The sequence below is a fragment of the Pararhodobacter sp. CCB-MM2 genome, assembly GCF_001691415.1.
GTDB lineage: Bacteria > Pseudomonadota > Alphaproteobacteria > Rhodobacterales > Rhodobacteraceae > Pararhodobacter.
In genome coordinates, this window is sequence record NZ_LRRR01000006.1 from 112,820 (window position 1) to 165,562 (window position 52,743).

The window sequence follows — 52,743 nt, forward strand, 5'->3', positions numbered from 1 at the left end:
GGGGGCGCTCCATCCGCGCCCCCTCCTCACCGGCCCCGAAATGGCGCCGCGCCCCCCTCATCTTTACTCTCTAAATATCCCGGGGGTTCGGGGGCTGGCCCCCGTCCGCCGCTGAACACCCTTGAACCCACGCCTCGAAGCAGGGACCCCCAAATGCCGCAACCCTCCCTCGTGACCCGCGACCTGACGGTCCGCTTCGGCGGCCATGTCGCCGTGGACCGCGTGAGCTGCGCCTTCACCCCCGGCGAGCTGACGGCCATCGTCGGCCCCAATGGCGCGGGCAAGACCACCTATTTCAACCTGATCTCCGGCCAGATCCGCGCCACCTCGGGCCGCGTCGAGCTAATGGGCCGCGACATCACCGGCCTCGCGCCCTCGGCCCGCACAGAGGCCGGGCTGGGCCGGGCGTTCCAGCTGACGAACCTCTTCCCCCGCCTGACGGTCTTGGAGAATGTCCGCCTCGTCGTGCAAGCGCGCGAGCGGCGGGGGTTCAACCTGTGGTCCATGGCGATGGGTCACCGCGACCTCATTGCCGAGGCCGAGGCCGTGCTCGAACGGGTCCGCCTCACCCATCTCGCCGACCAGACTGTCTCGGCGCTCAGCCATGGCGACCAGCGCAAGCTGGAGGTCGCGGCGATGATCGCACTGAAACCCAAGGTCTTCATGTTCGACGAACCCACCGCCGGCATGTCCGTGGAGGAAGCGCCGGTGATCCTCGACCTCATCGCGATGATCAAGGCCGACCCTGAGGCCACCGTGTTGCTTGTCGAGCACAAGATGGACGTGATCCGCTCGCTCGCCGACCGGATCATCGTTTTGCACAACGGCGCGCTGGTGGCGGATGGCAAACCGGCCGAGGTCATGGCCTCCGAGGTCGTGCAAGAGGCCTATCTGGGCAAGGAACTCACCGATGTCTGACCCGATCCTCCAACTCAAAGGCGTCAAGACCGACATTGCCCAGTACCACATCCTGCACGGCGTCGACCTCGATGTGCCGCGCGGGGCGGTGACGATGCTTCTCGGGCGCAACGGCGCGGGCAAGACCACGACCCTGCGCACGATCATGGGCCTGTGGAAACCGCATCAAGGCGAGATTCTGCTCGACGGCGCCCATATCAACGGCCTCAACCCCGCGCAGATCGCCCGGCGCGGCATTGGCTTCGTCCCTGAGGACATGGGCATCTTCTCGGACCTCACGGTCGAGGAGAATCTCCGCCTCGCCGCGCTCTCGGGTCAGCCGATCCCGGAACGGATGGACTGGATCTTCGCCGCCTTCCCGGCGCTGAAGACCTTCTGGAAATCTGCTGCCGGCACGCTGTCGGGCGGGCAGAAGCAGATGCTCTCTGTCGCCCGCGCGGTGGTCGAGGATCGTGAACTGTATCTGATCGACGAGCCCTCCAAAGGCCTCGCCCCGGCGATCGTGGCCACCTTGGCCCGCGCGCTGAAGGACCTGAAGAATCGCGGCGCGACAATCCTGATGGTCGAGCAGAATTTCTCGCTGGCCAAGGCGCTTGGCGACCATGTCGCGGTGATGGATGACGGCCGCATCATCTGGAGCGGCGCGATGGCCGAACTGGCCAGCGACACCAACCTGCAAGAACGCCTGATGGGCCTGAAGATGGAGAGCGCCGGATGACCCACGCCCCCACCCACGCGCCGACGATGGCGAAACTGACGCTGGCCGAGCGCCTGCGCCCCTGGATGCCGGTGCTGCTGGTCCCGGCGCTGATGGTCTTTGGCTTTCTCACCATCGACAGCAGCTCAAGCTGGCTGACGCTGACCGTCTCGGGCCTCGCCATGGGGATGATGATCTTCGTCATCGCCTCGGGCATGACCTTGGTCTTCGGCCTGATGGACGTGATCAACTTCGGCCACGGCGCCTTCATTTCCTTCGGCGCCTTCGTCGGCACCTCGGTCCTGCTGGCCTTGGGCGCGATGACCGGCGTGCCGTCCCTGATGCTGAACCTCCTCGCCATCGCCGGCGCCGTCTTGGCCGCGATGGTCGTGACCGGCGGCATGGGCTGGGCCTTCGAGCGCGTCATCGTCCGCCCGGTCTATGGCAGCCATCTGAAGCAGATCCTCGTCACCATGGGCGGGCTGATCGTCGCCGAGCAGCTGATCTATGTGATCTGGGGCGGGCATGAGATCGTCATCACCCGGCCCGAGACGCTGAAAGGCGCCATCACCTTCGCCGGTGCCGCGCTGGAGAAATACCGCCTGCTCGCCGTGGTCGTCGGCCTCGCCGTCTTCCTCGCCCTGCGCACCGTGATGCGCCGTACGAAAGTGGGCCTCATCGTCCGCGCGGGGGTCGAGAATCCCGAGATGGTGCAGGCTTTGGGCTACAACATCACCCGCGTCTTCGTCGGCGTCTTCATCGCCGGTTCCGCGCTGGCGGGCCTCGGCGGCGTGATGTGGGCGCTCTACCAAGAGATCATCACCGCCCATATGGGCAACGAGATCATGATCCTCGTCTTCATCGTGGTGATCATCGGTGGCCTCGGTTCGGTCGAAGGCTGCTTCATCGGCGCGCTGACCGTCGGGCTGGTGCAGAACTACGCCGCCTTCCTTGAGCCGAAACTGGCGCTGATCTCGAACATCGCGCTGATGGTGGCGATCCTGATGTGGCGGCCGATGGGCATGGTCCCGGTCGTGAAGGCGAAGTGACATGATGAACATCCTCTCCGGCGACCGCCCGAAAAGCGTGATCCTCTCGGTGCTGCTGGCCGTGATCCTGCTGGCCCTGGCCTTCGCCCCCTTCCTCTTCCCCGGCTCACGGTCCCTCGAGACCGCCGCGCGGATCTGCATCTTCATCGTGCTGGTCGCCTCCTATGACCTGCTTCTGGGCTATGGCGGGATCGTCAGCTTCGCCCATACGATGTTCTTCGGCATGGGCGCCTACGGCGTTGCCATCGCCATCGATCGGCTGGGCACGGGCTATGGCGCGATGGGCCTCGGCGCGCTGGTCGGCATGGTGGTCGCGGGGATCGTCGCGCTCTTGATCGCGCTTTTGTCCCTGCGCGTGCGGGCGATCTTCTTTGCCATGATCACGCTGGCCATCGCCTCGGCCGTCGCGGTGCTGGTCAGCCAGCTGTCGCAATTCACCGGCGGCGAGGACGGCATGAACATCCGCATCCCGCGCGAGCTGACCCCGGCCTTCCGTCTGGGCGAGGTCTTCGGCACCCGCGTCAACGGCAAGGTGCTGAACTACTACCTCGTCTTCACTGGCTGCCTCGTGCTGTTCCTCGTTATGCTGCGGCTGGTGAACTCGCCCTTCGGCCGCGTGCTGCAGGCGATCCGCGAGAACGCCTTCCGGGCCGAGGCCATCGGTTACCGCGTCGTCTTCTACCGCGCGATGGCCACCTGCCTCTCGGCGATGATCGCGGCGCTGGCGGGCTCGCTCTTCGCCATCTGGCTGCGCTATGTCGGCCCGTCGACGACGCTGGGGATGGAGATCATGCTCGACATCCTGCTGATGGTCGTGATCGGCGGCATGGGCACGATGTATGGCGCAGTCGTCGGCACGGCGATCTTCGTGCTGGCACAGAACTATTTGAAAGAGTTGATGGGCGGGCTGTCCGAGGCGACCTCGGCCCTGCCGGTGATCCCCGACCTCCTCAGCCCCGACCGCTGGCTTCTCTGGCTGGGCGTGCTGTTCATCCTCTCGGTCTATTTCTTCCCCACCGGCATCGTCGGAAGATTGCGGGGCACCCGGTGACGGAGACGAAACTGCACGACTGGGGCGCCAAGCATCCCGGCGCCCCGGTGATCCTGCTGCATGGCTGGACGATGACCGGCGCGATCTGGGATCCGGTGGCACGGCTGCTGAACGCCCCCTGCCTCGCCCCCGACTTGCCCGGCCATGGCGAGACCGAGGGCTACGCGCCCACGGTCGCCGGCGGCGTTGCGCAGCTGTCGGACTTGATCTCGGATCGCGGGATCGAGGGCGCGACGCTGGTCGGCTGGTCCCTCGGCGCGCTGATCGGCTGGTCGTACTTGGCCCAAGGCGGCACGGGCGTCGCGCGGATGGTGTCCTTGGACATGTCCCCCTGCCCCCTGCCCGCCCCCGGCTGGCACTTCCCGATGCGCGGCCAAAGCTCGGGCAAGGCCCTGCGCGGCGGGCAGCGCTTCCGGCAGGACTGGCCCTCGGCCGCCCGCGCCATCTCGCAGCAGATGTTCGCGCGCCCCGAGGGTGGCAGCGCATTGTCCAGCCTCGCGGCGGAAAAGATCATCCGCGCGCAGGACCCGGACGCCATGGCCAGCTTCTGGGAATCGCTCGTCGCCGTCGATCTGCGAGCGGCGCTGGGCAGAATCGAGACCCCGCTCCTCGCCCTGCATGGTGCCGAGAGCCGGGTCTATCGCCCCGCCACCGGGGACTGGATCGCCCACCATGCGCGCCATGCCGAGGCACGGGTGCTGGAGGGCTGCGGCCATGCGCCGAACCTCGAGGACCCGGACAGCACCGCCGCCGCCATCGCCAATTTCGCCCGGCTTCCGTGAGGGGGCAGGAAGTGAGTATTTCCGGCAGAGTGAAGCCCGAAGGGCGTTACGGGGCTGCCAGCGTCATTTGAGTATTTGAGACAAGGTGAAAGGGCAGCGCCGCGCACATTGAATAACTTGAATCAAATTGTGCGCATCTTTGCTCCCCAAATATCCTCGGGGGGTGAGCCGAAGGCGAGGGGGGGCAGACAGCCCCCCTTTCTGCTGTCAGGCCCCGACGTCCCGCGCCAGAACGAGGGCGCGACCGTCGCAGACCAAGGTGCCATCCGCCGTGCGGCACGTCGTGGCGAGATCGACGAGATGCTTTTCTGGCCGCAGCCGCGTGATCTCGACCCGCGCCGTCAGGGGCTGGTCCAGCGGCGCCGCGGCGTGGAAGGTCAGGCTCTGCTTGAGGTAGTTCGTCCCGAAACCCGGCAGATCGACTCCCAGAAGGTAGGAGAACAGCGCGGCGATCAGGGGTTCGGGCACATGATCCGGCAAAGCGCCACCGGAGAGGGCCGCGAAGGCCTCCATGTCGGCGACGGAATAGCTGCGGGTCGTCTCGGCGAAATCTCCCAGCGTCATGCCAGCACCGCCTTGCCCTGCAGGCAGACCGCGCCATCGGCCACGCGGGTCGCGGTGACCTCCAGCGCCTCGGGCGCGCCGGAAATGCGCAGCCGCAGCGCCTCGCCAGCATAGGCGGGGTTGGGGAACATCATCTCCTGCGCTTGGTGACTGGCGCCGGGATGGGCCTCGCGCAGCATCGCCCAGAGCTTGGTGTAGATCAGCATCCCGTGGCTCACCGTGCGGCCAAAGCGCGTGCGGGCGCTGAAAGCGGGATCCACATGGATCGGATTGTCATCACCCGAGACGCGCGCGAAGGCGTCGAATTCGGCCTGGGTCGGGGTCCAGTCCCGCTCGATCATGGCAGCAGCTTCCTGAGTTCGGGTTTGCGCACCTTGCCGGCGGCGGTGCGGGGGAAATCGTCGACGACATGGAAGGCGCGGGGTAACTTGTAGCCCGCGAGACGCTCGCGCAGCCACGGCAGCAGGGTCTCGGCCTTAGGCATCTGTCCGTTGCGCGCCATGAGGAAGGCGACACCTGTCTCGCCCCATTTCGCGTCCGGCACGCCGATCACCGCGGCCTCCAGCACGGCGGGATGGGTGATCAGCACCTTCTCGACCTCGGCCGGGTACACGTTCTCGCCGCCCGAGATGTACATGTCCTTGATGCGGTCGATGATGCGGTAATAGCCGTCCGCGTCCCGCGCCGCGACATCGCCGGATTTGAGCCAGCCGTCCGGGGTGAAAGCCGCCTCGGTGGCCGTGGGGTTGTCGAGGTATCCGGGCGTCACCGTGGGGCCGCGCAGCAGCAACTCGCCCGCACCGGCCTCGCCATCGGGCACGCCATCGAGCCGCGCTTCGGTCATCATCTGCGGCTTGCCGACTGAGCCGATCTTGGCGATCGCCGCCGCGCGGTCGATGAGGAAGCCAGTGGGCCCCGTCTCGGTCATGCCGAAGCCGTTGCAGATCACCGCGCCACGCTCGGCGAAGAAGCGGATCGTCGCTTCGGGAAGGGCGGCGCCGCCGCAGGCCCAGCCCCTGAGCTGGGACAGGTCCGCGCCCGACAGGTCCATCGCCATCAGCGCCTGATAGATCGCCGGGACGCCGAAGAACTGGGTGACGCGGCCCTGCGCGATCAGGTCCAGAAGGGCGGGCGCGTCAAACTTGCGCAGCACCAAGGAAACGCCGCCCCAAAGGAACAGCGGCATCGTGAAGAGGTTGATGCCGCCGGTGTGGAACAGGGGCAGGAAGTTGACCGTCTGGTCCTCGGACGTCAGCCCCATCGCCTGCGCGATGTTGACCGCGTTGGCGACCACCATGCGCGGGGTCTGGATCACCGCCTTGGGCGTGCCCGTCGTGCCCGAGGTGAAGAGGACGTACCACGGCGCATCTTCGTCAATCTGCACGGGGGGCAGAGGGGCCACGTCGGGGATGTCCAGCGGCATGACCGGCAGGCCCAGCTGGGCGGCGGGCTCGGCGAAGGTCTCGTCATGCAGGACCAGCGCGCAGTTGACGCTGCGCAGGACCGGCAGCAGCTCGGCCACCGGCTGGCGCCAGTTCAGCGGCGCGAGGATCAGGCCGGCCTTCTGGCACGCAAAGAGGGCGACGAAGAATTCGGGCCGGTTGTGGCACAGGATCGCCACGCGGCTCCCCCTCGGGACGCGCGCCAGCAACGCCGCACCCAGCCGGGCGGCGGCGGCATCGACGCGGGCGAAGGACCATTCCGCGCCGGTCTCATGGTCGATGAAAGCTGGCGCTTCGGGCGAAAGCTGCGCGCGGCGGGCGGCGAGGTCAGGGATCAGGCCCATGTCACACGCCCTCCAATTGACGCAGGAAGCGCGCCATGCCGTCCCGCACCTCGGGCAGGTCGATGCGGGTGACAAAAGCCGCGCGCTCGGCTTCAAGGCTGTCGGCCAGATCTTCGGCCAGCAAGGATTTCGTCGCGCCAAGGCTGCCCGCATCATGGCGTGCGAGGGTCTGCAGCCAATCCGCGATCTCGGCATCCGGGCTATCGCTCACCGCTTGGATCAGCCCCAGCCGGAAGGCCTCGTCCGCGCCCAGCCGGCCATTCAGCAGATGGAGCGCCCGGACCCGCGACGTACCGATCCGGTCGGCCAGCATCCGCGTCCAGCCACCATCGGGCGCGAAACCGACGACCGCATACCACGGCTGGATGAAGGCCTCGGGCGTCATCACCACCAGATCGGCGGCCAGAACCAAGCCCAACGCGCCGCCCGTCACCGCCCCCTGCACCCGCGCGATGACCGGGCAGGGCAAGGCCGACAGGGCGAGGATCGCCTCGTTCAGCAGGCCGAGGGTCTGGGTCGCATAACGCGCGCCATTGCCGGCATCGACCTCGCGCGCGAACCGCCCGACATCGCCCCCTGTGGAGAAATTGCGCCCGGCGGCCTTCAGGATCACTGCCTTCGGCGCCTCCAGCGCCTTGAGGGCGACGTTCAGATCCTCCAGCACCTCCAGCGTCAGGGCATTGGCGCGGGCCTCGCGGCGCAGGGTCAGGGTGACGACGCCGGCATCCCGATCGGTGGTGACGAGGCTCATTGCCGCAACCCGCGTTCGAGCATGTCGAAGACCTCGGCCACCACGGCGTCGAGATCGGCCTCGCCCTCCCAGATCGCGAACCGCTCGCCCAGAGTGATCGCCATGCCCATCAGCGCCCAGGCACGGGTCTCGGCATCGCCCTCGCGGATCTCGCCCTCTTTCACTGCGGCGGCGAGGTTCTGCGCATAGCCGCGCGCGAAGGTGGTGTAATAGGTCCGGTAGGCATCGGGCGCGACGAAGCGCGCCTCCATGACGATGTTATAGAGCGTCGGACGCTCGGACACGAAGCCGAGGAAGGCTCGCAGGCCACGCCGTTCGGCGGTCAGGCGGTCCGGCGCATCGGCCACGGCATCGGCGAGGAAGGCGCGGGTCAGCTTGCCCATCTCCAGCACCAGCTCGCGGAAAACCTCGTCCTTGGACTGGAAGTAGATATAGAATGTGCCCTGCGCGATGCCGGCCTTGCGGGTGATATCGGCAATCGAGGCGGCGGCGAAACCGCTGTCGCCGATCACGGCCTCGGCGGCGCGCAGGATCGCATTGCGCGTGTCCTGACCGCGACGGGTGCGCGGACGGCTCGCCGGTTGGCGGTTCTGGGGGGCCTCGGGCATGTCTCCTCCTGACACCTGAGTCAGTCGTCATATTGAGGGTTGCGTGATTCCTGTCAACACGAATCGGCTGTGGGGCTGCTTCGTCGTCCGGGCCCTGCGGGCAGCGCGGGGCCGAGTGGACAGGACAACGATATCAGGATCTTGCCGATGCCGGGGCCGGTTCCCGCTGTCCGGAAAAGAAACCGACCAATTGGTATGGAAGCCGTGCTATGCTGCGTACAGCAACGGGAGGCACGGATGACGGAGAGCATCACGGTACTGGTGGGAACGACCAAGGGCCTGTTCCTGGTCGACAGCGACGGCGCGCGCGAAGACTGGAAACTGAGCGGCCCCTTCTGCGACGGCTGGCCGGTGAACCATGCCTATGGCGACGCGGCGACCGGTCAGATCTGGGCCGCTGCCGGGGGCGAATGGCAAGGCGTGGGCGTCTTCCGCTCGCAGGACCATGGGGCGAGCTGGACGAACTCGGTCCTCGCCAATGGCAAGATGGATGAATACCTCGCCGCCGACGAGAACTTCCGCAAGATGCTCGGCCGCGGCCCCGGTCCCGATGCGCCGTTCAAGGGCCAGCTCAACGCGCTGTGGGTCATCACCAAGATCGGCGACACGCTCTATGCCGGTGCCCGCCCCGCCGCGCTGTTCCGCAGCCATGACGAGGGCGCGACATGGGAGCTGGTCGAGGGGCTGTCCAACCATCCCTCGCGTCCGGAATGGGAAGCGGGCGGCGCCGGGCTGGTGCTGCACACCATTCTGGGCGAGTGCGACAAGTTGATGGTGGCGGTCTCTGCCGCCGGGGTCTTCGCCTCCGAGGACGGCGGCGAGACATGGGAGCGGCGCAACCGGCGCACCAATCAGGCGACGACGCCCAATCCGGTGACCGGCGAATGCGGCAAGGAGATCGGCTTCTGCGTCCATAACATCAGCCGCTCGGCCGACGGGCGGACCTTCTACATGCAGAACCACCAAGGCGTGTTCCGCTCGCGCGATGAGGGCCGGTCGTGGGACGAGATTTCCGAGGGCCTGCCCGCCACCTTCGGCTTCCCCGTCGCCGCGCATCCGGTGGACAGCGACACGCTCTATGTCCTGCCGCTGGATGAATGGAACGGACGGATGCCTCTGGGCGGCAAGGCGACGGTCTGGCGTTCGACCAGCGCGGGCGAGGGTTGGGAGCCGATGCGCTCGGGCCTGCCGGACGACGCCTATTTCACCGTGCTGCGGCAGGCGATGGCGACCGACAAGGCGGCGAAGGCAGGGATCTATTTCGGCACCAACTCGGGCAGCGTCTTCGCTTCGACCGACGATGGCGAAAGCTGGCGCGAGATCGCCCGGCACCTGCCGACGGTGCTGGGCGTCGAGGTCATGCACCGGCGGTGATCAGCCCTCGCGCTCGGCCGCAACCGAGCGTGGCTGTTTCGCCGGCGTCAGCAGGATCGCCCCCAGCACCATCGCGCAGGCGACCGCTTGCGCCGGGTGCAGCGCCTCGCCGAAGGCCAGAAAACCCACCGCGAACATCACCGGCAGCTCGATGCTGCCGGCGACGGCCGTGCGCGCGGTGCCGACCATCGGCGAGCAGATCGTGTAGATCAGCTGCGGGATCAGCGCCGTGCCCAGCCCGATGCCGGCGACCATCAGCCAGCCCCGCCCGCCCTGCGGCACAAGGGCCTCGACGGGTGTGGCCAGCGCCAAGGGGAGGAGCCCGACGATTGCCCCCAGCGAGGTCACGCCGACCCGAACCGTCGCCGGCACCGCCGTCAAGCGATGGACCAGCACCGAGAACCCCAAGCCGAAGCCCGCCGGCGCGCCCAGTGACAGGATAAGGGCCGGCAAATGCTCGGGCGCGACCGATCCGGGCGTGGTCACCAGCGCCGCCGCGCCGACGATAACACCCGCCGCCAGCATCGCCCGCCCTGAAGGGCGTTCGCCGAACAGCAGCCACGCGAAGAACAGCGTGAAGGCGGGATAGGTCATGTAGAGCACCCCGGCGGTCGAGACCGGCACAACCTCGACCGCGCGGACATAGCCGACCCAGCCGAGGCCCATCACCACGCCCATGCCCAACCCCCAGGCCAACACCCGCGCCTGATGCCGCCAGCGCCAGACCAGCGGCAGCATCAGCACGCTGGCCAGCGTGTAGCGGTAGAGGGCGACGGCATGCGGGGCCATCCCGGCCTCGGTCAGCGGGCGCGCGAACAGGGGCACGAGGCCGAACCCGATGGACGCCAGAATGACGCCGAATGTGGCCAGCCCTCTCACGGGATCGGGCTTGGCGGGGGCGAGGGAATCAAGGGACATGCAACTCCGTTATCATGAAAAATGCCTTCTGGACAGCATTGTCCAATATCGAGGGTTTGCCCGCCCCGGGTGAACCGCTACCCTTCCCCGATGAGCAGTGAGTTTCTGACCCCCGACCGTCTGCGCGCCTTCTACCGCGGCTATATCGACTGCCTGAACCACCGGGATTGGGACGCCTTGGGCGATTTCGTCCATGCCGAGGTGCGCTATGGCGACACGCGGATCGGCCTGTCCGGCTACCGCGCGATGCTGGAGCGCGACGTGGCCGCGATCCCGGACCTGCAGTTCCGCATCGAGCGGCTGGTGGCCGAGCCCCCGACCGTCGCCGCGCGGTTGCTGTTCGACTGCACGCCGAAGGGTGAACTGTTCGGCCTGCCGGTAAACGGCCGCCGCGTGCAGTTTTCCGAGAATGTCTTCTACACCCTGCGCGAAGGACGCTTCGCGCAGGTCTGGTCGGTCATCGACAAGGCCGCGATTGCGGCGGCGATCTCAGCCGAGCTGTGAGGCGTTCTCCAGCCGGATCGGCTGGCCATGCGGCGTGGCATGGGCGGCGTCTTCCCAGCGATGGGCCAAGGCGGTGACCTCATCCGGCAGAGCCAGCCCGCGCTCGGCCAGCATCGCTTCCAACGCCATCAGCCAAGCGTCCCAATAGTCGAAGCCTTCGGCGATCTTCGCGCCCAAGGCCTCGGTCCAGAGGGGCCAGCTGAAGACGCCCGCATCGGACAGCGCCACGGTCAAACCGAACAGCTGCGCCTGCCATGGGGCCTGAAAGGCGCCGCCGAAAGGGGTGTCAGGCGTGCTCAAGATAGCTCTCCCACAGATCAGCGCTGACCGTCAGACCGGCCTCGCCGCCCTCGCCCCAGACCTCGGTCCCGTCGAACACCACGGTATAGAGGCGCTGCGGCTGCTCACCCTCGCCCTTGGCATTGCTGTCGGGAAAGACGTAGCCGCCATGTTCCGATTCCACCACGCCGGTATGGCCCATCAGATAGGTCGGCAGCCGGGTATGACCGCGCGGATGGGTCACACGGGTGCGCACGCGGTCGCCGGGACGGAAGCGCGCCTCGGCGGTGACGGCGCGGTCGCAGGGGCCGCCCTTGGCGAGGACGGCGGGCACACGCTCGGGCGGCAGGCGCTTGGGATGCGCGGGGAGGTCCATCGCCTGACCCTCGGCCAGTTCGGTCTCCGTCAGCAGGCCGTGACGGGTCAGCAGGATTTCCAGCGCGCGGGTCCAGATTTCGTAATACGAGGCCGAGAGGTAGATCGACGGCGGCAGGCTTTCGCGCGTGTGGCGCGATTCGTCGATGTTCCACGCCCCCAAAGCGCCACAGGCCAACACCACGCCCATGGCACGGGCCTCCCAATCGCCGTGGAACAAAGGCTCGTCCTGTTCAGGCGCGACGGGGCCGAAACCCATCTTGCCGCCCAGATCATGCGGGCCGTTCATGCCACGCCCTCCGGCGCGCGGGCGATGCCGGTGCCGATCATGCTCTCGCGCGTGACCAGTTCGGCCAGCGCCTCGGCCGACCAGCCCTCCGTCCCCTCAGGCCGCATCGGCACCACGAGGTAACGCAGCTCGGCGGTCGAATCCCAGACGCGGATCTGCGTCTCCTCCGGCAGGACCAGCCCGAATTCCGCCAGAACCGCGCGCGGCTCGATCACCACGCGGGAGCGATAGGGTGGCGATTTGTACCAGACGGGCGGCAGACCCAGCAGGCTCCACGGATAGCACGAGCACAGGGTGCAGACGATCACATGATGCAGCCCCGGCGTGTTGAACACCGCGCGCATATGCTCGCCCTGACGGCCCGTGAACCCCATCGAGGCCACAGCGGCGGTCGCATCGCGCGTCAGCCAGTCGGCGAACTCCGGATCCGTCCAGGCGCGGGCGACCACAGCGGCACCGTTCTGCGGGCCGACGCGTTCGGCATAGGTCTCGACGATGGCATCCACCGCCGCCGGGTCGATCAACCCCTTGGTGGTCAGGATCGTCTCCAGCGCACGGACGCGGGCGTCCATCGGATCGAGATGGTTGTCGTGGTGATCATGCGGCATGGGAAGCTCCGTCTTGCGCCGCCATGCTAGTGCAAAAGTCGGGGGGCGCAAGCCGCGCAGCCGCTAGGCGCTACCGGGGTTTCATGCCATCGTGGCGCGGGGGAAGGCGTTGACGAGGCGGGAGGAAAGGCAAACGTGGGCGATATCTTCGACTACCCGGAGCGGCTGGCCCGGGCCGCCAATGCCGCACAGGCCTGCGCCGAGCTGGTTGCCACGATGGAACCTCTGGGCTTCACCACCTATGCCATCGGCGCCCTGCCCCATCCCGACGCGCTGTTCCCGACCGAGTTCTTCCACCAGAACTGGCCCGAGAGCTGGCAGCGCGCCTATTTCGAGCGGAATTTCGGCGAGCGTGACCCGACGATGCGCGCCATCGCCTGCACCGGCCGTCCCTTCACCATTCAGGACATCCGCCAAGCCAAGGCCGGTTTCCATCCGACGCCCGAGGAGCTGGAGGTGATGGATTTCGCCGCCGGCCTCGGCCTGCCCCATGGCTACATCACGCCGATCTACCGCGCGCAGGGCTATTCGGGCATCGCCTGCCTGATCGGCACCGGCCCCGACCCCGACACCAACACCCGCGCCAAGCTGCAATTCATCGCCGAGCAGACCCACGATCGCCTGCGCTATCTCAGCGCCGTCGCCGCGGCGGGCGGCTCCACCGTCACCCTCAGCCCGCGCGAAATCGAGGTGCTGAACCTCGCCCAGCATGGCCTTGGCGACGCCGCCATCGCCGAGGCCGCCGGGATCAGCATCCGCACAGTGCGCTTCCACTTCGAGAACGCCCGTCGGAAACTCTCGGCCCGGTCGCGCACCGAGGCCATCGCCGTCGCCGTCGCGCGCCATCTGCTGCCGGGCTGACAATCTGGCCGAAACTGGCGCGAACCTGTCACAAGTGACAGTTGCGCAATTTTGACCAAACGTTAGCCTGAGGGTGTTCAGGGAGTTATTTCAAGAGTTTCCGAGGCGGCGCCCCTGGCGCTGCCTCGCATTTTGTCCGGTCCCTCCCCTGCGGTCAGGCGGCGGCCAAGCCGCTCGCCGGCCGCGACGGAGCCCCCGGACGGGTCCGCAGCAGGATCACCACCATCACCGCGATGTTCAGCAGGTTGAAGGCAATGCCGTTCACGAAGGCCAGCGTGTAGCTGCCGCTGACGTCATAGATCCAGCCCGACATCCAGCCGCCCAGCGCCATACCAACAATGGTCGCCATGATGACGAATCCCACCCGCGCGCCGGCTTCCCGCGCCGGCATCGTCTCGCGCACGATGATCGCATAGGCGGGGACGATTCCCCCTTGGCTGAGCCCAAAGATCAGGCTGACGATATAGAGCGAGACCATGCCGTCGAAGGGCAGATACAGGATCAGGCCGATCATCTGCCCGATGGAGCCAATCAGCAGCGTCGGAATGCCGCCCAGCTTGTCGGTGACAAAGCCCGAGATCAACCGCGATGCCACCCCGCCCATCAGCATCACGCTGAGCATGCTCGCACCCACCGCCGGCCCGTAACCGAGGTCCACACAGAAGGCGACCAGATGCACCTGCGGCATCGACATCGCCACGCAGCAGCCGATCCCCGCAAGTCCCAACAACCACATCATCGCGCGCGGCGACCACGGCACCCGGCGCGGCGTCAGACCGGTCGCCTGCGCCTCGGCCGTCAGGCTCTCGGCCGGGACCCGGCGACGCAGAACCTGCGCGCCCGGAACCACCACCACCGGCACCAGAACCGCCAGAACCCAGCAGACCGCCCGCCAGCCCTGCTCGTCCAGCACGCCCGACAGCGCCACCGGCCAGATCGCCCCCGCCAGGTAATTGCCGCTGGCCGCGATGGCCACGGCGATGCCCCGACGCCGCCGGAACCAGAGCGAGACATCGGCCAGAAGCGGCCCGAAGAACACCGCCGTCCCCAACCCGATCACGAATTGCGCGCCCGAGAGCGTCAGGATCGACGGGCTCACCGCCGCCAGCGCGAAGCCGATCCCCGACATCACCGCCGCCCCGGCCAAGGCCCGCGCCACACCGAAACGGTCCAACGCCCCGCCCCAGACCAGATTGCCCAAAGCAAAGCCCGCCATGGTCAGGGTGTAGGGCAGCGAAGCCTCCCCGCGCCCGCCGCCGAATTCGGCCTGAACGGCGGGCAGAAGGGCGATGATCGACCACATGCCGACATTGCCCACGGTGGCGATGGCCAGTGTGAGCAAGAGGCGGGTCCAGGAATAACGACTGTCGAGAATGTCTTGCATCGGCGCATCCTAGACGGGCCGCGACGGGCCCGCCAGAACCATTTCACGGGTTAAGAGATGCCACCAACCCCGGCAGTGCCGACAGGTCGGGGAGCACATGATCGGGCTTGCCGAACAGCCGATCCATCGGCGCGCCGTCGCGGTTCACCCAAGCGGTGCGGAAGCCATAGGCCGCCCCGGCGCAGGCATCCCAACTGTTGGACGAGACGAACATCACCTCGCGTGCCTCCAGCCCCAGACCGGCCCCCACCAGATCATAGACCCGGCCATGCGGCTTGAAGATACCGACGCTTTCCACGGAATAGAGCCCCTCGAACACGCCTTTCAGCCCGGCCGAATTGACCGCGCCCTCCAGCATCCCCGGCGCACCGTTGGACAAGATCGCCAACCGCTGGCTCTGCGCCGCCAAGGCGCCCAACATCTCGGGCACCTCGGGAAAGGCCGCCAGTTCCCAGTACAGACCCAACAGCCGCTCGCGCAGCGACGCGTCGGACAGACCCGCCGCCTCCATCGCCCAATCGAGCCCGTCCTGCGTCACCTGCCAAAAATCGCAGTGATGCCCGGCCACGGCCCGTAGCCAGGAATACTCGAGCTGTTTCTTGCGCCAATCCGCCGCAATCTGCGGCCAGCGCGGCGCCCAGGTCTCGGCGCCCGGTTCGGACGCCGCGATCCGCGCCGCCGCGCCTACATCAAACAAGGTGCCGTAAGCGTCAAAGACGCAGGCCTTGATACGGGTTTCCGTCATGCTCTCCCCTCCCAAAGAGTAGCAAAGCCCGCCCCATCTTTACTCCGAAAATATCCCGGGGGGAGCCGAAGGCGGGGGGCAGAGCCCCCCTCCTGTTTTTTCTGGCGCGCAGGCTTATTCGGCCCGCTCGACCATGCGGCCCATCCCCCGGCCACCGAGGATATGCACATGCAGATGCGGCACTTCCTGCACCCCGTGCTCACCGGCATTCGAGATCGCCCGGTAACCCGCGCCGCCCTCACCGGGCTGCACGCCCAGCTGCTTGCAGACCGTGCCGATCGCCGTCAGGAAATCCGCCTTCTCGGCATCCGAGGCTTCCAGCCCGAAATGATCGAAGGTCACATAGGGGCCCTTCGGGATCACCAACACATGATGCGGGGCTTGCGGGCGGATGTCGTTGAAGGCCAGCGAATGCTCGGTCTCCAGCACCTTGTTGCAGGGGATCTCGCCGCGCAGGATCTTGGCGAAGATGTTGTTGGTATCGTAGGCGTAGGCCATGGCTTCTCTCTGAAAAGACAGGGGAAGCGGGGGCCGATCAGGCCCACCGCCATCAGGTTATGCTTACGCGTCCTCGGGCGACCAGCCCGAAACGGCCTTCACTTCGAGGAAGTCCTCGATGCCCCAGATGCCGCCCTCGCGACCCCGGCCCGAAGCCTTCATGCCGCCGAAGGGCGAACCGCGACCGCGCGATTTGCCGTTCATCTCGACCATGCCCGAGCGCAGGCGACGCGCCATACGGTTGCGCTTGGCGCCGTCCTCGGTCTGGACGTAGTTGGTCAGGCCGTAGATCGTGTCATTGGCGATCTTGAGGGCCTCTTCCTCGGTGTCGAAGGGGATGATCGACAACACCGGGCCGAAGATCTCCTCTCGGGCGATGGTCATGTCGTTGTTGACGTCGGCAAAGACCGTCGGACGGACATAGAAGCCACGGTTCAGCCCGTCCGGACGGCCCAGACCGCCCGCGACCAGCCGCGCACCCTCGTCGATGCCCTTCTGGATCAGGCCCTGAATCTTATCGAATTGCGCTTGGCTGACGACGGGGCCGATGTGGCGCCCTTCCTCATGGGCCGAACCGACCGAGGTCTTCTGGGCGGTCTGCGCAGCGATCTCGACGGCCTGGTCATAGATCGAGCGTTCGACCAGCATCCGCGTCGGCGCGTTGCAGGACTGGCCAGTGTTGTTGAAGCAATGACGCGCGCCCCGCACCACGGCCTTGTCGTCCGCATCGGCGAAAATGATGTTCGCGCCCTTACCACCCAGTTCCAGATGGATGTGCTTCAGCGTCTCGGCCGCGTTCTTCGAGATCGCGATGCCGGCGCGGGTCGAGCCCGTGAAGCTGACCATGTCGACATCCGGATGGCCCGACAGATCCGTGCCCACGCCCGGCCCGTCGCCGTTGACGAGGTTGAACACGCCCGCCGGCACGCCCGCCTCATCGAGGATCTCGGCGAACAGCATCGACGAGAGCGGCGCGATTTCCGAGGGCTTCAGCACCATCGTGCAACCGGCCAGCAGCGCCGGGATCACCTTCAGCGTGACCTGGTTCATCGGCCAGTTCCACGGCGTGATCAGCGCGCAGACGCCGACGGCTTCCTGAATGATCCGGTCCTCGGTCGCGCGCTCGGACAGCGGCTTTTCCCATTCGACCTGATCGAAGGCACGGATGAAGTTCTCGATATGCCAGGTGCCCGAGGTCGCCTGACTGGTCTTCGACATATCGATCGGCGCGCCCATCTCCAGGCTGATCGCTTCGCCCATCTCGTCGTTGCGGCGCTTGTAGACTTCAAGGATCTTCTTCACCAGCTCCAGCCGCTCGGCCGGCGCGGTGGCCATGAAGCCCGGCAGCGCGGCGCGGGCGGCGGCAACGGCGGCGTCGCTGTCGGCGGTGCCACCCAGCGAAATCACGGCGCTGACTTCCTCGGTCGAGGGGTCGATGACATCGAGGTCACGGCCGGCAATGGGGTCGACCCATTGGCCGTTGATATAGAATTTGCGTTTGTCCAGCATGGCGGTCTCCCGAATTTTGGCGCCAGACTGTCACCCCCTCCGGGTCAGGGCAAGGGGCGCTTCCCGCCCCGCGACGCCGCGTCGGTCAGAATTCCTGCCATAGGCCAAAGCGGACCTGCTCGACCTCGCCTGAGGGGGGAATGACCACCTCTCCCACCAGCGTGAAACGCCCCAGATCCACGCCAATCGCCGGTCTGAGGCGGGTGAGGCTGTTGAGCCGCGTCTCAAAATGGGTGAGGCCCAGCATGCCCAGCCACCGCCCGCGCCGCAGCCCGACCATCGAGCTGAGATCCAGCGCATATTCCATGCCCCACGGCGCCTGCGCGGCAAAGACCCGCCCGCCGGCCTGCGCCCATCCGTTCCCGCCCAGCGCCTCGAACCCGCGACCGACCTCGGCCCCGACGAAAGGTTGATACGGCGCCAGACTATAAGGGCGATAGCGCAGGCCGGCGCTGACACCCATCGCCATGCCCTCGGGCAGGATATCCGGATGCCAGCGCAGGAACCCCTCGTATTGATTGATGTAGGCCGTGACTTCGAAGCTTCCGCCGATCGTTAACTGCGGGTGCAGGCCAAATTCGACATAGGACTCGCTCCGCAGGAAAACCCCATCGGCTGAGAAACTGCTGGTCGAGGACATGAACACCGTGCCCAAATCGCGCGGCCATGGGCCGGCCATGGCAATGCGGGGGCCCAACAGGCACAACAACAGACAGGCGACTCGGAACACGGGATGATGGAACATCCTGTCATTGCGCGGGATCAGGGTTAACTATTGGTAAACGCCACTCTGAACGACAGAGGCCGCGTGGCCGGCCGCTTCCGCGACGCGTTGTCGCCGCTCTTGCCTTTTGTCGCCCAGAGGGCTTTTCTTCGCGCCGACGGCACCCTATCTGCCGATTACATATTCACAAACGGGAATAGACCATGGCTCTGCGCATCAACGATATCGCCCCGAACTTCACCGCCGAGTCGACCGACGGCTCGCTGACCTGGCACGATTATATCGGCGACGGCTACGCGATCCTGTTCAGCCACCCGAAGGACTTTACCCCGGTCTGCACCACCGAATTCTCGGCCGCGGCCAACCTGACCGAGGAATTCGCCAAGCGGAACTGCAAGCTGGCCGGCATCTCGATCGACGGTGTCGAAGAGCACAAGCAGTGGATGGACGACGTGAAGACCTATGGCGGCGCCGCCATGACCTTCCCGATCATCGCCGACAAGGGTCTCGAGGTCGCCAAGCTCTATGACATGCTGCCCGCCGAGGCCTATCTGCCCGACGGCCGCACCGCCAATGACACGGCGACCGTGCGCACCACCTTCATCATCGGCCCGGACAAGAAGATCCGCCTGATGCTGATCTACCCGATGTCGGTGGGCCGCAACTTCGACGAGATCCTGCGCTGCCTCGACGCGATCCGCCAGACGGATGGCCAGCCCTTCGCCACGCCCGCCAACTGGAAGCCGGGCGATGACATCATCGTCGCGCTCTCGGTCTCGACCGACGACGCGAAGGCCAAGTTCGGCGATGTCTCGGTTCCGCTGCCCTACATCCGCAAGATCAAGGCGCCGAACTGATCCGACAGTGCCTTCTGGCCGATGATTTCCGCCCGCTCCGGTCCGTCCGGGGCGGGCATTTCAATGCTGTCGCGTGTTTGTGTAGGCCTTGTGAGTGCAGGAGTGATGAAAGGCCGCAAGCGGCACGCTATCTAAGGGGCATGAAACGCCGCATGTTCCTTGCCTCCGCGGGCCTCGCCGCCCTTGCTGTCGCCACCCCCGCCTTGGCGGCGCCAATCTCGCTTGACGAGATCTCGCGCTATTTCAACAGCTTCCGCACCGCCCAATCGGATTTCACGCAGGTGAACCCGGATGGGTCCATCTCCACGGGCCGACTGATGATCCACCGCCCCGGTCGCGTGCGGTTCGAATACGACGCACCCGATCAGTCGCTGGTGCTGGCCTCCGCCGGCTCGGTGAACATCTTCGACGCGCGCTCGAACGCCGGGCCATCGACCTACCCGCTCAGCCGCACGCCGCTGAACCTGATCCTTGATGATACGGTGAACCTTGCCCGCGACCGCATGGTCGTCGAGCATTTCGAGGATGGTCCGACCACCGTCGTCGTCGCGCAGGACCCGTCGCATCCCGAATACGGCAACATCCGTCTGGTGTTCAGCGCGGGTCCGACCGAGCTGCGCCAATGGGTCGTCACCGACGACACCGGCCGTCAGACCACGGTGATTCTGGGATCGCTGCGGACCGGGGTGCAGCTGGGCTCGCTGTTGTTCAACCTCGACGCCGAGATGCAGCGCCGAGGTCTGGTCAGCAACCGCTGATCAACGGCGGCGGCACGCGCGCAGCTGCGCGTCGTACATCACGGCGCGCTCGCCCACGCGGTTGGCAACGGTGACCAGCCACGTCTGATTGCGATAGCTGCCGCGCGCGAAGCCGGCGTTCCCCTCATGATACGCAAGGTACAGGTTGCGCGCGTCCGACGGCTGGATACCGTTCAGGCGTCGCGCTTCCGAGGCATACCAACCGATGAAATCGCTGGCGTCACGGATGTCGTCGCGCTCGGCCCGGCGGTTGCGCGTCGCGGTCTGGTATTCTTCCCACGTCCCGTCCAGCGCCTGGCTGTAGCCATAGGCCGAGCTCTGCCGCCCCATGGGAATCACCCCCAGAGCATAGCGGTGCGGCGTGCGCGCGTCGCCGCGGAACCGGCTTTCGGCGTGGATGATGGCCATTTGCACCGGAACGGGGACGTTCCAGCGACGCTCGGTCGTGCGCATGGCCCGCAGATATTCGGGCCGCTCACCGGCAAGGGCACAGGCATCGTCAAGATTGCGGGGCGGGTCGTAGCTGCGTCCGCCGCAGGACGCCAGCGCGCCCAGAAGGGCGACCGCCGCCAGAAGGCGGGTCAAGCTGCTCATGGTACTGCCTCGAGTTTCTTCTCGTATTTCCTCTGTCATAGCGGATTTCTCGGGAATTTGAAATCACATCGGTGCCAGCCCGGGGACCGGCACGGCGGACAAGGGTTTCTCCACACGCGCCGGGCGAGTGGCGCCACATTCTCGCCGCAATTAAGACTTTGTTGGGACAACTTTCACAGACTGTTTCGAAGGTGAGCGGTCGCGCCATATGGACGTTAACCCAACACCTGCGATACAAAACCTCGAAACGAGGACCGTCTCATGCTGAAGACTCATGCGAAATTCAGTCTTGGCCAAGTGGTGAAGCACCGGAAGCATCCCTTCCGGGGCGTGGTTTTCGATGTCGACGCGATGTTCGCGAATACTCAGGAATGGTATGATGCCATCCCCGAGGAAAGCCGGCCCAAGAAGGATCAACCCTTCTATCACCTGCTGGCCGAGAACGAGAACAGCTACTACGTCGCCTATGTTTCCGAGCAGAACCTGATCGCCGATGACACCGGTGAGCCGGTTGATCACCCGGATCTGCCCGATCTGTTCGGCGACTTCGAGAACGGCCATTACCCACTGCAAGCCCAGCTGAACTGAGCCGGCTTCGGCACGGTTCGCCCTCCCTTTTGGATGGCATCGCGGGACATCGGCATTGTGGCTTTTGCCGTTATGTCCTGCCCGCTTTCTGCAGGCCCGCCGTCACGCCTATAACGATTGCAGTGGAGCGCAGTTCGCTTGACGCACTGACCTCAACTCTGAACGCGACGTGGTTGGTAAGACCCGCTGCAAGCGGCGAAGGCTTCCCAAAACAACTTGCCGATGACACGCCAAACGATCGGTTCGCATTCGGCAGCGTCGCCAACATGGGCTGCGAGGCCAGGACACGTCGGCGCTGCATTCCCGCCGAGCGCAGTTTTGCGCAGCAGCGAGTCATCTATCATCAATCGGGGGAGCCTTCTGGCCAGTCTGTCCGGAGCCCTGTCAAAGCGGCAACATCGGACAAGCATCGTCACCGATGCGGGTTTCCGGTGGTCGGCGATTAGTCCGTCCAGGGAATTTGCAGAGTGAGCCGGTTCTCGCCGCTCTCACGTGTGTAGCTCAGGTCGCTGGTGAGACAGCGGATGATGTGCCACCCAAAGCCACCTTCAGGCAGGGAATCAGGCGAAGCCTCAGGAAGATCTGGCGGCGGCACCATGCCCGCCGGCAAGGGCTTCCCCTGATCGGCGACCTCGCAGCTGAGGCCACCGGGAAGGATGCCCACGGTCAGCTCAACCGGACCTGTTCCCTCGGCATAGGCGTGCTCGACGACATTGTTGAGGACCTCGGCGAGGATCAGCTCGGCATTCGAGACCACGGTTTCGTCGATCCCCTCCTGCCCCAGCACCGCGACCAGCGCCTCAAGCGCATGCCGTGTCTCCAGGTCATCGGCCATGAAACGTCGGTGGAACTCTGCCTTATGCCCATGTTTTCGCCCAGCCGAACCAACCCCTGACGGGGCCGGATGCTCGGCTAAGGACGTGTCGCGGATCGACATATACACCATTCCTCCAGGGCGTTACCCGGCAGCCTTCAGCGCGCCGGGGGCTTGCTGATGGATGGTAAAGACAGAATCCATGCGGGTCAGGCGGAAGACCTTGGCCACCGGAGCGGTCAGGCCGGCCAGCTCCAGCCGACGCTCCGGCGCCAGCAGCTTCATCGCGGCGACCACGGCACCCAGACCGCTGCTGTCCAGGAACGTCACCTTGGACAGATCCAGGATCACCGGATTTCCGGCCGCCTCGGCCTCAGTCCGGACGGCTTCCTTGAATTCGATGGCCACGGCAGCGTCAATCCGACTGTCGTTGACAGTGATGACCAAGGCCGGGCCGGCTTGTGACGTGGTGATGTCCACTTCACCCTCCGCATTACGCTTGTTCAGAAGCCAAGCTAGGGTCTAAGTCTTTCCAAATGGTTCACAGCACCCGGAGGATGTCATGAGTGAGGAAGTCGTCATCATCGGCGCCGCCCGCACCCCGATGGGGGGCTTTCAAGGTGTCTTCACGGGTGTCACCGCCGCCGAACTGGGCGGCACTGCCATCGCCGCCGCGCTGGAAAGTGCCGGCACCCCGCCCGAACGGGTCGAGGAATTGCTGATGGGATGCGTCCTGCCTGCCGGTCAGGGTCAGGCCCCGGCGCGACAGGCGGGCTTCAAGGCCGGGCTGGGCGAGGATGTGCCGGCCACAACGCTGAACAAGATGTGCGGCTCGGGCATGAAGGCGGCGATGATCGCGCATGACCAGATCGCGCTGGGTCAGACCGGCGTGATGGTCGCGGGCGGCATGGAGAGCATGACCGAGGCTCCCTATCTGCTGCCGAAGATGCGCGCCGGCGCGCGGATCGGCCATGGGCAGGTGATCGACCACATGTTCCTCGACGGGCTGGAAGATGCCTATGACCGCGGTCCGGATGGGGGCGGTCGCCTGATGGGCACGTTTGCCGAGGATTGCGCCGAGCATTACCAGTTCACCCGTGAGGCGCAGGACGATTATGCCCTGACATCCTTGACCAATGCACTGTCGGCGCAGGCGGATGGCGCTTTTGACGGTGAGATCGCCTCGGTCACCTTGCACACCCGTCAGGGCGAGGTGACGATCAGCGCCGATGAACAGCCCGGCAATGCCCGGCCCGAGAAGATCCCCTTCCTCAAGCCCGCGTTCCGCAAGGATGGCACGGTGACGGCAGCCAACAGTTCGTCCATTTCGGACGGCGCGGCGGCGCTGGTTCTGGCCTCGCGCGCGGCGGCCGAGGAGATAGGCGCGCCGGTGCGGGCGGTCATCCGCGGCCACGCCAGCCATGCACAGGCGCCCGGATGGTTCACCACAGCGCCGGTGCCGGCGGCGAAAAAGCTGATGGAGCGGTTGGGCTGGAGCGTCGACGATGTGGATCTGTGGGAGGTCAACGAGGCCTTCGCGGTGGTCCCGATGGCCTTCATGCATGAGTTGGGATTGCCGCGCGACAAGGTCAACGTGAACGGCGGGGCCTGCGCGCTGGGTCACCCGATCGGGGCCTCGGGGGCGCGGATCATCGTCACCCTGCTGCATGCGCTGGAAAACCGGGGGCTGAAGCGCGGGATTGCCGCGATCTGCATCGGTGGGGGCGAGGGCACGGCGATCGCCATCGAACGCCCGTAAATATAGAGGCCGGAATGTATTTCGACGCGCGCCGGGGTGGCGCGCGTCGTGAGGGCATGGTCTGCGAGAGACTTAGCGGTCGTCGCGCCAGGCGTGGCCGAGTTGACGGTCTTGGACTTGGCCGGCACCAGCGAAGTTGCTGACGGTCAGCACGTCATTGGCGTCGACGCCCGAATCTTTCAGCTCTTGCGACGAATAGACGTCACCGGCGCGGACTTGCACCTGCTCGCGGGCTTCGAAGGAGATCAGGTCCGATTCCTGCAGGCCAGCCGTGGCCAGTTCGCGGGCCGAGTAGACGTTACCGGCGCGGACGGTGGTGGTTTCACCAGCGTTCAGCGTCGCATCACCGCGAAGGTCGGCGGCATTGGCAGCAACGGCGCTCAGAGCGGCGAAAGCGGCGACGACAGCGGTGGTAGCAAAGCGGTTCATTTCAGTTCTCTAGTCTTCTGTCTGTGTGTGTTGATGTGATCGTTCCCGGTCACGAGAGGGAGGTAAGTCTCCGATCGGCTGTCATCAATCGGTTACACATCTGCCCAAATTATCCGCTCAGTGTGCGAAAATGCGTAGTAAACAAACACGTGAGAACCCTTGAAAAGTGCGGGCGCACAGACGCTAAGTAACATTTGTAAAATAGATCCCAATATCCTGCGTTCGGGACCCCAAGACACCACAACGCCAGCCGCGCCTCGAAGGCAGGGCTGGCGTCAGGTCGACGGGTTACGGGGATTAGAAAAAGGACGGCGCTCAGCCGGCGATCTGCGACATGTCGGCCGAGATCAGCCAACCGTCCTCCCCTTGAACGTAGTAGATCAGCGAACGGCCACGGATGGTCTGCTCCTGCCCGTTCTGACGGACCGTCGCTTGCCAGACCATCAGGGTCGCCGCGCGGTCGGACCCACGCTCGGTCCGGGATTGCAGGATCTCCAGCGCGGCATAGCCCCCGGCAAAGTTGCGGGTCCAGGCCTGCATGATGGCCTCGCGGCCTTGCGACGTCGCCCCATTGGGCGAGAGCACGACAGCATCCGAGGCATAGAGGGCGGCCACGGCATTGGCATCCTGCGCGGCGACGGCTTGCACCATCAGCGCGGGCGCCTCACGCGGGTCGGCCACCTGCGCCGAGGCCGTGGAAATTCCGGCCCCCAACGCGATGAGAAGGGTGATGATCAGGAAAAGGAAAGGGCGGGAAACACGCATCACTGGACTCCGGTAAGAATGCTTCCATCCTACACGGAATTATCCACAGGGCACCCCCTGAACATGTGAATTGCTTTCCCAAAGGTTCACAAGCCCGGCAGCTGCCTGTGAAAAATGCGAAAGGCCCGGCAGAGGCCGGGCCTTTCGACAAGCTTTGAGCGGGATCAGAGGCTCGCGTCCAGCGCGGCGATGATCGCGTCGCCCATCTCGGTGGTCGAGACCGGGGTGCCGCCTTCCGGGCCCATCAGGTCGCCGGTGCGCACGCCGTCGGCGAGGACCTTCTCGACGGCCTTTTCCAGACGGTCGGCCTCGGCCAGCTCGTTGAACGAGTAGCGCAGCGCCATGGCGAAAGACAGGATGCAGGCGATCGGGTTGGCCTTGCCCTGACCTGCGATATCCGGGGCCGAGCCATGCACCGGCTCATACAGCGCCTTCGGACGGCCATTCTCCATCGGAGCGCCCAGCGAGGCCGAGGGCAGCATGCCGAGGCTACCGGTCAGCATGGCGGCGAGGTCCGAGAGCAGGTCGCCGAACAGGTTGTCGGTGACGATGACGTCGAACTGCTTGGGCCAGCGGGTCAGCTGCATGGCGCCGGCGTCGGCATACATGTGCGACAGCTCGACATCCGGATATTCGGCATCGTGGATCTCCTGCACGACCTGACGCCACAGGATGCCCGATTCCATGACGTTGGCCTTCTCCATCGAGCAGACCTTGTTGCCGCGCTTGCGGGCCAGTTCAAAAGCCGAACGGGCGACGCGGGCGATCTCGGATTCGGTGTAGCGCTGGGTGTTGATGCCGACGCGCTCGTTGCCTTCCTTGTGGATGCCGCGGGGCTCGCCGAAATACACGCCCGAGGTCAGCTCGCGCACGATCATGATGTCCAGACCGGCAACCACGTCCTTCTTCAGCGAGCTGAAATCGGCCAGCGCGTCGAAGCACTGGGCAGGGCGCAGGTTGGAATAAAGGTCCATTTCCTTGCGCAGACGCAGCAGGCCGCGCTCGGGCTTCACCGAGAAGTCGAGGTTGTCGTATTTCGGGCCGCCCACGGCACCGAGCAGCACGGCGTCGACTTCCTGCGCCTTCGCCATCGTGGCGTCGGTCAGCGGCGTACCATGCGCGTCATAGGCGCAGCCCCCCACGAGGTCCTCGCTCACGTCGAAGTTCAGACCGCGCTTGTCACCATACCAGGTGATGATCTTCTTCACTTCGCCCATGACTTCGGGGCCGATGCCGTCGCCGGCGAGGATCAGGATGGAAGGATTGGCCACGACGGACTCCCTTTGTGTCGGATGCGCAAGCGGCGTAGCCTGCCCTTGTCGCGTGGTCAAGTTTCGCGCCGGATTTCGTGTGATCCGAGGCGCCCGGCGCGTGGTATTCTGCGCGCGACGCCGCTTTGACCCGGGTTTCCGCCATGCGCCTGTTTCCGATCCTCGCCTTCCTTGCCACGCCTGTCTTCGCCGATGGCGGCGTGCAGGTGCCCTTGCCGACGATCCCGCCCCTCAGCGAGGGAGAGCAGGAGCATCTGCTCATGCAGCTCGTCGTTGCCAATGTCGTGTCCGAGAATTGCCCGGCCTATCAGGCGACGGATGCCGAATGGGCGCTGCTGACCGGCAGCGCGGATCTGGTGGCGGAAAGCCTCGGCCTCAGCGTCGAGGCCTATGACGCCCGCTTCTATCACCCGGCGTTTTCCATGCTGGACAAGGAAGACACCTGTTCGCGCGAAGGCCCGCAAGTGCGTCCCCTTATCGAGCGGCTGATTGCCTGGGGCGGCTCGCTCACCCCGATCGAGTAAGCTCCATCGCCGGGACCAGCGCCTCGGCCAGCAGGTCCCATACCCGGCGTACGCGCGGAGTGCGGCGCATGGCTTCGTGCGCAGTGAGCCAAACCGGCAGGGTCAGCAGGTCGGTACCGAAGTCGATCTCCTCGACCGTGGGGTCGCGCCGCGCGAGGCTTGCTTGCGCGAAACCGATGCCGCAGCCCGCGCGCACCAATTCCCAGCCGGTCGCCACGTCGTCGGTCCTCAGCGCGAACCAATCCCGTGTCGCAGGCAGGCCGAAACCCTTCATCCCGTCCAGAAGCTGCGTCTCGCGGTCCTGCCCGATCAGCACATGCCCGGCGACATCCTGCATCCCGCGCGGACGCCCCCGTTTGTCGAGGTAGCTCTTTGCCGCGAAGGCCCCGATCCGCGTATCGCCGAGGTAGCGCGTGACGAGGTCCTGTTGGGTGGGCCTGTACATGCGGATAGCGATATCGGCCTCGCGGTAGAGCAGGTTCGACGAGCGGTCCGACGGCACGATCTCCAGCGCGATATTCGGCTCGGCCTCGCGGATCTGCGCGGCGATCATCGGCAGGTGCCAGACCGAGACGGCGACCGAGGCGGTGATGCGCACGGTCCCCTCCAGCCTTTCCTCGCGCCCGGCAGCGAGCAGAGCCATCGCCCCCGCTGCCTCGCGCATGGCGCGGGCCGGGGTGAGCAGCGCCTCGCCGGTCTCGGTCAGCTCCAACCCGCGGGGTTGGCGGTGGAAGAGTTCGGCCCCGAGTTGCTGCTCGATGGTGCGGATCTGGCGGCCCAAGGTGGGCTGCGAGCGGCCCAGGGCGCGGGCGGCGGCGGACAGGCTTCCGGTTTCGGCCACCGAGAGGAAGGCCTGCACCAGCGACCAGTCGAGATTGGCGAGTGTGTCCATTCAGAGGGTCCTCGCGTGACAGAGGGCCGGCGCGCTGCGCGCTTGATTCCGGGCCAAGGGCGCGAGTGGTTGGGATCCGCCCCTTATCCATTCAAAAATGAATACACGACATACAAAGTCATGCAATTTCATTTGGAACACGTCAGGCGCAGATTGAGGTCAGCAAAGGAGACATCCCATGACCCAATCCGCCCTGACCCAGACTGCCCTGATCCTCGGCGCCCGTGGCAAGATCGGCCGCCATTTCACCCAAGCCTTCCGCGCTGCCGGCTGGCAGACGAAGCTCTACACCCGTGGCACCGACATGAACGCCGCCGCGATGGGCTGCGACGTGATCGTCAACGGGCTGAACCCGCCCAATTACCACGATTGGGACAACCTCCTGCCCGCCATCACCACGCAGGTGCTGGAGGCCGCGAAGGCCTCAGGCGCGATGCTGCTGCTGCCGGGCAATGTCTATGTCTACGGCACCCAGAAGGGCCCGTGGTCCGAGGAGACGCCGCACCGCCCCGTCGCCCGCAAGGGCCGCATCCGCGCCGAGATCGAGGCCCGATACAAGGCCGCCGCCGAGGAGGGCACACAGGTGCTGATCCTGCGCGCCGGGGATTTCATCGACCCCGACAGCAATGAGGACATGATGGGCCTCGCCCTGCTCCGTAGCCTCGATAAGGGCGTGGTGACGGCCTTGGGCGCCCCCGACGTGACCCGCGCCTATGCCTATCTGCCCGATATGGCCCGCGCCGGCGTCATGCTGGTCGAGAAACGCGCCACCCTGTCCGCCTTCAGCGACGTGCCGTTCGAGGGGCTGGCCTTCTCGACGACCGAGCTGAAATCCCGGCTCGAGGCCCTGACCGGCCGCAGCCTGAAGCTGACCCGCTTCCCGTGGTGGGCGATGAAGCTGGCCTCGCCCTTCTGGGAACTGGGCCGCGAGATGGCCGAGATGCGCTACCTCTTCGACACGCCGCACAGCCTCTCGGGCCGACGGATGGCCGAGCTGCTGCCGGAGTTCCAGCCGACCCCGATGGGCGAGGTTCTGCGCAGGGTGCTGGCGCGGCATCAGGGCTTCGCAGCTGCGGCGTGACTTGTGGGGTCGGCGGGATTACCCTGCCCGTCCGACCCCATCGAAGTCAGGAGGGAATGATGTCCAAGCATCCTCTGGATCACGACCGTGGCGAGTCCAAGGGCCGGATGGCGAAATTCACCGCCGCCGAGAAAGCCGAGATGCCCAGCAACGCCAGCAAGGACCTGCAGAAACGCGCCCGCACGCAGGGTGACGGCAAGCTGAAGGCCTATACCAAGATCGAGAAGACCGGCACCGCCTGAGGGCCGCCACCGAACGGGGCTTTGCGCAGAAGGCCGGGCGACGCCTAACCCGCGTCGCTGCCCCATTCGGCATCCTGCATCTCGCGCAGGCGGCTGGCCGTGCGCTCGAATTCGAAGGCGCCCGCGCCCTCGGAATACAGACGCTCGGGCTCATCCGCCGCGCTGGCGATCAGGCGCACCTTGCCCTCATAGAGCGCATCGACCAGCGTCACGAAACGCTTGGCCTCGTTGTAGTTCGACGCCGACAGCAGCGGGATATCCTCAAGGATCAGCACCCGCACCTTCTCGGCCAGCGCCAGATAATCCGCCGGCCCCAAGGGCTTGGCGCAGAGATCCCAGAACGTGGCCCGCGCCACCGCGTTGTGATGCGCGGGCAGCTCCACCTTGCGGCCCTGCACCTCGAACACCAGCGGCGTGCCGGTGGCATGGCCGGTCAGCTCGTCCCACAAGGTGTCGATCGCCGTGCGCGCCGTGGCCCCGGCGGGGGTGAAATAGACCTGCTGGCCGGTCAGCCGGTGCTGGCGGTAATCGGTCTCGCTCTCCATCTCGATCACCTCCATCTTCTGACGGATCAGCCCGATGAAGGGCACGAACAGCGCGCGGTTGAGGCCGTTCTTGTACAGATCCTCGGGCACCCGGTTCGAGGTGGTGACCACGACGACACCCGCTTCGAACAGGAACTGGAACAGCCGGCCCACGATCATCGCATCGGTGATGTCGGTGATCTGCATCTCGTCGAAGGCCAAGAGCCGCACCTGATCGGCAACGGCCTTGGCCACCGGGGCCAGCGCATCGTCAACGCCGGTCTTGCGGGCCTCGTGCATGCCGTGGTGGATCTCCTGCATGAAGGCATGGAAATGCACCCGGCGCTTTTGCGGAATGTCCACCGATTGCTCGAACAGGTCCATGATCATCGACTTGCCGCGCCCGACCCCGCCCCACAGATACAGACCTTTGTAGCCCTCGGGCGCCTTCTTGAAGAACCCGCCGAGGAGGCCCTTCTTCACCGGCTGCTCCAGAAAGACGCGGCGTTCCTCCAGCGCGGGCAGGAGGGCGCGTTGGGCGGCATCGGGGCGGATCTGCCCGGCGGCCACCTTGGCATCATAGAGTTCGGTCAGGGTCTGTCGGGCGTTCTGGGTCATGGGGGTGACTTAGCGCGCCGCACCCAGCAGCGCCAGCATCCGTTGCAGGGCAGGCTTGCGCGCCTTCGCATGGGGATGGATGGCGACGTAATCATGACCGAGGGGGAGCGTCTGGGGTGAGAGAGGGGTCAACCGCCCGGCCTCGACCATCGGCTCGGCCAAGGCGCGTTGGCCAAGCGCGACGCCAAGCCCCCGCTCTGCCATCTGCAACGCGAGGAAGCTGCCGCCGATCCGGTGGCCCGATCCGGGCGCGGGGGCGGGACGGTCGGGCGCATGGGCGGCGAACCATTGCGCCCAGGTCGGATGCGAGGCGAAACCGGGACCCCAGTCGGTGTGGATCAGCCGGTCATCGGGCAGATCGGGCCAATGCCGGGCCATCGTGGGCGCGGCCAGCGGCAGGACGGTATCGCGGAACAGCGGGCGCGAGACGAGGTCGGGATAGAGCCCGGTCCCATAGCTCAAGCGCAGGTCGATGCCGTCGCGGGCAAAGGCCACCGGGTCCGATTCCAATCGCAGATCGATGAGCGGGGCCTCGGCGCCCAGGCGCGACATCAGCCAACCCTCGGCCAAGGACGGCAGGCAGGAGACCACCAGCCGCCCCTGTACCCGGCCACCCTGCGCGCGCTCGGCCATCTGCGCGAGGTCGCTCAAGGCGGCGGCGGTCTCGGCATAGATCGCCTGGCCCGCATCGGTCAGCGTCACGCGGTTGTTGTGGCGGGTGAACAGGCGCCGGCCCAGATGCTCTTCCAGCTTGCGGACCTGCTGGCTGACGGCGGCGGGGGTCACCCCCATCTCGGCCGAGGCGGCGACATAGCCGCCATTGCGGGCGGCGCTTTCAAAGGCACGAAGGGCGTTCAGTGGCGGGAGTTTCATGGCGCCTGACTTAGTTCATCTATCCCACACTCACAATTTCTGCCGTTGAGCGCCAGTGGATTCCCGGCGATCCTGCGCTCAGACCAAGCGGAGTTTTCCCATGCGCGACATTCTCGACCTCGACCGTTACCCCCTCGACCGTCCCGGCAGCCCCGAATGGCAGGCGCTGGTGGACCGCTGCCGCGCCGATCTGGCCGAGGACGGGATGTTCAACCTCGAAGGCCTCGTGAAGCCCGAGGCCCTGACCCGCGCGATGGACGAGATCCTGCCTTTGATGCCGGAGTCGCATGCCCATGCCCGCGCGCATAATATCTACTTCAAACCCTCGGTCCCCGAATTGCCCGAGGATCACCCGGCGCTGAACAAGGTCGTGTCCTCGAACCGCACGCTCTGCGCCGACCAGATGCCGACCTCTGTGCCGGTCTGGATCTATGAATGGGCGCCTTTCCAAGTGTTCCTCGCCGCCGCGATGGAGCTTCCGGCGCTGTTCCCGATGCTGGACCCGCTGGCCCGCGTGAATGTCATGACATATTCGGAGGGCGAGCGCCTGAATTGGCATTTCGACCGCTCGGATTTCACCACGACGATCCTGCTGCAGGCCCCCGACAAGGGCGGCGAATTCCTGTATCACACCGATCTGCGCACCGACACGGACCCCAATTACGACGGCGTGGCGCAATTGCTGCGCGGTGAGGATCCGGACATGCAGGTGATGCATCTCAGCCCCGGCACCCTGAACGTCTTCAAGGGCCGCAACACCCCGCATGCCGTCACCCCGGTCGAAGGGCCGAAGAACCGCGTGGTCACCGTGTTCAGCTATTATCCGCGCCCCGGCGTGACCTTCACGCCCGAGGAACGCACCGGCTTCTACGGTCGCGCCGGCTGAAACCCGCTTCTGCCCTTGCTTCACCCGGCCTGCATTCGGTAACGAAGTCCGAGTGAAGCAAGGGAGAGCACGATGGCAGACGATCCGCGCACGCTGGTATCCACCGAGTGGCTGGCGGCCCATCTGAACGATCCCGATCTGCGGATCCTCGACGCCTCGTGGCACATGCCGGCCTCCGGGCGCGACGCCAAGGCCGAATACGCCGCGGAACATATCCCCGGCGCGCGTTTCTTCGATATCGATGAGATCAGCGACCAGCGCTCGGCCCTGCCGCATATGGCCCCCCCGCCCGAGAAATTCATCTCGCGCATGCGGGCGATGGGTGTGGGCGACGGGCATCAGGTCGTGGTCTATGACTCGACCGGCCTGTTCTCGGCGCCGCGCGTGTGGTGGACCTTCAAGCTGATGGGCAAGCAGGACATCGCCGTGCTGGATGGCGGCCTGCCCAAGTGGAAGGCCGAGGGACGCGCGATCGAGGACATGCCCCCCGTCGTGCGCGACCGTCACATCACCGTTCAGCGTCAGGCCAATCTGGTGAAGGACGTGAGCCAGGTCGCCTCGGCCTCGAAGCTGGGCGATTGGCAGATCGTCGACGCCCGCGGCGCCGCCCGTTTCAAGGGCGAGGTCGAGGAACCCCGCGCCGGGCTGCGTGCGGGCCATATCCCGGGCTCGAAGAACACGCCGTTCACCGAATTGCTGAATGCCGATGGCACGATGAAGGACGAAGCCGGTCTGCGCGCCGCTTTCGAAGCCTCGGGCGTGGATCTGGCAAAGCCGGTGATCACCACCTGTGGCTCGGGCGTGACGGCGGCAGTGCTGTCCTTGGCGCTGGAGATCCTCGGGCATCGCGATCATGCGCTGTACGATGGCTCGTGGTCGGAATGGGGCATGTATCCCGACCTCAAGGTCGAGAAGGGCTGACATGACGCTCTACAAAGCCGGCGAGAGCATCGACTACCGCATCACCTGGCTGGAGATGGACAAGCGCCCCGCCTATGGCTGGCCGCCGATGCCCGTCGGCCGGGATGCGATCCTGACCCATGCCGACAATCCGCCGTGGTGGTGGTTTCTGACCCTCTACGATGCCGTGGGCCGGGATTACGCCTGGACCGACAAGCACAAGATGCCGCGGGACGAGCTGGAAGCCTGGATCGGCCATGAGGACGTGTCGATCTTCACGCTGATGGGCAAGGGATGGCCGCAGGGCTTCTTCATGCTGGACGGCCGGGAGCCCGAGGAATGCGAGCTGGCCTATTTCGGGCTAGTGCCCGAGGCGGTCGGCAAGGGGCTGGGAACCTGGCTGCTGAAGACCGCGATCCTCACGGCCTGGGACCGGCCCGGCACCAAGAAGCTGGTCGTCAACACCTGCACGCTCGATCACCCGCGCGCGCTGGCGCAATACCAGCGCATGGGCTTCTCGCCCGTCCGCACCGAGATCCAGTCGCGCGTCCTGACGCAGGACTTCACCGCGCTGCAACCCCTGACCTGAGGCCTCTCATGTTCAAGACCCTGCCCGCCCCCGTCGCCGACCCGATCCTGAAGGTCATGACGATGTTCCGCGAGGATACCCGCGACGCGAAGGTCGACCTCGGCCTCGGTGTCTACAAGGACCCGCAGGGCAACACCCCGGTAATGCGCGCCGTCAAAGCGGCCGAGGCACGGTTGGTCGAACAGCAGGCCACCAAGAGCTACACCACCCTCTCGGGCGACCCGGCCTTCCGCGCGGCGATGGCCGGGCTGGTGCTGGGCGATGCCGTGCCGGCGTCGCGGATTGCCGGCAGTGCCTCGACCGGGGGCACGGCGGGGGTGCGGCTGGGGCTGGATCTGATCCATGCCGCCAATCCGAATGCCGCGATCTGGATCTCGCTGCCGACCTGGCCGAACCATTTCGCGCTGACCAAGGCTGCCGGCCTGAAGTACCGCACCTATCGCTACTACGATCCCGAAACCGGCGCCGTGGATCGCGAGGGGATGTGGGAAGACCTCTCGGCCGCCGAGCCGGGTGACGTGATCTTGCTGCACGGCTGCTGCCACAACCCGACCGGCGCCGATCTGAACGCCGAGGATTGGGCGAACGTCGCCGCCTTCTGCAAAGAGAAGGGCGTGATGCCCTTCATCGACACGGCCTATCAGGGCTTTGGCGACGGCCTTGACGCCGATGCCGCCGGCCTGCGCGCGCTGGCCGCGCAGATGGAGCGGATGATCGTCGTGTCGTCGGCGTCGAAGAACTTCGGCCTCTACCGCGAGCGCACCGGCTGCTGCCTGGTGATCTGCCCCGAGGAGGAACGCGCGCTGGTCCAAGGCACGCTGGAGCGGATCAACCGCGAGTCGATCAGCTTCCCGCCCGACCATGGCGCCCGCGTGGTGACCGAGATCCTCACCGATCCCGCCCTGCGCGCCGATTGGGAAGCCGAACTGACCGAGATGCGCGACCGCATGAACGGGTTGCGCCGCGACCTGGCCCGCGCGCTGCGCGATGCCTGCGGGTCGGACCGCTTCGGGTTCCTCGCCGATCAGCGGGGCATGTTCTCGCTGCTGGGGGGCTCGGAGGAGCAGATCACCCGGCTGCGTGAAGAGCATGGGGTCTACATCGTCGGCGGTGGTCGGCTGAACATGGCGGGCCTCACGCCAGAAACGATCCCGATGGTCGCCAAAGCGGTCGCCGCGGTGCTCTGAGCGCCGAGCGGGTGGGTAGCGTCGCTTGGGGGCGCTGCCCCCCGCCTTCGGCTCCCCCCGGGATATTTGTGGAGCAAAGATGCGCAATTTGACTTAAATTGTTCGCATCGCTTCGCCCCACCTTTTCACCTTGTCACAAATACTCAGGCGGCGCGGATCACCCCGCGCCGCCTATCCTCATGCACTCTGCCAAAAATTACGCTCTTCCGGAGCCACCCTGGCCCTTAGGGGTCGTCAGATCTTCAGGAACGGCTGAAGCAGCCGCGGGATCAGACTGTTGAACCGCAGCGGCGCGTCGGTGACCGCAAGGCAGATGCAGGGCTCGCCAGGCATCGCTGTTGGCGTGTGCTCCAGATCCTCATCCGCGGTTTCGACGTCACCACGAGCGAAATGGTCGGTCTCGTCATGGAACGCGCCTTGCAGCACCAGCGTCAACTCGGTGCCACGATGGCCGTGGTCGGGAACCGCCATGCCGCCGGGGATATAGAGCAGCCGCGCGCTGGCGGCGCTCGAGGTCTTCAGGATCGCCTGCCGCACGCCGCCGCCGACCGCACGCCAGCGCACGGCTTCGGCGTCGCCCCCGACATAATCGCGCAGGGGCGCCGGGAAGATCGCGGCAGGGGTTTCCACCACGACGGGCTCGGGCGCTTCGCCGAGGCGAGCGAGGGTCGCAGCCAAGGCGCCATCGGCCATCGGCACGGTCTCGCAGGCGTCCAGAACGGCCCCGCCGACGGCGTCCAAGGCACCCAGCCGGGCGCGGCATTCGTCGCAGAGCGAGACATGCGTGGCCACGAGGAGGTTGAAGGCCTCGGGCAGGGTGCCGGCGCTATAGCCGGTCAAAAGGTCGTCCGAGAGGTGATGACGGATCATCGGCTTGTCCTCAGGTCAGTTTCTGGCGCAGCTTTTCCAGCGCCAGACGGATGCGCGACTTGATCGTACCCAGCGGAAGGCCGGTGGCCGTGGCGATCTCGGAATGGCTGAGATCGCCGAAATAGGCCCGTTCGATCAGCACGCGCTGTTCATCGGGAAGCTCGGCCAGAGCCTGGCCAAGCCGTTCGGTATCCCGTTGCAACGCCAGCGCATCGAGCTGGTCAGGCTCGGGCTCGGGCCCCCAGGGGAGGTCCTCGGGCTCGGGCCGGCGATCCCGGCGCAGAACGTCGATCCGCCGGTTGCGGGCGATGGTGAAGATCCAGGTCGCGACCGAAGCGCGGGACGGGTCAAACTGCCCGGCCTTGCGCCAGACCGTCGCCATGACGTCCTGCGCGCAATCCTCGGCCAGCGCCGGCACCGTGCCCGACTTCATCAGGAACGCTTTCACCCGTGGCGCGTAATGCGCGAAGAGCTGGGCAAAGGCCTGTCGATCGGCCTGCTGCGCCACTCTGAGCATCAGCGCCGCATGGGTGGCGGCGTCGTCTTCCAGTCTCACCGTCGCGCGCTCCTCGGTGCGTGGCCGTTTGGCCGGTACGCGCCCGGGGGGCGGCACCGCAAGGGCCATTCTCTGCGTATCACCGACGGCTTGCAACATGGCCCTGTTACGCCGGTCCGGCGGGGCTGGATCACCATCGCGCGCAGAATTCTTCTGCCTCGCGGGAAACTCATGTGCCGTGGACCCGTAGTTTCAGCGCAGGCGGCAGGAATTTTCGCGGCCGGCTCATCCATTTCCCGCCCTCGCGCGTAGTCCTCACAAACCAGCAGGAGAGCCCCATGCCGTTCGAATCCGTTCCCATGCCGCCCAAGCGCATTGCTGTCATTGGCGGGGGCATCTCGGGCATGGCCGCCGCCTGGATGCTGGCACCGCAACACCATGTCACGCTGATCGAGGCCGCCCCGCGCCTCGGCGGCCATGCCCGCACGGTGATGGCGGGTCGCAATGGCGATCAGCCGGTGGACACGGGCTTCATCGTCTTCAACCACGCAAATTACCCCAACCTCACCGCCATGTTCCGCGAGCTGGAGGTGCCGACCGCGCCCGCCTCGATGAGCTTCGGTGCCTCCTTCGACAACGGCGCCTGCGAATATGCGCTGGCCTCGCTGGACACGCTCTTCGCCGCCCGCCGCAACCTCGCCGATCCGCGCTTCCTGCGCATGGTGCGCGACATCCTGCGCTTCAACGCCAAGGCCGAGAGCGTTGCCACCGACCCCGAGATGTCCATCGGCGGGCTGATGGACCGGCTGGGCATGGGCTCGTGGTTCCGCGAGCGGTATATTGCGCCGTTCTCAGGCGCGATCTGGTCGACGCCCAAGAGCAAGATCATGGAGTTCCCCGCCCGCGCCATGGTCGATTTCTTCCGCAACCACGCGCTCTTGTCGAATGGCGGGCAGCACCAGTGGCACACGGTCAAAGGCGGCTCGATCGAATATGTCACCCGGCTGGAGCGCAGCCTGCGCGCGCGGGGCGTCGAGATCCGCCTGTCCACGCCGATGGCCGGCGTGCGCCGCAACCCGCTGGGCGCCGAGCTGCGGGCCGAGGGTGGCGATTGGGAAGCCTTCGACGAAGTGATCTTCGCCACCCATTCCGACACCACCCTGTCGCTGCTGTCCGATGCCTCCGAGACCGAGCGGCTGGCGCTGTCCGCTGTCGGCTATCAGGACAACCACGCCGTCCTGCACCGCGATGCCTCGATCATGCCGAAGCGGCGCAAGGTCTGGTCCTCCTGGACCTATACCGAGCACGCGCCGGGCGACCGCGACCGCATCAGCCTGTCCTATTGGATGAACTCGCTGCAGCCGATCCCGATGGAGGACGAGATGTTCGTCACCCTGAACGGCTCGCGTCCGATCCGCGACGAGCTGATCTATGACGAACACACCTTCCGCCACCCGGTCTATGACCTCGCCGCCTTTGCCGCGCAGGATGTGCTGCGGGTGCTGAACGGCCATAACGCGACCTGGTTCTGCGGCGCGTGGATGAAGAACGGCTTCCACGAGGACGGCTTCGCCTCGGCGGTGGATGTCGTGCAGAAGATGGGCGCGCAGGCGCTGCCGGCGGCGGCATGAGTGCCGTCGAGCATATCGCCGGGCGCACCTTCCACGGGCGCGACGGGGCGTTGCAGAACCGCTTCGCCTATGGCGTCGACTATGTGCTGGTCGATGCCGAGGCGCCGCAAAGCGCCCCCCGGATCTTCGCCCGTAACCGCGCCGGGCTGCTGTCGCTGCACGATTCCGACCACGGCGGCGAGCGTGGCAAGGGACGCGGGGCGGCATGGGTGCGCGAGGTGCTGTTGCAAGCCGGTGCGCCCCTGCCGCAGCGGATAGAACTTCTCGCCCAGCCCCGCGTTCTGGGCCATGTGTTCAACCCGGTCAGCTTCTGGCTCTGCCACGGGCCTCAGGGCCTGTTCTGCGTGATCGCCGAGGTCAACAACACCTTCGGCGACCGCCATTCCTATCTCTGCCATCGCGACGATTGGGCGCCGATCACCGCCGAGGACACGCTGGAAGCCCGCAAGATCTTCCACGTCTCGCCCTTCCAGCCGGTCGAGGGCGATTACCGCTTCCGCTTCGACCTGCGCCCCGACCGGATCAACATCCGCATCGCGTATGGTCATGCCAAGGGCGGGCTTGTCGCCACGCTGACCGGCCCGCGCCGCGCCGCCACTACCGGCGGGCTGCTGCGCGCGATGCTGCGCCGTCCGATGGGCTCGCGCCGGGTCCTGGCGCTAATCCACTGGCAGGCGCTGAAACTCTGGTGGAAAGGCGCGGGCTACAATCCACGCCCGACACCCCCTGCGCATGAGGTCTCACGATGACCCAGATCCTGCTTACCCTGCTGGCCGTTGTGATGGTCGTGCTGATTGCGCGCCGGTTCCTCGGCTTCACCGCCCAGCGCCCCACCGATTACGCGGCGATGGCGCCGCAACTGGACATCCGTCAGCACCTCTCGGGCCCGATCCTGTGCGAAGGGGTGATCTATGGCCCGACCGGCCGCGTCACCTCGCGCTTCGTGGCCGAGATGGAGGGGCTGTGGGATGGCAATCGCGGCATTCTGGACGAGCATTTCCACTATGCCAGCGGCGAGGTGCAGCACCGGCAATGGCGCCTGACCTTGGGCAATGACGGCGTGGTCAAGGCCGAGGCCGATGACCTCACCGACCCCGGTCGCGGCCGGCAGGAGGGCGCCGGGCTGCAACTGCGCTACCGCATCCGCCTGCCGGACCACGCGGGCGGCTGGGTGCTGGATGTGACCGACTGGATGTACCTGATGGAGAACGGCACGATCATCAACCGCAGCCAGTTCCGCAAATTCGGCATCAAGGTCGCCGAACTGGTCGCCACCATGCGCCGCTTGCCTGAGGGAGAGGCGGTATGAAGGTCGAGACCTGGTGGCTGATCGGCGCCTCCGAAGGGCTGGGACGCGCGGTCGCCGAGGCGATGGCAGCCGAAGGGGCCTCGCTGATCCTGTCGGCCCGGTCCGAGGATCGTCTGCGGTCACTGGCGGACGGGCTGGGGGCGAGGGTTGTCGCGATGGATGTGAGCGACCCGCTCTCCGTTGCGCAGGCCGCGGCGCAGGTGGGCCAGCCGGACGGAGTGCTGTACCTCGCCGGGACCTATTGGCCGCTCAAAGCGCAGGAGTGGGACAGCGCGAAGATCGAGACGATGGTGGACGTGAACCTTCTGGGCGCGGTGCGGGTGCTGGGCCATGTCCTGCCGCAGATGATCGCGCGGGATCGGGGGCGGATCGTCCTGACGGGCTCTCTGGCCGGGTTCCGGGGCCTTCCGGGGAGCCTCGGCTATGGGCAATCGAAGGCAGGGCTGATGAACCTCGCGCAATCGCTGCAGGCGGATCTGGCGGGCACGGGCGTGGCGGTGCAGCTGGTCAATCCGGGCTTCATTCGCACGCGGCTGACCGCGAAGAACGACTTCAACATGCCATTCCTCATGGATCCCGAGGACGCCGCCGCCCATGTCCTGCGCGCGATCCGCAAACGTCGCCCGGCGACCTCGTTCCCCGCGGTCTTCTCGTGGCTGTTTCGCGCGGGCCGGCTGTTGCCGACCGCCGCGTGGAACCGGATCTTCGCGCGCGGGTAAACCTTGCACGCGGCCTCTAACGGCGCGACACTGGATGCGAAAGACAGGAGGCCCCGATGAGCGATCTGGAGATCAACATCAAGAAGGTGGTGCACATCATCTTCCAGGCCCGAGAGAAGGGCCGCAGCACCGAGTTGCATGAGTTCATCGACGCGATGAACGATGACGAGAAGGCCAATCTGGCAGCGCTGGCGTGGATCGGCCGCGGTGCCTTCGAGCCCGAGGACTTCGACGAGGCGCTGGCGACCGCGTACCGCGAAGCGACGACGCCGACCGCCGATTACCTCATGGGCATGCCGCATCTGTCCGAGAATCTGGAAGCCGGGCTTGAGGCGCTGGAGATCGACGTGACCGAGGCCGAGGAAGATTTCTTCGACCGCTGAGCGCGTGGCTGTCGGGGTAAGTGGGGGGCGCTGCCCCCCGCCTTCGGCTCCCCCCGGGATATTTACGGCACAAAGACAGCCGGCGTTTGGTCAGTCGCCGTCTGCATCGCCCCCATCCGCATCGTCGTGGCGGCCCGTGCGGTGGTCGGCCCAAGCGTCAGGCTTGTCGCCCGGCGGCGACAGGTCGCGTTGCGGGTGGGATTGAGGGCGCGGGGCAGTGTCCCGGCCTCGGAACGCCAGGTAGAAGACGGCGAACAGGGCCAACAGCGCGAGGATCGACGCAAGGTAGGCCATGTCCGCCGCTCCCGATCAGCGCGCGAAGGGATCGGCCAGCGCGGGCAGCACCACGCCGGTGCAATCTCCGAAGCCGATGGTGTAGCCCTCGCCGTGGCATTCGCCCTTCAGCGTCAGGCGGTCGCCGTCCTGCAGGAAGCTGCGGGTCTGGCCGCCGGACAGCTCCAAAGGCTCCTTGCCGCCCCAGCTGAGTTCCAGAAGCGAGCCGCGGGCCTCTTTGGTCGGGCCGGAGATGGTGCCCGAACCCAAGAGGTCGCCCACCCGCATCGGGCAGCCCGAGGTGGTGTGATGCGCCAATTGCTGGGCCGAGGAATAGTACATTTCCTTGTAATTGGTGCGCGCGATCTCTGTCGCGGCGCCGCCCTCGGGCGTCAGTTCCACGCGCAGGTCGATGTCGTAGAGCATCGGCCGCGGTTCCTCGAGATACGGCAGCAGCGGCTTCTCCCGCGCGGGGGTCGAGGCGCGGAACGGGGCGAGCGCCGGCTTCGTCACGATCCACGGGCTGATCGTCGTCGCCGTCGCCTTGGCCTGGAACGGGCCCAGCGGCTGGTATTCCCAGGCCTGAATGTCGCGCGCGGACCAGTCGTTCAGCAGGACGTAGCCGAAGATCATCGCATCGGCCTCGGCCACCGTCACCGGACCGGTCGAGGGGCGGCCGACGATCGCGCCCATCTCCAGCTCCAGGTCAAAGCGCGCGCAGGGGGCGAAGCGCGGCGCTTCGTCCTGCGGACCTTTCAGCTGACCCCAGGGCCGGCGCACGGCGGTGCCGGACACGACGACCGAGGAGGCACGGCCGTTGTAGCCGATCGGGATGTGCAGCCAGTTCGGCGGCAGGGCGTTCTCGGGGCCCCGGAACATGGTGCCCACGTTGAAGGCGTGGTTCTTGCCCGCGTAGAAGTCCGTGTATTCCGAGACATGGAACGGCATGTGCATCGTGACCGAGGCCAGCGGATGCAGATAATGCGCCACCTGATCCTGCGTCTCGGCCCCCTCGCGCAAGTGCCCCATCAGGGCCGCACGCATCTTCTCCCAGGTCTCGGGGCCGGCGTCCATCAGCGGGTTCCAGACGCCCGACTGCAGCAGCGGCTTGTCCGACAGGCGCAGAAGCCCGGCCTTTTCCATCGCCGCCACGTCCAGCACCTGATCGCCGATCGCCACGCCGCAATGCGGGCCCGTGCCGGGGGTCGAGAACACGCCATAGGGCAGGTTGTTCAGCGGGAAGGGGCAATCGGGGCTGTTGGCCGCGTCGAGCCAGCTGCGGATGAGGGTCATGGATCTCTCGCTTGGAATTGGGCGTAGGGTGGGATTTCATCCCACCTTAGCGGGCAGGCCGGGCGGGTCCACCCCGCCCACGCCCCTGTGATGCTTACTTGATGCCGGGTTTGCCGTCGAATTTCTTCTCCAGCGTAGTCCAGCAATCCAGGTAATTGTCCTGCAACGGCGCCTCGGTCGCGGCCCATTGCGTCAGATGTTGCGGGAAGCGGGTCTCGAACATGAAGGACATCGTGTTCTCCAAGAGATGCGGCTTCAGATCGACGTTCGACGCGCCCTCGAAGGCATCGCGATCGGGACCATGCGGCAGCATGCAATTGTGCAGGCTCAGGCCACCCGGCTGGAAGCCCTGCGGCTTCGCGTCATACTGGCCGTAGATGTTGCCCATCAGTTCGGACATGATGTTCTTGTGGTACCACGGCGGGCGGAAGGTGTGATCGGCCACCATCCAGCGCTCGCGGAACAGCACGAAATCGATGTTCGCGGTGCCCTCCTGCCCCGAGGGCGCGGTCAGCACGGTGAAGATCGACGGGTCCGGATGGTCGAACAGGATCGCGCCGACCGGCGAATAGGTGCGCAGGTCGTATTTCACCGGGCAGTAATTGCCGTGCCACGCCACCACATCCAGCGGCGAATGGCCGATGAAGGTCTCGTGGAACTGGCCGCACCATTTGATGACGACGCGGCTTTTGACTTCCTTGTCCTCAAAGGCCGCGACCGGCGTCTTGAAGTCGCGCGGGTTGGCCAGGCAGTTCGCGCCGATCGGCCCGCGTGAGGGCAGGTCGAACTTCTGGCCGTAATTCTCGCAGACGAAGCCGCGGGCGGGGCCTTCCAGCACCTCGACCCGGTACACGAGGCCGCGCGGCAGAATGGCGATTTCCTTCGGCTCGACGTCGAGGATCCCCATCTCGGTGCAGAAGCGCAGCCGGCCCTCCTGCGGCACGACCAGCAGTTCGCTGTCGGCCGAGTAGAAATACTCGTCTTCCATCGAGGCGGTCACCAGGTAGACATGCGTCGCCATACCGACCTGCGTGTTCACATCGCCCGCGGTGGTCACGGTACGCATGCCGGTGATCCAGCTGTAGCTCTCGCCCTCGCCCGGCATCGGGATCGGATCCCAGCGGTACTGGCCGAGGCTGATCACGTCCGGCAGCACATGCGGCGCAGTCTTCCAGCCTTCGACCTCGATCTTCTGGAAGCGCGAGGTATGTTTGACCGAGGGCCGGATGCGGTAGCACCAGGTCCGCTCGTTCTGACCGCGCGGGGCGGTGAAGGCGGTGCCCGAGAGCTGCTCGGCATAAAGCCCGTAGTTGCATTTCTGCGGCGAGTTCTGGCCCTGCGGCAGGGCACCGGGCAGCGCCTCGGTCTCGAAATCATTGCCGAAGCCGGGCATGTAGCCCTCATGCGCCCCGGTCACGCTGGGCGCGCGGATCATGCCCTTGGGCAGGCTCAGGTCGGTCATGGCAGGCTCCCCACCTCTGGTTTAAGTGTCATCTCCCGTGCGCCTTATATTTATTGCAATTGCAACAATGTCAAGCCGAGACCGCGGGCCGATTGATTTCGCCCGTCTTCTGTGATCCGGTCTGAAACCCGTCCCGCCCGCGAAAGATCCCCGATGTCCGATGCCGACAGCTTCGACCTGAACCGCTTCCTGCCCTACCGGATGAACGCCGCCGCCTCGCGCATCAGCCGCGATTTCGCGGATCTGTACCGCGAGCAGTTCGGCATCTCGATCCCGGAATGGCGCGTGCTGGCGCATCTGCACCATGCGGGCGACGTCTCGGTCCGGGATATCGAGGCGCGGGTGGATATGGAGAAGTCCAAGGTCAGCCGCGCGGCCTCTCGGCTCGAGGCCTCGGGCTACATCACCAAGGCGGTGAACGACACCGACCGCCGGCTTCTGGCCCTGCGCCTGACGCCCGAGGGCAAGGAGCTGGTCGCCCGTGTCCTGCCGATGGCTATGGCGTATCAGGAGACGATGCTGGCCAAACTGGGCCCGCTGGCCGCGCAGTTGGAAGAGGCGCTCGACGCCCTTCTGGACCCCGAGGCATGATCCGCGCGCTGGCGCTGATCCTGCTGTGCCAATTGGCCGGTGAGGTCGCGACGCGCGCGGGTGGCCTGCCGGTGCCCGGCCCGGTGCTGGGCATGGCGCTGCTCTGGGGCCTGATGAGCGCCTTCGCCCCGGTCGCCGCGCTGGTGAAGCCCGTGGGCGAGGGCATCCTGCGCCACCTCTCGTTGCTCTTCGTGCCCGCGGGCGTCGGTGTCGTCGGCCATATAGACCAGCTGGGCACACAGGCACTGGCACTGGGGCTGGCCATCGTCATCTCCACCGCCCTCGCCATCGCCGCGGGCGCCTTGGCCTTCACCCTGGTCGCGCGGCTGACGGGGTCGCGCGATGCATGATTTCGCCGATATCTGGTCCTATCTCGCGCAGGGCCCGCTCCTCTGGCTGACCCTGACTCTGATCGCCTATGTGCTGGCGGATGCCGCAGCCGAGGCCCTGGGTCGCCCGCCCCTCGCCAATACGGTGCTGATGTCGGTCGTCCTGCTGGGGCTGATGCTCTGGGCCACCGGCACGCCCTACGCGACCTATTTCGAGGGCGCGCAATTCGTCCATTTCCTGCTCGGCCCCGCCACCGTCTCGCTGGCGATCCCGCTGCATGCCCAAGGCGCGCGGCTGAAACGCGCGGTGCTGCCCGTGATCGCGGGCGTCGGCACCGGCTCGCTGGTCGCCGTCGCCTCGGCGCTAGCCATCGCCAAGGCCATGGGCGTCGACATGACCACCCTCGCGACGTTGGCGCCGAAGAGCACCACCGCCCCCGTCGCCATCGGCATCGCGCAATCCTTGGGCGGCTCGCCCACACTCGCCGCCGTGCTGGTGATCCTCACGGGCATCACCGGCGCGCTAATGGCGACACCGCTGCTGAACGCACTGCGCCTGAAAGATTGGCGTGCCCGAGGCCTCGCCGTCGGCACCGCTGCGCATGGCATCGGGACCGCCCGCGCCTTTCAGGTCCACCCCACCGCCGGCGCCTTCGCGGGGATTGGCATGGGCCTTAATGCGATCCTCACTGCGCTTCTGGCGCCTGCGGTGCTGCGCCTATTCCTGTAACGCCTCTGGCCAGCCGCGCAGGGGGCTCTGCCCTCTCACCCCCGGGATATTTAGAGAGTAAAGATTGGGGGCGGCGCGATACGTCCCTGTCTTTGTGCCTCAAATATCCCGGGGGTGAGGCCGAAGGCCGAGGGGGCAGCGCCCCCTTTCTTCCCCTTCCGGAGTATGGCAAGAACCCGCGAAACGGAGGCCTCGATGCCCGACTATCCCGCCCTTGCCGAAACGATCCGCGCCCTTGCCCATGGCGAGACCGACACGGTCGCGCTGATGGCCACGCTCGCCTGCGAGGTACATCATTCGGACGACCGCTTCGACTGGACCGGCTTTTACCGCGTGACCGAGCCGGGCGTGCTGAAGATCGGGCCCTATCAGGGCGGGCATGGCTGTCTGGTGATCCCCTTCGACAAGGGCGTCTGCGGTGCTGCGGCGCGCACGGGCGAGGTTCAGCTCGTCCCCGACGTGGATGCCTTCCCCGGCCATATCGCCTGCGCCTCGAGCACCCGCTCGGAACTGGTGCTGCCCGTGCTCAACGGGGCGGGTGCCCTGATTGGGGTGTTCGACCTCGACAGCGACCAGCCCGATGCCTTCACCGAAGAGGATGCGCGCGAACTGGCGGCGATCCTCAAGGAAACTTTCTCCGGAGTCTGACATGGTTCATCTGTGGGTCCGGGCCGAGCAGCGGCCCAACGAGGAGCGCGTCGGCCTTACGCCCGAGGGCGCGGCCGCGCTGATCGCCAAGGGTTTCCGCGTCACCGTCGAGGAAAGCCCGGTGCGCGCGCTGGCGCTGCAGCCCTATCTCGACGCCGGTTGCGAGGTGGCGCCCTATGCCAGCTGGCCCGAGGCGCCCGCGGACGCGATCATCTTCGGCCTGAAGGAGCTGCCCGCCGATGGCTCGCCGCTGAAGCACCGCCACATCCTGTTCGGCCATGCCTACAAGGGCCAACCCGACGGCCCGGCGCTGCTGGCGCGGTTCAAGGCGGGGGGCGGCACGCTCTATGATCTGGAATCGCTGGTCGACGAGACTGGCCGCCGGGTCGCCGCCTTCGGCTATTGGGCCGGGTTCGCCGGGGCCGGCGTGACGGTGAAGGCTTGGGCCGCGCAGCAGGCGGGCGGGATCTGCCCGCCGGTCGCGCGCTATGCCGATCAGAACGCGATGGTGGCGGATCTGGCCAAGGATCTGGGCGACAAACGCCCCACGGCGATCATCATCGGCGCGCTCGGCCGCGTCGGCACCGGGGCGGCGGACCTGCTGGAGCGGCTGGGCCTGAAGGTCACCCGCTGGGACATGGCCGAAACCGCGCATGGCGGGCCCTTCCCCGAGGTTCTGGCCCATGACCTCTTCATCAACTGCATCTTCGCCCGTCCCGGCTGCCCGGTCTTCGTGCCCATCTCGGCGCTGGAGGCCCAGCGCCAGCTGACCGCCATCGGCGATGTCGCCTGCGATCCGGGCAGTGATTACAACCCGGTGCCGGTCTATGACCACGCGACCGACTGGGCCGCGCCGGTGGTCCGGGTGCATGACAATCCCCCGCTCGACGTGATGGCGATCGACAACCTACCCTCGCTTTTGCCGATCGAGGCCTCGCAGGATTACGCCGCGCAATTGCTGCCCAGCCTCAGCACGCTGGACCAGATCGACCAAGGCGTCTGGGCTCGTGCCAAGGCCGAGTTCGATCGCTTCGCAGGTTAAAATTCCGCCCCGAGGGGGTTCCGTCCTGCCCAAATCACAGGCATAAAACACGCCCGGCCCCAACGCCGGGCGTTTTCGTTGGAACCCACCCATGTCAGTTTCTGCTCAACCCGAGGCCCGCCGCGGCTTCCTGTCCAATGCGCGCGCCGTTCTGGTGCTGGGCCTGCCGCTCGTTGGCAGCCATGTCGCCCAATTCGCCCTGCATGTCACCGACACGATCATGCTGGGCTGGTACAGCGTCACCGATCTTGCAGCCGGTGCATTGGGCGCGACGATGTTCTTCGTGCTGTTCACGCTGGGCATGGGCTATGCGCAGGCGGTGATGCCGATGGTGGCGACCCATGCCGCCGCCGACCGCGACACCGAGGTCCGCCGGGTCACGCGTATGGGTATGTGGCTGTCCATCGCCTATTTCATCGTGGCGCTGCCGATCTTCCTGTTCTCGACGCCGATCTTGAACGCCTTGGGGCAAGAGGCCGATGTGGCTCGCCTCGGCGGGGCCTATCTGTCGGTCGTGGGCTTCGGCCTTGGCCCGGCGCTGATCGCCATGGTGCTGAAGAGCTACCTCGCGGCGCTGGGGCGCACCCAGGTGGTGCTTTGGGTCACGGTGCTGGCGGTGTTCGTCAACGTGGGCGTCAACTGGGTGCTGATCTTCGGCAACCTTGGCTTCCCCGAGATGGGCGCGCGCGGCGCGGCCGTGGCCTCGCTGCTGGTGCAGGTGGTGACGATGGTCGTGCTGCTGGCCTATGCGCTGTGGTTGCCGGCGTTGCGGCATTACCAGCTGTTCACCCGCTTCTGGCGCGCCGATTGGGGCGCCATGCGGCAGGTGAATGCGCTGGGTCTGCCGATCGGCCTCGCGTTGTTGTCGGAATCCGCGCTGTTCTCGGCCTCGGCGGTGATGATGGGCTGGCTGGGCAAGAACACCCTCGCCGCGCATTCCATCGCGCTGGAGATCACCGCGATGTTCTTCATGGTCCATCTGGGCCTGTCGAACGCCGCGACGGTGCTGGTTGGTAGGGCGCGCGGGAAGGCCGATGCGCAGGCACTGAAGGAGGCCGCGCTGGCCTCGGTCGCGCTGTCGATCCTGTTCGCGGTGACGACGATGTTGATCTACTTCCTGATGGCCGAGCAGATGGTCGGCCTGTTCATCAAGCCCGACGATCCCGAACGCGATCTGATCATCCCGCTCGGCGTGACCCTGCTGATGGTGGCCGCGCTGTTCCAGCTGGCCGACAGTGGGCAGGTCATGGCGATGGGGCTTCTGCGCGGGATGCAGGACACGCAGCAGCCGATGATCATCGCCGCCGTGGCCTATTGGCTGATCGGCATCCCGGCGGGCTATGGCCTCGGCTTCCTCGCCGGGATGGGCGGGATCGGCATCTGGCTGGGGCTGGTCGTGGGTCTCACGGCCGCCGCCATAGCCCTGCACGCGCGGTTCTGGCGGGCGATCTAGGTCGCCCCCGGCTTAGGCCGCGTCCTTGGCCTGCTGACGCTTCAGCCAGAGGATCTGGGCCATCAGCTCGCGCGGGGTCTGACAGCGCAGGATGTCGCGGATCATCCCGGCATCGCCCTTCAGGCCCCGCCACATGCCCTGCTTTTGCGACTTCCACGGGCTGGAGACCCCCGGCCAGCCGACCACGGCGACCGAGAGGCCCCGCGCCCGCAGCGCCCGGTTCAGGAAGACCTCGAACCCGAAGCGCGGCAGGGTGGCCAATTGCGGGGCGACCTCTTTCAGCAGGGAGACCGGCAGCACCCGCTCGCCGCTGATGTAATCGACCCCAATCGCCCGCCAGACCCCCGGCGCATTGCCGCGCAGGGACAGGCTGGCCCCCGCGTGACCGTCCAGCACCGGGCGCGCCAGCTTGGTCACAGCCTCCGGCGTCAGGCCGATCAGGTCGGCGTCCAGCAGCATCACATGATCGCCGTCCAGCGCGGCGATGCCCATGGCCAGCGCGGCGGTCTTGCCGCTGTTGACCGGCATCTCCAGCACCTCGACACCCATGGCCCGGGCCACAGCGGCGGTGCCGTCGGTCGAGCCGTCATCGACCACCAGCACCCGGTCCAACAACGGATGCCCGGCCACGGCGCGCAGGACGCCCGGCAGACGAGCCGCTTCGTTCCAGGCGGGGATGAGGCAGGTGAGCCGCGTCATGCCCGCCCCTCGCGCCCACAATGCAGCCACAGGCCGAAGCCCAGCAGCGCCAGCGCCACGACGAGCACGATGGTGCGGTCGAGCCACAGCTCGGCATGCTGCCATTGATCGCCCATCCACCATCCCAAGGCCACCAAGGCCCCGGATTTCACAAGCGTCGCCAGCAAGTTGACAAGGAGGAAGCGCCAGAACGGATAGCGCGCGGCACCGGCGGCCATCAGAACCGCGAAGCCCGCCCCATGGGTCAGCTTGCCGATGACCAGCAGCCGGGTGCCATGATCCTCGATCTCGCGCTTCAGACGCTCCTGCAGGCGGGCATTGCGGGCGATCAGCCGCTCGCGCAGCCGGGCCGGCAGCAGCCGCCCGCCCTGACGCCCGACCCCATAGAGCAGCGCGTCGCCCAGCAGATCGGCGAGGACCACAACCACCAAGAGGCCACTCAGCGACATCAGCCCCCGCCCGGCGAGGTATCCGCCCAAAACCGAGACGATCGGCCCCTCGACCAGCGCCAGAGGCGCCATCAGCAGCAGGCCGTGATCCTGGATCAGGGCCAGAAGATCGGCATTTCCCATTATTCCGCCGGTGCGATCACCGGTCCCCTCTCAGGGCCGCGCGGAGTCTCGTCCGCGCCCATGGCCGTGCCGCGCCAGTCAAAGCCCCGGCGGGCGAAGGTGGCCAGCCACAGCGCCGGCAGCATCAGGTCGCGCAGAGGCAGCACGGTAAGGTCACGCCAGCCACCGGGCCAACGGGCGGCGCGGATCAGGGCGATCTCGGCCCCGTACCACGCCAGCAGGAAGGGCACCCCGGCCTCGGGCCCTGCAGCGGCGAAGGCCAGCAGCGCGGGCACGAGGGCGCCGTTCAGGATCTCCATCAGGAACAGGCCGGGGAAGGCATCGCGGCGCACGCGGCTCCAGCGCAACTGCCGGTCCCAGACTTGCCGCAAACCCCGGCGCCCGACCGGCTGGGTGAACGGCAACGGCGTCAGGCGGACCTTCAGCCCTGCCCCGCGCACAAGGCGGGTCGCGGCGGCGTCTTCGGCCAGATACCGGCCCAGCGCGGCGAAACCGCCCTCACGCTCCAGCAACACGCGGTTGACGAACATCGTCTTGCCCTGCGTATAGCCGTCGCCGAGGCTGTCGGCCGCCAGTTGCAGCCGCGCCTGATTGGAATTGAGGATCGCGCATTCCAGATGCCCGCCCCAGCCCTCGGGCCGGATGCCGACGGGCGGCGAGGACACGAGGCCCGTCTCGGCGTCCCAGCACCCGACGACCACCGACAGATAATCGCGCGGCAGCAGCAGATTGGCATCGGCCATGCAGATCCAGTCCGACCACGCCGCCTGCCAGCCCTTCCACAGGTTGTTCAGCTTGGGGTTCCGGGTAACCGGATCCGAACCGATCAGCAGCTTGGCGGAGACCTGCGGGTGGCGCTCGATCAGGTCGCGAACCAGCGGGATCACCGGGTCGCGCGGATCCTGCGCGCAGAAGATGATGTCATAGGACGGGTAATCCTGCGTGAAGCTCGATGCCAGCGTCTCGGCGTCGAAAGGGTCGATCCCACAGACCGGCCGCAGCAGGGTCACATGCGGCTGGCCCAACACCCCGTCGCGCTGCCGCTTCTGGCCCAGCCGACGCCAGTACAGCGCGACGGTGCCCAGATGCAGCCCAAGGAAGGTGGCCGCGCCCAATGCCAGCAACAATGCCATCTCAGGCCTCCAGCAGGTCGCCATGCGCCGGCAGGGGCGCGGTGGCAGTGTCGGTTGCGGTCTCGGGCTCGGGCGCGAAGACCAGTTGCAGGCGGCCGTCGAAGCCCTCGACGATGCCGCTGGTGCTGTCGACCCAATCGCCGCAATTGGCATAGGTCAGGCCCAGTTCGTCATGCAGGCCGGCAAGGTGGAAATGACCGCAGATCACGCCGTCCAGCCCCTCGGCCCGGGCGAGGTCGACAAGCTTGCGCTCATGCGTCCGCCCGGCATGCATCAGCGTGTTGATTGACCCCAGCAGGGCCTCGACCCAGGATCGCGCTTCGCCCGGCGATTGCCGCCACAGCCGCTGCAACACCCGGTCGAGGCTGCGCAGGGCATGGTCCAGACGGCTGCCGAGGCGGGTGAAGACATGGGCGCGGAACAGGCGGGCATCGACGCAATCGCCGTGGATCACGAGGTAGCGCTTGCCGTTGGCGGCGCGGTGGATCAGCCGGTCGATTGCCTCGACCCTCGGGCGGGCCGCTTTCGGCGCGCGATGGGGATGCGGATCGTGATTGCCGCGCAGATAGACCAGGGTCGCGCCCTCGGCCTGCCGCTGGTTCAGGTGATCGATGACCGCCTGATCCTCGTCCGTCCAATGCGGCAGCAGCGGTTGCCACAGGTCCAGCACATCCCCAACAAGGAAATAGGTCTCGGCCCGATGCGCCTTGAGGAAGTCCAGTACGCGGTCCGATTTGGAGCCCAGCGCGCCAAGGTGAAGATCCGACAGGAACAGGCTGCGGCAGGCACGGGGGCTAGGTCGATGATCGGCGACGGCGGCGGCATTCGGGCGGTGGGACATCGGGAACCTGGTCTCTCTGCTCTCGCGCGCAACCTGCCCCCGGGACGAGACACTTGCGTGACGATTCGTTGACGGTTCTGCAACGCAGCATGAGGGAGAGGCCGTCGCCCGCGCCGCCAAGTCCCAAGGCGAATCGAAGCGACGGAGGCCAGACGCCCGCCGGAAGGGCGATGGGGCGGGGAATTGGGGGAAAAACGGGCGGATTTGGCGTGAGAACCGCGAAATCAGGCCCGGAAAAACCTCAAGGGCCCGGGCGTTGCCGCCCGGGCCCTTGGAAGGAAAGTGGTGAGCCGGATAGGGATCGAACCTATGGCCAACTGATTAAAAGTCAGTTGCTCTACCGCTGAGCTACCGGCCCACTGTGGGAGGCTAACTAGAAAGAACCGGGTCTGGGGTCAAGGCACAATCGACCATTTTTTTCGCACGAATTTCAAGGATCCGCGCATTGCCGTCCCGTCATGCGGTTTCGCCCGTGGAATCACCCGGTCGCGGGCACCCGAACCGCCCGAGTGTCATCCCGTTGTCAGCATATACCCCTCGCCGCGCACCGTCTGCAGATAGCGCGGGCGACGCGGATCGACCTCCAGCTTGCGACGCAGACGGGTGATCTGCACATCGACCGCCCGCTCCTGCGCGGTTTCGGCGCCAAGGCCCCGTTCGCGGCCCAGCTGATCGACCAGAGCCTCGCGACTGACGACCTGCCCATGCTTCGCCGCAAGGATCCGCATCAGGGCCGATTCGGTCTGGGTCAGACGAACCGGATCGCTGCCGTCTCGCAGTTCGCCCGTTTCGATCTCATAGCGCAGCGCGCCGAGCATCAGCACCGGCTGCGCATTGGCGGCGCTGTCGGGGCGCGGGGCGCGGCGCAGGATCGCGTTGATGCGCAGCACCAGCTCGCGCGGTTCGAATGGTTTGGGGATGTAATCGTCGGCCCCGGCCTCGAACCCGGTGATGCGGTCCTTGGCCTCGCCGCGCGCGGTCAGCAGGATCACCGGCGTCGCCATCTCGCCGCGCAGCCATTGCGTCAGCGCCACGCCGTCCTCGCCCGGCATCATCACGTCCAGCACGATCAGGTCGAAGGCCAGCCCGGACAGCAAGCGCCGCGCCTGCGCCGCATCGCGCGCCGCCGTCACCATGAAGCCCTGCTTCACCAGATAGCGCTTGAGCAGCTCGCGGATCCGCTCGTCGTCATCGACGATCAGCAGATGCGCCGTCTGGTCCTGCGGAACCGGGGCCAGATCGGCAGTCATGGCCGCCCGTCCTTCAACGCCGTGTAGTGGCTGCGGATCGAGTCATCCATCATCGCCTCCAGCACCTGCCGGAACCCCGCCACCGCCTGCGGCCCGGCGGCGCGATAAGCCGCCCGCATCCGCGCGCGCTGCGCTTCCGAGAGCTGGCGCTCCAACTCGGCCCCCTCGGCGGTCAGATAGAGGTGCCGCTCACGACGATCCTCACGCCCGACACGGGATTCCACGAGGCCATCCTCGATCAGCGTCCGCAGCACGCGGTTCAGCGATTGCTTGGTCACGCCCAGCACGGCCAGCAGGTTGTTCACCGTGGTCCCGCGCGAGCGGTTGATGAAGTGCAACGCCCGGTGATGGGCGCGGCCATAGGACATATCGGCCAGAATCCGGTCGGGATCGGCGGTGAATCCGCGATAGGCGAAGAACATCGCCTCGATGCCCTTGCGCAGCTGCTCGTCCGTCAGGAACAGCAGGTTCTCGCCTCCTGTCGTGCCGTCCGCCATCATGCTCTCCCGTCTCAGACCGCTGAATTTCGGTGCGCCCCGTCTTAAGTCAGCCTTGTTGACTTTCCAAGAATCAATTGTTAGCAAACCCGCCGGT

The 52,743-nt window shown here is 66.6% G+C and carries 64 protein-coding genes and 1 tRNA gene; 30 read left to right on the top strand and 35 right to left on the bottom strand.

Going from position 1 to position 52,743, the window contains the following annotated elements; translation table 11 throughout:
- Positions 1–153 precede the first annotated feature (153 nt).
- From BCY78_RS08995 to BCY78_RS09015, 5 genes are read left to right on the top strand one after another with little or no spacing between them, the layout of a single operon-like run.
- Complete coding sequence (locus BCY78_RS08995; protein ID WP_068300521.1) at positions 154–918, top strand: ABC transporter ATP-binding protein; 765 nt, start codon at positions 154–156, stop codon at positions 916–918.
- Positions 911–1,636: an ABC transporter ATP-binding protein gene (locus tag BCY78_RS09000; RefSeq protein WP_068300523.1), complete on the top strand. Its 726-nt coding sequence runs from the start codon at positions 911–913 to the stop codon at positions 1,634–1,636. The genes BCY78_RS08995 and BCY78_RS09000 overlap by 8 nt, the downstream gene beginning before the upstream one ends.
- Positions 1,633–2,664 carry a branched-chain amino acid ABC transporter permease gene (locus BCY78_RS09005; protein ID WP_068300525.1) on the top strand — a complete coding sequence of 344 codons (1,032 nt, stop codon included), beginning with the start codon at positions 1,633–1,635 and terminating at the stop codon, positions 2,662–2,664. The genes BCY78_RS09000 and BCY78_RS09005 overlap by 4 nt, the downstream gene beginning before the upstream one ends.
- 1 nt (position 2,665) lies before the next feature.
- Positions 2,666–3,715 (top strand): branched-chain amino acid ABC transporter permease, encoded by a 1,050-nt coding sequence (locus BCY78_RS09010; RefSeq protein WP_068300526.1) that lies wholly within the window; start codon positions 2,666–2,668, stop codon positions 3,713–3,715.
- Positions 3,712–4,497, top strand: coding sequence for an alpha/beta fold hydrolase (locus BCY78_RS09015; protein WP_068300528.1), 786 nt, complete (start codon positions 3,712–3,714; stop codon positions 4,495–4,497). Before BCY78_RS09010 ends, BCY78_RS09015 begins: the two co-directional genes overlap by 4 nt.
- A gap of 207 nt (positions 4,498–4,704) precedes the next feature.
- Here the strand turns inward: BCY78_RS09015 and BCY78_RS09020 are convergent, their stop codons facing one another.
- Genes BCY78_RS09020 through BCY78_RS09040 form a run of 5 tightly spaced genes read right to left on the bottom strand, consistent with a single transcriptional unit; the run spans position 4,705 to position 8,206 of the window.
- Complete coding sequence (locus tag BCY78_RS09020; protein ID WP_068300530.1) at positions 4,705–5,061, bottom strand: phosphate acetyltransferase; 357 nt, start codon at positions 5,059–5,061, stop codon at positions 4,705–4,707.
- Positions 5,058–5,402, bottom strand: a complete 345-nt coding sequence (locus BCY78_RS09025) for a MaoC family dehydratase (protein ID WP_068300532.1) — start codon at positions 5,400–5,402, stop codon at positions 5,058–5,060. The genes BCY78_RS09020 and BCY78_RS09025 overlap by 4 nt, the downstream gene beginning before the upstream one ends.
- Entirely contained in the window at positions 5,399–6,847 is a 1,449-nt protein-coding gene (locus tag BCY78_RS09030; protein ID WP_068300534.1) for a class I adenylate-forming enzyme family protein, read from the bottom strand. Before BCY78_RS09030 ends, BCY78_RS09025 begins: the two co-directional genes overlap by 4 nt.
- Position 6,848: 1 nt before the next feature.
- A complete protein-coding gene (locus BCY78_RS09035; RefSeq protein WP_068300535.1) occupies positions 6,849–7,598 on the bottom strand; it encodes an enoyl-CoA hydratase/isomerase family protein in 750 nt (249 codons plus the stop codon).
- Complete coding sequence (locus BCY78_RS09040; RefSeq protein ID WP_068300537.1) at positions 7,595–8,206, bottom strand: TetR/AcrR family transcriptional regulator; 612 nt, start codon at positions 8,204–8,206, stop codon at positions 7,595–7,597. Before BCY78_RS09040 ends, BCY78_RS09035 begins: the two co-directional genes overlap by 4 nt.
- Before the next feature lie 237 nt (positions 8,207–8,443).
- Here BCY78_RS09040 and BCY78_RS09045 point away from each other — a divergent pair, with 237 nt between their 5' ends.
- Entirely contained in the window at positions 8,444–9,580 is a 1,137-nt protein-coding gene (locus tag BCY78_RS09045; RefSeq protein ID WP_068300539.1) for a sialidase family protein, read from the top strand.
- Here the strand turns inward: BCY78_RS09045 and BCY78_RS09050 are convergent, their stop codons facing one another.
- A complete protein-coding gene (locus tag BCY78_RS09050; RefSeq protein WP_068300541.1) occupies positions 9,581–10,498 on the bottom strand; it encodes a DMT family transporter in 918 nt (305 codons plus the stop codon). It lies immediately after the preceding gene.
- Between the two features lie 90 nt (positions 10,499–10,588).
- Between BCY78_RS09050 and BCY78_RS09055 the strand changes: the two genes are divergently transcribed.
- Positions 10,589–11,002, top strand: a complete 414-nt coding sequence (locus BCY78_RS09055; RefSeq protein ID WP_199523133.1) for an ester cyclase — start codon at positions 10,589–10,591, stop codon at positions 11,000–11,002.
- Here BCY78_RS09055 and BCY78_RS09060 read toward each other — a convergent pair.
- From BCY78_RS09060 to nthA, 3 genes are read right to left on the bottom strand one after another with little or no spacing between them, the layout of a single operon-like run.
- Entirely contained in the window at positions 10,988–11,302 is a 315-nt protein-coding gene (locus BCY78_RS09060) for a nitrile hydratase accessory protein (protein WP_068300544.1), read from the bottom strand. The two genes, BCY78_RS09055 and BCY78_RS09060, sit on opposite strands and share 15 nt — an antisense overlap.
- Complete coding sequence (nthB, locus tag BCY78_RS09065; protein WP_068300546.1) at positions 11,289–11,945, bottom strand: nitrile hydratase subunit beta; 657 nt, start codon at positions 11,943–11,945, stop codon at positions 11,289–11,291. The genes BCY78_RS09060 and nthB overlap by 14 nt, the downstream gene beginning before the upstream one ends.
- Positions 11,942–12,553, bottom strand: coding sequence for a nitrile hydratase subunit alpha (gene nthA / locus BCY78_RS09070; protein WP_068300548.1), 612 nt, complete (start codon positions 12,551–12,553; stop codon positions 11,942–11,944). Before nthA ends, nthB begins: the two co-directional genes overlap by 4 nt.
- 135 nt (positions 12,554–12,688) lie before the next feature.
- Here nthA and BCY78_RS09075 point away from each other — a divergent pair, with 135 nt between their 5' ends.
- The gene (locus BCY78_RS09075; RefSeq protein WP_068300550.1) at positions 12,689–13,414 is read left to right on the top strand and encodes a LuxR family transcriptional regulator; all 726 of its coding nucleotides are present in this window, start codon (positions 12,689–12,691) and stop codon (positions 13,412–13,414) included.
- A gap of 154 nt (positions 13,415–13,568) precedes the next feature.
- Here BCY78_RS09075 and BCY78_RS09080 read toward each other — a convergent pair whose 3' ends face one another.
- The 5 genes from BCY78_RS09080 to BCY78_RS09100 form a co-directional block, all read right to left on the bottom strand.
- A complete protein-coding gene (locus tag BCY78_RS09080) occupies positions 13,569–14,798 on the bottom strand; it encodes a CynX/NimT family MFS transporter (protein ID WP_068300552.1) in 1,230 nt (409 codons plus the stop codon).
- A gap of 43 nt (positions 14,799–14,841) precedes the next feature.
- Positions 14,842–15,543: a haloacid dehalogenase type II gene (locus tag BCY78_RS09085; protein WP_068300557.1), complete on the bottom strand. Its 702-nt coding sequence runs from the start codon at positions 15,541–15,543 to the stop codon at positions 14,842–14,844.
- 114 nt (positions 15,544–15,657) lie between these two features.
- Positions 15,658–16,041, bottom strand: a complete 384-nt coding sequence (locus BCY78_RS09090) for a histidine triad nucleotide-binding protein (protein ID WP_068300559.1) — start codon at positions 16,039–16,041, stop codon at positions 15,658–15,660.
- A 63-nt stretch (positions 16,042–16,104) separates the two neighbouring features.
- Positions 16,105–17,550: an aldehyde dehydrogenase family protein gene (locus tag BCY78_RS09095; protein WP_068300562.1), complete on the bottom strand. Its 1,446-nt coding sequence runs from the start codon at positions 17,548–17,550 to the stop codon at positions 16,105–16,107.
- Positions 17,551–17,635: 85 nt separating this feature from the next.
- A complete protein-coding gene (locus BCY78_RS09100) occupies positions 17,636–18,229 on the bottom strand; it encodes a hypothetical protein (protein ID WP_158515912.1) in 594 nt (197 codons plus the stop codon).
- A 248-nt stretch (positions 18,230–18,477) separates the two neighbouring features.
- Between BCY78_RS09100 and BCY78_RS09105 the strand changes: the two genes are divergently transcribed.
- Positions 18,478–19,131, top strand: a complete 654-nt coding sequence (locus BCY78_RS09105; protein WP_068300566.1) for a peroxiredoxin — start codon at positions 18,478–18,480, stop codon at positions 19,129–19,131.
- Positions 19,132–19,271: 140 nt separating this feature from the next.
- On the top strand, positions 19,272–19,889 hold the full coding sequence (locus BCY78_RS09110; RefSeq protein WP_068300568.1) for an outer membrane lipoprotein carrier protein LolA: 618 nt from the start codon (positions 19,272–19,274) through the stop codon (positions 19,887–19,889).
- Here BCY78_RS09110 and BCY78_RS09115 read toward each other — a convergent pair whose 3' ends face one another.
- Positions 19,890–20,474: a lytic transglycosylase gene (locus BCY78_RS09115; protein WP_068300718.1), complete on the bottom strand. Its 585-nt coding sequence runs from the start codon at positions 20,472–20,474 to the stop codon at positions 19,890–19,892. It lies immediately after the preceding gene.
- 270 nt (positions 20,475–20,744) lie between these two features.
- On the opposite strand from BCY78_RS09115, the gene hspQ reads away from it, so the two are divergent.
- Positions 20,745–21,071, top strand: coding sequence for a heat shock protein HspQ (gene hspQ, locus BCY78_RS09120; RefSeq protein ID WP_068300570.1), 327 nt, complete (start codon positions 20,745–20,747; stop codon positions 21,069–21,071).
- Between the two features lie 442 nt (positions 21,072–21,513).
- Here hspQ and BCY78_RS09125 read toward each other — a convergent pair whose 3' ends face one another.
- Positions 21,514–21,906 (bottom strand): ATP-binding protein, encoded by a 393-nt coding sequence (locus BCY78_RS09125; protein WP_068300572.1) that lies wholly within the window; start codon positions 21,904–21,906, stop codon positions 21,514–21,516.
- A gap of 123 nt (positions 21,907–22,029) precedes the next feature.
- Positions 22,030–22,365 carry an STAS domain-containing protein gene (locus tag BCY78_RS09130; RefSeq protein WP_068300574.1) on the bottom strand — a complete coding sequence of 112 codons (336 nt, stop codon included), beginning with the start codon at positions 22,363–22,365 and terminating at the stop codon, positions 22,030–22,032.
- 82 nt (positions 22,366–22,447) lie between these two features.
- Here BCY78_RS09130 and BCY78_RS09135 point away from each other — a divergent pair, with 82 nt between their 5' ends.
- Positions 22,448–23,644, top strand: coding sequence for an acetyl-CoA C-acyltransferase (locus tag BCY78_RS09135; protein WP_068300576.1), 1,197 nt, complete (start codon positions 22,448–22,450; stop codon positions 23,642–23,644).
- 72 nt (positions 23,645–23,716) lie between these two features.
- On the opposite strand, the gene BCY78_RS09140 is transcribed toward BCY78_RS09135, so the two are convergent.
- The 3 genes from BCY78_RS09140 to leuB all read right to left on the bottom strand — a co-directional run bounded on the left by BCY78_RS09140 (position 23,717) and on the right by leuB (position 26,109).
- Complete coding sequence (locus tag BCY78_RS09140; RefSeq protein ID WP_068300578.1) at positions 23,717–24,073, bottom strand: hypothetical protein; 357 nt, start codon at positions 24,071–24,073, stop codon at positions 23,717–23,719.
- Between the two features lie 315 nt (positions 24,074–24,388).
- Positions 24,389–24,838, bottom strand: coding sequence for an SgcJ/EcaC family oxidoreductase (locus tag BCY78_RS09145; protein WP_068300580.1), 450 nt, complete (start codon positions 24,836–24,838; stop codon positions 24,389–24,391).
- A 164-nt stretch (positions 24,839–25,002) separates the two neighbouring features.
- Complete coding sequence (gene leuB, locus BCY78_RS09150) at positions 25,003–26,109, bottom strand: 3-isopropylmalate dehydrogenase (protein WP_068300583.1); 1,107 nt, start codon at positions 26,107–26,109, stop codon at positions 25,003–25,005.
- Positions 26,110–26,252: 143 nt separating this feature from the next.
- On the opposite strand from leuB, the gene BCY78_RS09155 reads away from it, so the two are divergent.
- Positions 26,253–26,633, top strand: a complete 381-nt coding sequence (locus BCY78_RS09155) for a hypothetical protein (RefSeq protein WP_068300585.1) — start codon at positions 26,253–26,255, stop codon at positions 26,631–26,633.
- Here BCY78_RS09155 and BCY78_RS09160 read toward each other — a convergent pair.
- The gene (locus BCY78_RS09160) at positions 26,617–27,525 is read right to left on the bottom strand and encodes a LysR family transcriptional regulator (protein ID WP_068300588.1); all 909 of its coding nucleotides are present in this window, start codon (positions 27,523–27,525) and stop codon (positions 26,617–26,619) included. The two genes, BCY78_RS09155 and BCY78_RS09160, sit on opposite strands and share 17 nt — an antisense overlap.
- A gap of 178 nt (positions 27,526–27,703) precedes the next feature.
- Here BCY78_RS09160 and BCY78_RS09165 point away from each other — a divergent pair, with 178 nt between their 5' ends.
- The gene (locus BCY78_RS09165) at positions 27,704–28,606 is read left to right on the top strand and encodes an NAD-dependent epimerase/dehydratase family protein (RefSeq protein ID WP_233499375.1); all 903 of its coding nucleotides are present in this window, start codon (positions 27,704–27,706) and stop codon (positions 28,604–28,606) included.
- 59 nt (positions 28,607–28,665) lie between these two features.
- On the top strand, positions 28,666–28,848 hold the full coding sequence (locus tag BCY78_RS09170) for a hypothetical protein (protein WP_139103124.1): 183 nt from the start codon (positions 28,666–28,668) through the stop codon (positions 28,846–28,848).
- Positions 28,849–28,892: 44 nt separating this feature from the next.
- On the opposite strand, the gene zapE is transcribed toward BCY78_RS09170, so the two are convergent.
- Positions 28,893–29,990, bottom strand: a complete 1,098-nt coding sequence (zapE, locus tag BCY78_RS09175) for a cell division protein ZapE (protein ID WP_068300592.1) — start codon at positions 29,988–29,990, stop codon at positions 28,893–28,895.
- Positions 29,991–29,999: 9 nt separating this feature from the next.
- Complete coding sequence (locus BCY78_RS09180; protein ID WP_068300594.1) at positions 30,000–30,863, bottom strand: LysR substrate-binding domain-containing protein; 864 nt, start codon at positions 30,861–30,863, stop codon at positions 30,000–30,002.
- A 100-nt stretch (positions 30,864–30,963) separates the two neighbouring features.
- Between BCY78_RS09180 and BCY78_RS09185 the strand changes: the two genes are divergently transcribed.
- The 4 genes from BCY78_RS09185 to BCY78_RS09200 all read left to right on the top strand — a co-directional run bounded on the left by BCY78_RS09185 (position 30,964) and on the right by BCY78_RS09200 (position 34,425).
- Positions 30,964–31,749 carry a 2OG-Fe(II) oxygenase gene (locus BCY78_RS09185; RefSeq protein ID WP_068300597.1) on the top strand — a complete coding sequence of 262 codons (786 nt, stop codon included), beginning with the start codon at positions 30,964–30,966 and terminating at the stop codon, positions 31,747–31,749.
- 72 nt (positions 31,750–31,821) lie between these two features.
- Complete coding sequence (sseA, locus tag BCY78_RS09190) at positions 31,822–32,670, top strand: 3-mercaptopyruvate sulfurtransferase (RefSeq protein ID WP_068300599.1); 849 nt, start codon at positions 31,822–31,824, stop codon at positions 32,668–32,670.
- 1 nt (position 32,671) lies between these two features.
- Complete coding sequence (locus BCY78_RS09195; RefSeq protein ID WP_068300601.1) at positions 32,672–33,238, top strand: N-acetyltransferase; 567 nt, start codon at positions 32,672–32,674, stop codon at positions 33,236–33,238.
- An 8-nt stretch (positions 33,239–33,246) separates the two neighbouring features.
- Positions 33,247–34,425, top strand: a complete 1,179-nt coding sequence (locus tag BCY78_RS09200; RefSeq protein WP_068300603.1) for an amino acid aminotransferase — start codon at positions 33,247–33,249, stop codon at positions 34,423–34,425.
- 234 nt (positions 34,426–34,659) lie between these two features.
- On the opposite strand, the gene BCY78_RS09205 is transcribed toward BCY78_RS09200, so the two are convergent.
- Positions 34,660–35,295 (bottom strand): ChrR family anti-sigma-E factor, encoded by a 636-nt coding sequence (locus BCY78_RS09205; RefSeq protein ID WP_068300605.1) that lies wholly within the window; start codon positions 35,293–35,295, stop codon positions 34,660–34,662.
- A gap of 10 nt (positions 35,296–35,305) precedes the next feature.
- Entirely contained in the window at positions 35,306–35,812 is a 507-nt protein-coding gene (locus BCY78_RS09210; RefSeq protein WP_068300722.1) for a sigma-70 family RNA polymerase sigma factor, read from the bottom strand.
- Between the two features lie 317 nt (positions 35,813–36,129).
- On the opposite strand from BCY78_RS09210, the gene BCY78_RS09215 reads away from it, so the two are divergent.
- Genes BCY78_RS09215 through BCY78_RS09235 form a run of 5 tightly spaced genes read left to right on the top strand, consistent with a single transcriptional unit; the run spans position 36,130 to position 39,833 of the window.
- Positions 36,130–37,422: an NAD(P)/FAD-dependent oxidoreductase gene (locus BCY78_RS09215; RefSeq protein WP_068300607.1), complete on the top strand. Its 1,293-nt coding sequence runs from the start codon at positions 36,130–36,132 to the stop codon at positions 37,420–37,422.
- Positions 37,419–38,171 carry a DUF1365 domain-containing protein gene (locus BCY78_RS09220; RefSeq protein ID WP_068300609.1) on the top strand — a complete coding sequence of 251 codons (753 nt, stop codon included), beginning with the start codon at positions 37,419–37,421 and terminating at the stop codon, positions 38,169–38,171. The genes BCY78_RS09215 and BCY78_RS09220 overlap by 4 nt, the downstream gene beginning before the upstream one ends.
- Positions 38,168–38,731, top strand: coding sequence for a DUF3833 domain-containing protein (locus BCY78_RS09225; protein ID WP_068300610.1), 564 nt, complete (start codon positions 38,168–38,170; stop codon positions 38,729–38,731). The genes BCY78_RS09220 and BCY78_RS09225 overlap by 4 nt, the downstream gene beginning before the upstream one ends.
- Positions 38,728–39,450, top strand: a complete 723-nt coding sequence (locus BCY78_RS09230) for an SDR family oxidoreductase (protein WP_068300612.1) — start codon at positions 38,728–38,730, stop codon at positions 39,448–39,450. Before BCY78_RS09225 ends, BCY78_RS09230 begins: the two co-directional genes overlap by 4 nt.
- A gap of 56 nt (positions 39,451–39,506) precedes the next feature.
- Positions 39,507–39,833, top strand: coding sequence for a DUF3775 domain-containing protein (locus tag BCY78_RS09235; protein ID WP_068300614.1), 327 nt, complete (start codon positions 39,507–39,509; stop codon positions 39,831–39,833).
- A 90-nt stretch (positions 39,834–39,923) separates the two neighbouring features.
- Here the strand turns inward: BCY78_RS09235 and BCY78_RS09240 are convergent, their stop codons facing one another.
- The 3 genes from BCY78_RS09240 to hmgA all read right to left on the bottom strand — a co-directional run bounded on the left by BCY78_RS09240 (position 39,924) and on the right by hmgA (position 42,861).
- On the bottom strand, positions 39,924–40,127 hold the full coding sequence (locus BCY78_RS09240) for a hypothetical protein (protein ID WP_068300616.1): 204 nt from the start codon (positions 40,125–40,127) through the stop codon (positions 39,924–39,926).
- A gap of 15 nt (positions 40,128–40,142) precedes the next feature.
- Positions 40,143–41,399 (bottom strand): fumarylacetoacetase, encoded by a 1,257-nt coding sequence (fahA, locus tag BCY78_RS09245; RefSeq protein ID WP_068300617.1) that lies wholly within the window; start codon positions 41,397–41,399, stop codon positions 40,143–40,145.
- Positions 41,400–41,493: 94 nt separating this feature from the next.
- On the bottom strand, positions 41,494–42,861 hold the full coding sequence (hmgA, locus tag BCY78_RS09250; protein WP_068300618.1) for a homogentisate 1,2-dioxygenase: 1,368 nt from the start codon (positions 42,859–42,861) through the stop codon (positions 41,494–41,496).
- Between the two features lie 153 nt (positions 42,862–43,014).
- Here hmgA and BCY78_RS09255 point away from each other — a divergent pair, with 153 nt between their 5' ends.
- The 6 genes from BCY78_RS09255 (at position 43,015) to BCY78_RS09280 (ending at position 47,654) form a co-directional block, all read left to right on the top strand.
- Positions 43,015–43,452, top strand: coding sequence for a MarR family winged helix-turn-helix transcriptional regulator (locus BCY78_RS09255; protein WP_068300619.1), 438 nt, complete (start codon positions 43,015–43,017; stop codon positions 43,450–43,452).
- Positions 43,449–43,802 (top strand): CidA/LrgA family protein, encoded by a 354-nt coding sequence (locus BCY78_RS09260; RefSeq protein WP_068300620.1) that lies wholly within the window; start codon positions 43,449–43,451, stop codon positions 43,800–43,802. Before BCY78_RS09255 ends, BCY78_RS09260 begins: the two co-directional genes overlap by 4 nt.
- Positions 43,795–44,511 carry an LrgB family protein gene (locus BCY78_RS09265; RefSeq protein WP_068300622.1) on the top strand — a complete coding sequence of 239 codons (717 nt, stop codon included), beginning with the start codon at positions 43,795–43,797 and terminating at the stop codon, positions 44,509–44,511. The genes BCY78_RS09260 and BCY78_RS09265 overlap by 8 nt, the downstream gene beginning before the upstream one ends.
- Positions 44,512–44,706: 195 nt before the next feature.
- On the top strand, positions 44,707–45,159 hold the full coding sequence (locus BCY78_RS09270) for a GAF domain-containing protein (RefSeq protein WP_068300624.1): 453 nt from the start codon (positions 44,707–44,709) through the stop codon (positions 45,157–45,159).
- Position 45,160: 1 nt separating this feature from the next.
- Positions 45,161–46,201, top strand: coding sequence for a saccharopine dehydrogenase (locus BCY78_RS09275; protein WP_068300626.1), 1,041 nt, complete (start codon positions 45,161–45,163; stop codon positions 46,199–46,201).
- A 91-nt stretch (positions 46,202–46,292) separates the two neighbouring features.
- The gene (locus tag BCY78_RS09280) at positions 46,293–47,654 is read left to right on the top strand and encodes an MATE family efflux transporter (RefSeq protein ID WP_068300630.1); all 1,362 of its coding nucleotides are present in this window, start codon (positions 46,293–46,295) and stop codon (positions 47,652–47,654) included.
- Positions 47,655–47,666: 12 nt separating this feature from the next.
- Here the strand turns inward: BCY78_RS09280 and BCY78_RS09285 are convergent, their stop codons facing one another.
- The 7 genes from BCY78_RS09285 to BCY78_RS09315 form a co-directional block, all read right to left on the bottom strand.
- Entirely contained in the window at positions 47,667–48,353 is a 687-nt protein-coding gene (locus BCY78_RS09285) for a glycosyltransferase family 2 protein (RefSeq protein WP_068300631.1), read from the bottom strand.
- Complete coding sequence (locus tag BCY78_RS09290; protein ID WP_068300633.1) at positions 48,350–48,925, bottom strand: DedA family protein; 576 nt, start codon at positions 48,923–48,925, stop codon at positions 48,350–48,352. The genes BCY78_RS09285 and BCY78_RS09290 overlap by 4 nt, the downstream gene beginning before the upstream one ends.
- A complete protein-coding gene (locus BCY78_RS09295; RefSeq protein WP_068300636.1) occupies positions 48,925–50,058 on the bottom strand; it encodes a ceramide glucosyltransferase in 1,134 nt (377 codons plus the stop codon). Before BCY78_RS09295 ends, BCY78_RS09290 begins: the two co-directional genes overlap by 1 nt.
- A gap of 1 nt (position 50,059) precedes the next feature.
- Positions 50,060–50,899: a UDP-2,3-diacylglucosamine diphosphatase gene (locus BCY78_RS09300; RefSeq protein ID WP_068300638.1), complete on the bottom strand. Its 840-nt coding sequence runs from the start codon at positions 50,897–50,899 to the stop codon at positions 50,060–50,062.
- Positions 50,900–51,182: 283 nt separating this feature from the next.
- Positions 51,183–51,257 (bottom strand) — tRNA-Lys (locus BCY78_RS09305).
- A gap of 154 nt (positions 51,258–51,411) precedes the next feature.
- Positions 51,412–52,149: a response regulator gene (locus tag BCY78_RS09310; protein WP_068300640.1), complete on the bottom strand. Its 738-nt coding sequence runs from the start codon at positions 52,147–52,149 to the stop codon at positions 51,412–51,414.
- On the bottom strand, positions 52,146–52,646 hold the full coding sequence (locus BCY78_RS09315) for a MarR family winged helix-turn-helix transcriptional regulator (protein ID WP_068300642.1): 501 nt from the start codon (positions 52,644–52,646) through the stop codon (positions 52,146–52,148). The genes BCY78_RS09310 and BCY78_RS09315 overlap by 4 nt, the downstream gene beginning before the upstream one ends.
- Between the last annotated feature and the right edge of the window lie 97 nt (positions 52,647–52,743).

Coding starts and splice junctions, on each gene's coding strand:
- BCY78_RS08995 (WP_068300521.1), top strand. CDS start 154: ATGCCGCAACCCTCCCTCGTGACCCGCGACCTGACGGTCCGCTTCGGC.
- BCY78_RS09000 (WP_068300523.1), top strand. CDS start 911: ATGTCTGACCCGATCCTCCAACTCAAAGGCGTCAAGACCGACATTGCC.
- BCY78_RS09005 (WP_068300525.1), top strand. CDS start 1,633: ATGACCCACGCCCCCACCCACGCGCCGACGATGGCGAAACTGACGCTG.
- BCY78_RS09010 (WP_068300526.1), top strand. CDS start 2,666: ATGATGAACATCCTCTCCGGCGACCGCCCGAAAAGCGTGATCCTCTCG.
- BCY78_RS09020 (WP_068300530.1), bottom strand. CDS start 5,061: ATGACGCTGGGAGATTTCGCCGAGACGACCCGCAGCTATTCCGTCGCC.
- BCY78_RS09025 (WP_068300532.1), bottom strand. CDS start 5,402: ATGATCGAGCGGGACTGGACCCCGACCCAGGCCGAATTCGACGCCTTC.
- BCY78_RS09030 (WP_068300534.1), bottom strand. CDS start 6,847: ATGGGCCTGATCCCTGACCTCGCCGCCCGCCGCGCGCAGCTTTCGCCC.
- BCY78_RS09035 (WP_068300535.1), bottom strand. CDS start 7,598: ATGAGCCTCGTCACCACCGATCGGGATGCCGGCGTCGTCACCCTGACC.
- BCY78_RS09040 (WP_068300537.1), bottom strand. CDS start 8,206: ATGCCCGAGGCCCCCCAGAACCGCCAACCGGCGAGCCGTCCGCGCACC.
- BCY78_RS09045 (WP_068300539.1), top strand. CDS start 8,444: ATGACGGAGAGCATCACGGTACTGGTGGGAACGACCAAGGGCCTGTTC.
- BCY78_RS09050 (WP_068300541.1), bottom strand. CDS start 10,498: ATGTCCCTTGATTCCCTCGCCCCCGCCAAGCCCGATCCCGTGAGAGGG.
- BCY78_RS09055 (WP_199523133.1), top strand. CDS start 10,589: ATGAGCAGTGAGTTTCTGACCCCCGACCGTCTGCGCGCCTTCTACCGC.
- nthB (WP_068300546.1), bottom strand. CDS start 11,945: ATGAACGGCCCGCATGATCTGGGCGGCAAGATGGGTTTCGGCCCCGTC.
- nthA (WP_068300548.1), bottom strand. CDS start 12,553: ATGCCGCATGATCACCACGACAACCATCTCGATCCGATGGACGCCCGC.
- BCY78_RS09080 (WP_068300552.1), bottom strand. CDS start 14,798: ATGCAAGACATTCTCGACAGTCGTTATTCCTGGACCCGCCTCTTGCTC.
- BCY78_RS09085 (WP_068300557.1), bottom strand. CDS start 15,543: ATGACGGAAACCCGTATCAAGGCCTGCGTCTTTGACGCTTACGGCACC.
- BCY78_RS09090 (WP_068300559.1), bottom strand. CDS start 16,041: ATGGCCTACGCCTACGATACCAACAACATCTTCGCCAAGATCCTGCGC.
- BCY78_RS09095 (WP_068300562.1), bottom strand. CDS start 17,550: ATGCTGGACAAACGCAAATTCTATATCAACGGCCAATGGGTCGACCCC.
- BCY78_RS09100 (WP_158515912.1), bottom strand. CDS start 18,229: ATGGCCGGCCCATGGCCGCGCGATTTGGGCACGGTGTTCATGTCCTCG.
- BCY78_RS09105 (WP_068300566.1), top strand. CDS start 18,478: ATGGCTCTGCGCATCAACGATATCGCCCCGAACTTCACCGCCGAGTCG.
- BCY78_RS09110 (WP_068300568.1), top strand. CDS start 19,272: ATGAAACGCCGCATGTTCCTTGCCTCCGCGGGCCTCGCCGCCCTTGCT.
- hspQ (WP_068300570.1), top strand. CDS start 20,745: ATGCTGAAGACTCATGCGAAATTCAGTCTTGGCCAAGTGGTGAAGCAC.
- BCY78_RS09125 (WP_068300572.1), bottom strand. CDS start 21,906: ATGGCCGATGACCTGGAGACACGGCATGCGCTTGAGGCGCTGGTCGCG.
- BCY78_RS09135 (WP_068300576.1), top strand. CDS start 22,448: ATGAGTGAGGAAGTCGTCATCATCGGCGCCGCCCGCACCCCGATGGGG.
- BCY78_RS09140 (WP_068300578.1), bottom strand. CDS start 24,073: ATGAACCGCTTTGCTACCACCGCTGTCGTCGCCGCTTTCGCCGCTCTG.
- BCY78_RS09145 (WP_068300580.1), bottom strand. CDS start 24,838: ATGCGTGTTTCCCGCCCTTTCCTTTTCCTGATCATCACCCTTCTCATC.
- BCY78_RS09155 (WP_068300585.1), top strand. CDS start 26,253: ATGCGCCTGTTTCCGATCCTCGCCTTCCTTGCCACGCCTGTCTTCGCC.
- BCY78_RS09160 (WP_068300588.1), bottom strand. CDS start 27,525: ATGGACACACTCGCCAATCTCGACTGGTCGCTGGTGCAGGCCTTCCTC.
- BCY78_RS09165 (WP_233499375.1), top strand. CDS start 27,704: ATGACCCAATCCGCCCTGACCCAGACTGCCCTGATCCTCGGCGCCCGT.
- BCY78_RS09170 (WP_139103124.1), top strand. CDS start 28,666: ATGTCCAAGCATCCTCTGGATCACGACCGTGGCGAGTCCAAGGGCCGG.
- zapE (WP_068300592.1), bottom strand. CDS start 29,990: ATGACCCAGAACGCCCGACAGACCCTGACCGAACTCTATGATGCCAAG.
- BCY78_RS09180 (WP_068300594.1), bottom strand. CDS start 30,863: ATGAAACTCCCGCCACTGAACGCCCTTCGTGCCTTTGAAAGCGCCGCC.
- BCY78_RS09185 (WP_068300597.1), top strand. CDS start 30,964: ATGCGCGACATTCTCGACCTCGACCGTTACCCCCTCGACCGTCCCGGC.
- sseA (WP_068300599.1), top strand. CDS start 31,822: ATGGCAGACGATCCGCGCACGCTGGTATCCACCGAGTGGCTGGCGGCC.
- BCY78_RS09195 (WP_068300601.1), top strand. CDS start 32,672: ATGACGCTCTACAAAGCCGGCGAGAGCATCGACTACCGCATCACCTGG.
- BCY78_RS09200 (WP_068300603.1), top strand. CDS start 33,247: ATGTTCAAGACCCTGCCCGCCCCCGTCGCCGACCCGATCCTGAAGGTC.
- BCY78_RS09205 (WP_068300605.1), bottom strand. CDS start 35,295: ATGATCCGTCATCACCTCTCGGACGACCTTTTGACCGGCTATAGCGCC.
- BCY78_RS09210 (WP_068300722.1), bottom strand. CDS start 35,812: ATGCTCAGAGTGGCGCAGCAGGCCGATCGACAGGCCTTTGCCCAGCTC.
- BCY78_RS09215 (WP_068300607.1), top strand. CDS start 36,130: ATGCCGTTCGAATCCGTTCCCATGCCGCCCAAGCGCATTGCTGTCATT.
- BCY78_RS09220 (WP_068300609.1), top strand. CDS start 37,419: ATGAGTGCCGTCGAGCATATCGCCGGGCGCACCTTCCACGGGCGCGAC.
- BCY78_RS09225 (WP_068300610.1), top strand. CDS start 38,168: ATGACCCAGATCCTGCTTACCCTGCTGGCCGTTGTGATGGTCGTGCTG.
- BCY78_RS09230 (WP_068300612.1), top strand. CDS start 38,728: ATGAAGGTCGAGACCTGGTGGCTGATCGGCGCCTCCGAAGGGCTGGGA.
- BCY78_RS09235 (WP_068300614.1), top strand. CDS start 39,507: ATGAGCGATCTGGAGATCAACATCAAGAAGGTGGTGCACATCATCTTC.
- BCY78_RS09240 (WP_068300616.1), bottom strand. CDS start 40,127: ATGGCCTACCTTGCGTCGATCCTCGCGCTGTTGGCCCTGTTCGCCGTC.
- fahA (WP_068300617.1), bottom strand. CDS start 41,399: ATGACCCTCATCCGCAGCTGGCTCGACGCGGCCAACAGCCCCGATTGC.
- hmgA (WP_068300618.1), bottom strand. CDS start 42,861: ATGACCGACCTGAGCCTGCCCAAGGGCATGATCCGCGCGCCCAGCGTG.
- BCY78_RS09255 (WP_068300619.1), top strand. CDS start 43,015: ATGTCCGATGCCGACAGCTTCGACCTGAACCGCTTCCTGCCCTACCGG.
- BCY78_RS09260 (WP_068300620.1), top strand. CDS start 43,449: ATGATCCGCGCGCTGGCGCTGATCCTGCTGTGCCAATTGGCCGGTGAG.
- BCY78_RS09265 (WP_068300622.1), top strand. CDS start 43,795: ATGCATGATTTCGCCGATATCTGGTCCTATCTCGCGCAGGGCCCGCTC.
- BCY78_RS09270 (WP_068300624.1), top strand. CDS start 44,707: ATGCCCGACTATCCCGCCCTTGCCGAAACGATCCGCGCCCTTGCCCAT.
- BCY78_RS09275 (WP_068300626.1), top strand. CDS start 45,161: ATGGTTCATCTGTGGGTCCGGGCCGAGCAGCGGCCCAACGAGGAGCGC.
- BCY78_RS09280 (WP_068300630.1), top strand. CDS start 46,293: ATGTCAGTTTCTGCTCAACCCGAGGCCCGCCGCGGCTTCCTGTCCAAT.
- BCY78_RS09285 (WP_068300631.1), bottom strand. CDS start 48,353: ATGACGCGGCTCACCTGCCTCATCCCCGCCTGGAACGAAGCGGCTCGT.
- BCY78_RS09290 (WP_068300633.1), bottom strand. CDS start 48,925: ATGGGAAATGCCGATCTTCTGGCCCTGATCCAGGATCACGGCCTGCTG.
- BCY78_RS09295 (WP_068300636.1), bottom strand. CDS start 50,058: ATGGCATTGTTGCTGGCATTGGGCGCGGCCACCTTCCTTGGGCTGCAT.
- BCY78_RS09300 (WP_068300638.1), bottom strand. CDS start 50,899: ATGTCCCACCGCCCGAATGCCGCCGCCGTCGCCGATCATCGACCTAGC.
- BCY78_RS09310 (WP_068300640.1), bottom strand. CDS start 52,149: ATGACTGCCGATCTGGCCCCGGTTCCGCAGGACCAGACGGCGCATCTG.
- BCY78_RS09315 (WP_068300642.1), bottom strand. CDS start 52,646: ATGGCGGACGGCACGACAGGAGGCGAGAACCTGCTGTTCCTGACGGAC.